This window comes from Paenibacillus lacisediminis (genome assembly GCF_046567315.2).
Genome location: NZ_JBKIAX020000033.1, coordinates 1 through 41,981 on the forward strand (window position 1 = coordinate 1; position 41,981 = coordinate 41,981).

The window sequence follows — 41,981 nt, forward strand, 5'->3', positions numbered from 1 at the left end:
GGCAGCGGAGGCCCGCCCGGGCCCGGCGCCAGCGCGGGCCCGTACCCCCTCGGGCGGGGCCCCAGCCCACGCCCGAGGTAAGCCGCACGCGCCCCTGCAGGTGCGCGAGCTGGGCGGCGGAGCGCCATGCCGGAGCAAGGCCCGGCAGGCGTTCCGCCAGCAGCTGCTGGAGCTCCGCCTCCAGCAGCGATCTCCCCGCGAGCGCGGCCGCAAGCTGCCGCGCCTCCTCAAGCGTGTGCACAAGCCACGCTTTCCCTGCGGCAAGCCGCTCCCTCTCCACCGAATCGGCCCGATTTAAAAAAAGCTTTTTATCCCGGTTATCCTTCCGTGACCGCTTGTTATCCCCCCATACCTTTGCGTTCTCACCGCCTCCCAGTAGGCTTTCCAACAACCTGAGACCTAGCGGAGTCAAGCCCTCCTCCCCTCTCCATAACCAGCCATGAACTCCTGTCCAAGCTTTTTCTTCAGCTCTTCCCAGCCCATTGCTCAAATTCATTCCGCCTGCGGCTCCCAGCCGGTTTACATTCTTCCGGACAGATCCCCGTTCATCATCCATTAGCCTTTTTTCGGCCTCAAGCTCCGGCTTTAAGTTGAGCTTTAAGAAGCTCTCCCAATCCTCCGCCTTCCATCGATCCATCGCCTCCTGTGTCTTAAACCGGTCCCGCAACTTCACCGCCCAACCTAAGGGCATGCCATCCGAAAGCAAATACATCGCCGAAGCTTCCGGTTCAACTCCCGTATTATGTGAAGCTTCAACGCCGGGCAGAACATCGCCTGAACCAACGGGCCCTCTAGCCAAAGCCTGCCCAACGGTTAAAACCATCTTTCTCTTCACTCCCTGCCCTTCAAGCCCCCCTTGCCCATTCAAAACGTCCACAACACCACATGCTGCGTCCTCCTGATCGCCCAGCCCCATGCACCGGCTTCCTTCCACACCCCACCAAAGCAAATCAACCCGCAAATCCAAACTAATCAAAATCCGCCATCCTGTAATCACTTTTACCGCATACAAACCCGCCTTCATTTCCACCTCTCCCCGCCAAAAAACAGCAGTTTATTGCATACTTCAACAATTTCAATATAATTCCTCTATTTACTTATATTCCTTTTCTGTTTTTGCTTCATTTTTTGTTTGACCTCCTTTTTTCGTCTCAATCTAAAAATCGGTGCTTGAACGGCCGGCCATGGGAACGGGGGACTTCATCCTGGGCTTGCTAAGGGACCGGAGCGCCCTTATTTGCCGAAAAAATCGGCGTTTTATTTTTTAACGGACCGGAAAGACCTTATTTGCCCGAAAACAGCTAAAAATTCCTCGTTTGCAACCAGATAGCGTCTGTTGAGTCCGTTACGTCGGGAAATACCCGGGAAATGAGCAAATAACGTCATTTCAGTCCGTTAGCCCCCAACGTACTCCGAATAATTCTATCCAGCCCCTGTCAAGCCCCGATTTCGGTTTTAAGCCTTTTTTTCGACAACACCTTTCTTCACAAACTCAAAAAACGCAAAAAAGCACACTCCTCCGGCCGTTAGCCTGAAAAAGAGTGTGCTTCACACTTTGCGCTGCGCATCCCGATGCGCGAGTATGTTATGGCTTTGTTTTTGCTCGCTTATTGATATTCGCTGCGGCTTGGCGTTTTCCTGCAACGCCTGAAAATCTTTTGAAATCAAATATCCGGTACGCTTCCAATATCCCGTACGCTCCCAAACGCAGCCTGATGCGGGCAATTGACTTGGCGGCTTACACATGGACATAGGGGATTTTATTCGCCTCCTGCGGAATCCGAAGGTCGATGCATACGGGTGAGTCTTCGGCCATTTTGGCAACCTGCGCCTCTACATCTTCTTTCTGGACCGCCGTCAGACCGATAACGGTTAGCTCCATATCGCCTTGCGTCTGCAGCTTCTTCATAATCGCCAGCGTATCATCCTCTGATGCCTCGTCGAGCACCGTCACCCGCAGCGGCAATCCACGCAGTCTCGCATACCATGACAATGCACGCAAATACCATTCCATTTGACTTTCATGATTGCTCGTCACCAAAATATAATGGATCGTTTTGATCGTGGACTTCCGCCGCAGATATATCCCGTGCAGAAAATGAACCAGCGCCGCAGCCAATCCGTAACTAAGCAGAACCCAACCCATATAGGGAACCACGGAACTCACCTCCCTTATAGAGGTAGTTCAAAAAGTTCGTCTCGGTGCTGAAAACCTGACTTTTTGAACACTCCCTTATAGCGACAATATATGCCGCTAGCAAAAGGAGGGTTACTGGGCTCCCGTCAAGCAGACCGCTGCCCTAATAACGGCAGCTTCCATTCCTTTTTCCAATCGAGCTTGGACAGATAACTAGACCTTTTAATGTTACTATACCGAAACAGCTTCCCTGTCCGTTGGGCCGGCATACTGCATTACGGCTAAATGCAAGAATTTCCGCAACACTTAGTTAATATAGTACGTGTTCAAAAAGGCCGTTTTCAACACCTAGACGGACTTTATGAACCACCACTATTAGGCCGGCGGCGCTATACTGCTATGTACCTGACCGGTTCCCCATTCCTATTGCATTCAAATAAATAGGAACTCGCCTCTCATTTCAATATCATGAATAATATGGAAACAAAGGCGCGGAGGAGGCCAGTCAAAAACGATTCCCGCATCATCTGCCACATCTATCTGCTCTAATAAACGCTCAGCTGTCTCTGCTGTCCTAAGATTGCACCCTGCTGTCATCCCGTTTAGCTGTCTCCGCTGCCGCGGAATCGGCCCTGTTGCATTTTCAGGCGCGCCAGGCCGAATTCAAGGGTGTGAATATTTCAGCCGGTTAAAGGGTAACCCAACCGAACTTAATCGCATTAATGACCGCTTGAGTACGATCGTCAACGTCCATTTTCTGCAAAATGCTGCTGACATGGTTTTTGACTGTCTTCTCGCTAATAAACAAATGCTCTCCAATCATCTTGTTGCTGCGGCCTTCCGCCATCAAACGAAGCACCTCGGCTTCCCGTCTCGTCAGCGGATTGTCATCGCCGGCGACGAATTTGACGCCTGCTTCGCGGATTGCGTTGTCCTCGGCAATCGCTCCTGTCTCGCTCAAATATTCCATGCGGCGCAGTTGCTGAATCAGTTTGCCGGTTACTTTCGGATGAATGAACGCATTCCCCTCGGCCACCGTACGGATGGCGTTCACCAAGGATTCGGCCTCCATGTCTTTCAGCAAGTAGCCGGTTGCCCCTTTGCGCAGCGTTTCAAACACATAGCTTTCGTCATCGTGAATCGATAAAATGATGACCTTGACCTCGGGATACGACTCGCGGAGTTCTGCCGTAGCATCCACGCCATTCAATTGCGGCATGTTGATGTCCATCAGCACGATTTCCGGAGCAAACTGCTGGCAGCATTCCAACACTTGAGTGCCGTCGCCGCATTCTCCCACGACTTCGATATCTTCCTCCATGTTCAAAATCCGCTTCAGACCCTCCCGAAACAATTGGTGATCGTCAGCCAAGAGAACTTTGATTGCTTGTCTGCTGCCACTCGTAAGATTATCCATCCTGGTACTCCTTTCTCTTCTCTGTGTTCGTTGGAATGTGGATGACGATCTTGGTACCCATATTCGCTGCTGATTCGATTTCCATTCTTCCTTCGAGTAATTCGACTCTTTCCCGCATGCCAATCAGTCCGAAATGGGTATGCTCTTTCGTCTTTTGCTCCAATTGATCCACCTTGAAGCCAAGGCCGTTATCCCTCACTACGATACGCAGCATTTGCCCCTGATACGTGATCTCCACGCCAACATAGGTCGGAAAAGCATGCTTCGCCGCATTGGTGAGCGCTTCTTGCACCAGACGAAAAATCGCCGCTTCCATGGGAGAGGATAAGCGATGCTCTTTGCCCCTGGTTTCAAAGGTAGCCCGAATCTTGGTCTTTTCTTCATAGTCATGAACGTATTTACGCAACGTTGGAATCAGACCGAGATCGTCGAGGGCCATCGGACGCAAATTAAAAATCACTTTCCGCATTTCTTCGAGACTGGAGCGAACCTGAGCCTTCAAATCTACTATTTCGTCCTGTACCAGTTTAAATTCCTGCTTAGCGAGCATTCTTTCTACAATTTCCGTCCTAAGCACTAGATTTGCGAGAAGCTGAGCGGGACCATCGTGAATCTCCCGCGAGATTCGTTTTCGTTCCTCTTCCTGCGCCAAAATAATCTTGAGACCAATCAACTGCCGGTTTTTAGCAGATTCCAAGATCCGGGTCACCTGTCCCAATTCGCCGGAAAAGTATTCGAGCACAACGCCCATTTGCGTACTGATCGTTTCAGCGCGTTCGACTGATTTTTCCACGTTTCGAACTCTTTTTTGCAGTTCATCACGTCTGGCCTTCAAATACATTTCCTTCTCGCGATAAATCAGCAAATCGAGCTGAAGCTGTGTCGCCTTCTCGTAAGCCTGCTTGATGTCCTCTTCTTTGTACCGCACGAAGTCCCGGCTGACTTCCGTCAGCCGGATGCGGGAACGTCTGTAGTTCACCTCGAGCTGGTCGACCTTCTCCACGGTTTCCGCCGTTTCCTTCATCACGTTTTGCAGTTCCGCGTTCAGCGTCTTCAGCTCATTTCGCGCCGAGTCCAAAATTTCGAGAATTTGCAGCTTACTACTTTCAAGTACGTTAACAGCGTTATTTATTACGCGATCTATGGCATCTGCTTGAAAATCCACCTATACCTTCTCCGTTTCTGTAGTCCGAATAGTCCCAGACTAATCATATCATGATTCGAGGGTGATGGATTTGGTTTTCTTTTCCCAATTTACGCCAATGCCCAGCTGTTCGGACACCAAACGTAATGGGACTAAAGTCCTGCTGTCGACAACAATCGGTGAAACCTCACCTAGTTTGCTGGTTCCGTTCACAAAAAATTCCTTTTTCCCCACGGTTAACTCAAGTACGGTCTCCCCGCGCGTCACGGTAATTTTTTTTGCGGCATTGTTCCAGGTGGAAGTCCCGCCGAAGGCGTCCAGCACATATTTAATCGGCACATACGTCGTGTTGTTCTTCAGCAGCGGAGCCACCTCCAGGCTTTGTTTCGCCCCGTCCACCGTCATCGATTTTTGGCCGACAACCATCACGGCTTTGACGCTGGGCTGCGTTACGGCTACTTCCCCTGTAGCGGCGGCGGGAGCGGTAAACCGGATATTGTCAAAAGAGACGCTACCCGTCAGCGCACGTTCATCTTGCCCTTCTTCGACATTAACGACATACAGCCGTTTCAGCTTGGCCGGATACTTGATGCCTGCCCCCGTTAAGTCGACGTTCAGCGTTTTCCAACCCGTGAAGTCCAGCGGCCGCGCTAAATCGAGGTACACCGGTTTGCCATCGGCATCCGCTAATTCCGCGCGCACCCAGTTCAAGCTGGCATCGCCCAGGACATCGATCGTCATCGCCGTAGCGTTCTCCGGAATCTCCTTCCCGGTCGTTCCGTTGATTTGCGCGTAAGCAAATTTATTCCCGGTGCCGCCGGTCAAGTCGTAGTCAAGCTGCAGCACTTTCGAGTTCGCGCGTTCGCCCGTCCCTTGGACAATCGTTGCCGTTCCCTGCGACTCGGCCGGAAGCCCCGTAAACGAAATCGGGTAAGACACGTTTTCAAAGCTTTCCCAAATCGTGTCCGTGGAAGCGGACAAGACGACCGGCGTGCCGGTGAAGCCATCATAGCTAGGCGTAGCATAAGCGACCTTCGTGCCGGAGTTTATCGACTGCACGGTGAGCGCGCCGTCCTTCACGCTGGCCTTCATGCCGCTGAAGGTCCATTTCACGGATTCAGCCGGAACGTTCACCGTGCTTCCGCTCTTCAGCTCCGCCGTAACCGGTACGGATACGGAAGCGCCCGCTTCGAGCGGCGCAAACGTCGTGCCCGGTGTCAAGCTCGCAAGGTCACTGCCTCCCAGCACCGTTACTTCCATGCTGCTGCTCGCCGAGCCGCTCGTCGCCGTGATTTTTGCAGTTCCCGCCGTAACACCTTTAAATCCACTGCCTGTCCACTTAACGTTCCCGTTGCTCGCTTTCCAGGATGCCACCGAGCTTTCCGTCGCAATTGGGTTGTAATACGTATCGTAGCCTTTCAGGGCATAAGGGACCGTCTGTCCGATGAGCAGCGTGGACGATCCGCTGACTTTAAATCCTTTCAGCGTACCTTGTGGAGCCGAAGTGAAAACGCCGAGGCCGTTGGCGACAGCGCGTTGTCCCGCCGACCCATTGGACGTCGTGAAGGTGAGCTGTGCGCTTGTTTCGGCAAGCGGACGATTCACCATCGTCGTCGAACCTCCTCCGTCCAGATTAAGCCCTTTCCACACCCCGATGCCCGTCATAAAACCTTGCAGCTCTTTTAACGTCAACCCGGAGCTGTTGCTATTTTTCTCGGCGGTAATAATGTAAGCCGTTTTTCCGTCTTTGGAGTAGCCGACGGCCGTACGCGCTACGGTGCTGCCTCCGCTGATCGAGTTTGTTGAACGGGTGAACGCCGAGGCCTTGCCTTGGTCGACGAGCAGCGTATGGCCGCCGATCATCACCTTGAGATCCGCCGGATTGACGCTTGTCCCTGTCGTTAAAGACTGCAGTTCATATTGCGTATCGATGCGCTGTCCGACCTCCAAATGTTGAGCAACGAAGTCCGCCGCCGCTCCATGAGCGCGCAAAATATATCCGTCCGCCGGCACGGCCCCCGGAATCGGCGCTTTGATCGAAATCTGCGAGATCACATCGCCTTGCACGAGCACTTCCGTCGGCGTTGTCGAGGTGTCCACCGGCCGCTGCGCGGATTTCCAGGCGCTGGTATAAATAAACATCTTGTTAACGTGGCTGCGGGCTTTATCCGGCTCCGTTATGTACGATTCCTGGTTGATCCCTGCAAGCTCAAACGACGAACCGTCCTCGGCAACCACCGTCCCGTTAAAACCAAACCGGTCAATAAACGGCGTTCCGTCATTTTTCACCCCAAACGCGTACATGCCTTCGAGCTGCGCCGGGCTCGTGACGAGCGTTCCTTGGGAAACCGCCGCACCCATCGGCACGCCTTGCCCTCCGGTGGCAAAGAAATCGCCGTTGACCCCGGCCACGGCACCGGTTTCTTTGGCCATGCCTTCCACCGATTGTCTGGTCGTCAATTGCCCCCCTTTGCCGGTCATTACATCCAAACTGACGTAAGGATTGGTTAAATCGACTTCGACCACATCCGTCAATACTTTGACGGACTTGCCCGAACGCGTTACCGTGTATTGATATTTGACGAGTTTCGCTCCGGACGTAACAATCTCTTCACTTAATTTAACGGCTTGATTGCTTGCCGCATACGCCGTAGAAGCTGTTCCCCCAATTGATACCGGTCCCCATCCGATCGCTGGCTGAAGCCAAATCATTCCCGCCAAAGAGACGATCGCCAATCGTTTCCCGCCCCGAACTACAATCTGCATCCATTTCAAGTCCTGATTCTTATCCACTACCATTTGATTTGCTACTCTCCCAACTTTTTCAAAAATGATCCAAAGCAGACTGCACACTCTATCACTTCGGAAACCTAATCTATAAATTATAGACTACTTTCCGGCCGAAAAGTTACGAAAAAAAGCAAGATTGTCAAAGTTCTCTATGTTTTTGAAAAGCGGAAGTTGTTAGCTGTGAATAACGTGGATTATGTGGATAAAATTTGTGGATATTGTGGATTGTTTCTGTGGATAATGGGGATAACGTAGAAGTTCCACGGATAAAATGTTACTATTTGAATATATGAGACGTAGCACGTCCTGATCTTCTCTGTGGATAGAGGGTCAGGACTTTTTATTTTACTATATAAAAAATAAGAGGAGTGATCGGTATAAATGAAAACGTTGACTTTCGAAAAGGCGCATAAAGCCTTCATCAATCAGCACTCAGACTCACGAAAGGGGGAGCGCAAAGCCCGCCTTTTACGGGGACACGGACATGGAGAAACCTTATTTTTGAAGAACGTATGGTGGCCGCTGTATGGAAATTTCGAATATCTTCATCCCGAATATGAGATTCTCGATTGGCGGGGGCGCTCATATTTTGGCGATTTTGCCTATTTGCCGGGGCTTCTTAAATTTATGATTGAAATTAAGGGGTATGGCCCTCATGTACAAGAAATGGATCGTCAGAAGTTTTGCAATGAATTAAATCGTGAATTATACCTGCAATCCCTCGGCTTCCGAGTAGTTTCTATCGCCTACGATGATATCGAACAAAGGCCTGATCTGTGTAGAAATCTCTTGCAAGTGTTATTTAACCGGTACCAAGCCTATCCGCAGCCTAAAGAACGTTCTGTTTTCGCAGAAAAGGAAGTTCTCCGCCTGGCATTATGTTCTGCCGGGTCCATCAGTCCTAAAGAGGTATGCCAATATTTTGGCATCAATTACCGGACTGCGGTGCGCTTGCTACAATCTCTTTCTGCCAAAGGGTGGATGCAGCCGATCCGAAATGGAACCGGACAAAGAATTCATCGCTACGAACTGCTTCAAGGAAGTTGGGAGATGTTTGACTGACATAGGCAAGATCCATCCATAAGATATTTTTCCAAATAGTTGGTTACCTGGGTGTTGAACTAGTTAGGAGCCTGGCTCCAACGAATTAGTTGCAAAACTTACAGGTAGAATAAATTTAGATGCGGGCTAATCCGTATTAATTGCATTTCCTGCAATTACATCCAGACATCTTCACCAATCCCTTCAACTATGCCGTTTTAATTGTAGGATTTGCACTTAAACTAGCGCCAAGCTACGTCATCAGATAAATAACTGTATGTTTTACAACTCTTCAACTTTATATGCACGCAAAACTCTCGATAAATAAAAGACGAGGGTCGCAGCGCAAAAAAACGGATACCTTCTCCCTTCCAGGGAGACGATATCCGTTTCTATTAACGACAGTTTATAATCCAGCTTGCGCCTTCAGCGCCTCGGCCTTATCTATGCGTTCCCAAGGCAAATCGATGTCCGTGCGTCCAAAATGACCGTAGGCTGCAGTTTGACGGTAAATAGGACGGCGTAGATCCAACATGCGAATAATACCCGCCGGACGAAGGTCAAAATTCTGGCGAACAAGCTCCACCAGTTTTTCTTCCGGCACTTTGCCTGTACCGTAAGTATCAACATTAATGGATACCGGGTTAGCAACGCCGATCGCGTAAGCCAACTGGATTTCCACTTTGTCGGCCAGTCCCGCTGCGATGAGGTTTTTCGCCACATAGCGTGCTGCGTATGCTGCAGAACGGTCAACCTTTGTCGGGTCTTTCCCCGAAAATGCGCCGCCGCCGTGACGAGCGTATCCGCCATACGTATCGACAATAATTTTACGCCCTGTTAAACCGGCATCGCCTTGAGGCCCCCCGATGACGAATCGGCCTGTAGGGTTAATGTAGTATTTCGTTTCCCCATCCAACAATTCCGCAGGAACGACGGGAAGAATAACGTGCTCTTTAATATCTTTTTGAATTTGTTCCAGCGTAATATCTTCCGCATGCTGCGAAGAAACGACGATCGTATCTACTCGTTTTGGTTTACCGTCGATATATTCGATCGTCACTTGAGTCTTGCCGTCCGGCCGGAGGTAGCCAAGCGTTCCGTCCTTCCGTACTTCGGAAAGGCGCCGGGCAATCCGGTGCGACAAAGCAATCGGAAGCGGCATGAGTTCCGGCGTTTCATTTGTAGCAAAACCAAACATCAATCCCTGGTCGCCGGCGCCGATATTTTCCGTTTCTTTGTCGACTTGGGCAGGATCCCGGCTTTCCAAAGCGGCGTTTACACCTTGGGCAATGTCGGCGGACTGCTCATTAAGCGAAGTGAGTACCGCGCAAGTATTAAAATCGAATCCATATTTAGCGCGGGTATAGCCAATCTCTTTCACTGTCTTGCGAACAATAGCAGGAATATCGACATATTCGGACTTGGTGCTGATCTCCCCGATAACGAGTACTAGCCCGGTGGCTACGGAAACTTCACATGCAACCCGGGCATAGGGATCATTGGCCAAAAATGCGTCAAGAACCGCATCGGAAATTTGATCGCAAATTTTATCCGGGTGTCCTTCCGTAACGGACTCGGAAGTAAATAAGTGTCGCCCTTGTACGGACATAAAATTTCAACCTCCCCATGGATAGTATGGCGAAAGCCTTCGTATCCAATACTAAAAATGCCCCCAATGGATGATGGGCAGATTTACCAACTTTATTTACCAAAAAATGAACCTTTCCCTGATCGGAAAAGGTTGTTTTGACAATCCTCAAAGTCATATTATCGCATTTGCCATGTCATGTCAAAAGATTAGTGCAAAAGCAAATCACGCTGAGCCTGAGCGACCAGCCTTTTTGTAATTTCTCCGCCGACTGAGCCGTTTTCCCGTGATGTGAGATGCCGCCAACTGCCGCCGGAGCTTGTCCCCAAAGCGCCGAGCTCGCTGGCGAATTCCGTATCCGCCGCCTCACCGGCTACCCCGCCGCCGACCGGCAACCCGAACTCTGCCGCAATCTCATACTTCCACTGTTTAAGCATTTGACGGCATTCCGGAACCAGTTTGGAGTTGCTTCTTGCCATCTTCGATCCACCCCCAAATAATATTGTCCTTCAGGAGTAGGATGTGCTCGGCGGAGAAAAATACCCTATAGAATTATTGTTCGTTTAGGAAAAAATCGGCTGTCCTATTTGAGCGAATATCCGCCGCGAACCAACACCGTCAGGCTGTATTTATTTCCGGCCTGAACCTGAACCCCGCGTCCATCCCGGGGAAACGAAAGCAGGTGGTTGTTCGTTACCGCTCCTCCATTTTTGATATCTACGCCATCGGTCAAATCCGTGACACCGTCGGCGTCGCTGCTATAAATTACAGCCTTCCCTGCCCGAACCACGAACTCCGCTCCAGCTGCCGCAATCAACGTCTGCCCCGGCTCTACCGTTACAACTTCAATTGCATCGGTTGAGCCACCTCCTTTGCTGCCGCTGCTGCTGCTCGTCGAAGGAGCCGAAGGCTTTGTTGTGGTCACGCCTCCCTTGAGCGCCTGCTGAATGGCCTGGTCCACATAACTCTTCGTCACAACCGGATCGTCAGCGGTGCCTGGTTGACCTGTTACGCTTGAGCCTTCCGCCGTCAAATTCAGCAACGAACCTGCCCAAATACTACCACCAATCACCACCGTCGCTGACATGACTTTCCATACTGTCTTCATCATGTTCCTCCTCAAATCTCTCATTACAATAATGATAGAGGTTATACAGGCATGAAACAAGCCCAATTTTAGTATTCATCCGTATCAGTCTCATCATCATATTCAAAGCTTTGGCTGCCAAGCTTGATTTTGTATCCCTGGAACAGGTCATAAACCGTTAATTTAAATTCGTCGTCTTCGGTGAGATCTTTAAATAGCGGATCATTAAAACTGAAGCTTGCTCTGCCGTCGCCTGTAAGAAGCAAGTCGGTTTCAGGGACGAACTCCTTCTCGAATATTCGACCGCTGGAATCCTCGACCTCAAACAGATATTTATGCCCAAACTCGCCGATCGTATAGTCCCTATTACGGGTCAGATCATAGGTAAAGCTCAGATTCATGGAGCTGCCGGAGAGAGTAGATTCCACGTCTGTCACCGCCAACTTATATGGGAATATCTCCAGGCCTCTCAGTTTTTTATTGGTTGTTGGATTAGAAACGCCAAGCTCTAGGGCCACCGCATTTATATAACCTGTCGCTTCGCCTTTGACCGGCGTCAGCTTGTTGTCGGTGATCCCTTCCCCAACAATCAGCTTCATATCGGTTATTGAGACCCGCTTAGGAATTTTAGTCCATACTGCAACCACACTTTTCTCTTCCGGTCCGGCCGGGGTGTCAATCTGGCTGACCGTGGCTTTATATGTCTGGCCGTCGGCTGTCCGGTATGCCCCGACAATTTGCGAAAGATCCATTTGATGTTCTTCCAGATTCTTGACATCCAGTTCGGTATAAACTAGATCGCTGGATGGACCTAAGTAAACACGGGAACTTATCACACCCAACTCTTGTTTGCGTCCAGGCGTATCGAACGTAAAGGAGGCTCCCTTGGCTATACCGGCCACCTCCGGTATTGCGCCCGTATTGCTGAATTGAATCCAGTCGGTACTCTCTTCCCCTATCTTCTCAAGCAGGGCAACCTGCAGTTGGTCAAACTTTAGATAGCTGGGCACCTTAGCTGTCACAAAAATGTCCATCGACATTCCGGCTCCAATTAATCTGTCCGGCTGCGTGAATATCAGTTTGGTTCCTTCAGTCAGCTTAACGGAGTCCACTTGCAAGCTCCCGGTCAGTTCCGGCAGCTGTAACGTTTTGATGTTATCATTGCTAATCGTAATTTTGGCGTTGACCAGATCGCCATCACTCCAAGGCAGTCTTTGCAGCGAAGACAAGGTAACGCCAAAAACACCGTCCTTCGTCTGTATAAACTGCTCGGTTCCTACCATTTTATCGGCGGTATGAATGGTCTGCAGCGCAAAAATCGCGAGCGGATAGGCGATCTTCTCCTTGTTGTCCTCCGCGGTCGGCAGATTCATGAACAGACGCGGATAGGCAATGCTGATATCGGGCGGCACCGTCACCGGGAGGGTTATGAATCTTTGTTCCAGCGGTTGAAGGGTCATATTTTCCAGTGCTGGCGCCTTAATCGGCATACGGTATCCATCCGAGGTTTGCAGTTCAAATTGATACTTCGGCAAAGTGATCGTCGCCCCGCTTGTATTGCGGAAAGCAAAGCGAACAGACAGCTCATGTTCAAGATCATTTTTGTTCACGACAGCGCTCGTCACCTGCACGGCTATTTTGCCGTTGCCGGCTTGAATGAACTTTTCGACATTGGGCTTAACCGTCATCAGGTTATCGCCTTCGCCAGGCAATTGCATCGTTGCAATCGGCAGACTCTGCTTGGCCGTTTCGTCATCCAGCGCCACTTGCAGTTCCATGTTCGACAGCTCGATTTTCTTCGGGATTTGAGCCATCAGGTGAAGTGTTTTCGTATCCTTGGGTTGGATTTTGTAATCCACACTGGTTGTTGGATCCGCTGTCATCAGATAGCTTGCACCTGTAGATGAACGGATCACAAATTTCATTTTCGGATCTTCAAACAGCTTGTAGCCGACATTCGTCATATTGAGCAAAACATTGACGTATTTATAGTCGCCTGAAACATAAGAAGCCACTTGCCCTACCTTCGCCTTAACACGGGCATCGGCAATCCACAATGTTTTGGATTGATTCGCAGGGGTCGACGTCAAATAATCTGCTGGAATCTTGAACTGTCCTTTTAACGCCTCGTACTCAGGCTGGCTAAAATCCCATTTGACCACCTGGAATATCAGATTTTGCGGCTTGATGTGATTCGCAATTCGAGCTGTATACGTCAACGTCGTGGAAGAACCGGCCGCCAGTTTCTTTTTGTCTTTATCTTTGGTCATCAGCGACGTACTGTAAGTTGTCCCGCTTTTAGTTTTTACTTTGGACCAGTAATCCAGCAAATCGATCGTCTTGTTGTCCTTATTTTGGATCGTCAGCGTATACGTAAGGATACTTTCGCCGTCCAGAGTTAAAATATTGACATCGCTCAATCGAACCAAACTTTTTGCGGTAATCTTCACCGGAGGCAGATTAGCCAATGTATGTACCGTTTCCTGTTTTACAGTTTTAGCCGAGTTGGTAGTCTTGGGTGTTGGTGCAGCCCAGGTTTGTGATGACAGGGGCACTAATGCGGATACTGTCAAAACAACGGCCGCTGCAGTCTTTGAAACTTTTCTCAAAATGTCTCCTCCCCGTTTAGCATTATTAATTATTTAGACGTTTTTAGATAAAAAATGTTTCGTATAAACAAAAAACGAGGCGAAAGCACTGCTTCCACCTCCGAAAATTATTCATTCTATGTTATAAAATTATTTTATTGTGGTACTGCAATCCACGGTTTCTCATAGGCTGGTTTAGCGGTATCCAGACCTGTGACAATGGTGGATATTTTCTGTTTCAAGGTTTCTAATTGAAGCTGCGCTTGAAACACTTCATATTGAGTCGCCATGCCCAGTTCATAACGTTTTTGTACTACGTTCAAGGCGTCAGTGGCGCTTGTTAAGGAAGCCTGAAGCTGAGTGTATTGAGTTTCAAGCTGTTTGATTTGATCATAGGTTTTCCGGATGGCATCTTCAAGTTGTTTCTTGGCTTCAGATACACTAATCTTTTTCACATCAACGCCGATTTTTGTATTTTCATAAGCGTTGATCGTTTGCCCATTGGCGAAAGTAAAATAATTAACGTTCAGATCAGCCTGCTCAACCTCGCGTTCAGCCTTCCACACGGTAGGGCTGTCGGCTTGAACCCGGCCAATATGAGCGTCCACATTATCTTCAAATACTTCAAATTTGGGAAGATCCGTAACTTCATACTTCTGATCCGCTTTATAGCCTATTAACGCATTTAAAGTTCGATAGGCTTCATCCAGAGCCTTAGCCGCTACTTCCTGCGCAGCTTTAGTCTGGGCCAACGTATTCTGCGCTTGGGTCACTTCATATTCGCTGGCCATTTGATTCGCCAACTTGGTCTGTGCAATGCGCAGCTTCCATTCCGCATCCGTTACGTTGAGATCGGCCAAGCGCTTATCCTCAATGGCGTTAATGATAGTATTATAGCTTTTTTTTACGTTGTAAGCCATGCTCTCTTTGGCCACCTCTAAGTCTTTCTTGGATATCAGGTAGGTTATTTGGGCCTGACTGTAATTATTGAAAGCGGCTTTTGCTTCAGGATTGCCGTTCGGACCGGGAGTAGGGATATAATCAATCTTATCGGCTGTGTCTACCAACTTATTGTCTTCAGCCTTAAGCGATTTCTCCTGCATCTTGATTATATTGCTGTTGGCGACCGCAAGAGCGACAGCGTCTTCATAGGCCAGCGGCTCCGTGTTGGTCTCATAAATGGCTTCCGTAGTTGTAACAGGGACAATCGGAGCAGGATTTGAACCGCTCTGTTCACTTTCCGTCTGCACAGGCAGCTCAATTTGGATGGTTGAAGTTGCTTTATCCCAATCCACTTTAGCGCCGAACGATTCCCCAACAAAACGTAACGGTACGTAGGCAGACCCATTTATGAGTTTAGCGGGCGTCTCCAAAGTAATCGATTCACCGTTCTTGTGAGCGGTAGTATTATTCACTTTCAATTCAATGGTGTCCGCACCCTTGGTTGCAGAAATTAGTCCGGTTGCCGTGTCATAATCAACTTGCGCGCCAAGCGATTCAAACAGAGCCCGCATCGGAACCAAGGTTACATGATTGCTTTGAATGGGTTGTTGACTAAATGTCTGAGTTATTCCATTGAGGGTTACATGAATATCGTTTGCCGATTGCGCAGAAGCTGCACCCACTACAACGGAAGACAACAGTGCTGTGGAAACTAAAGCGGAGCCCAGTCGTTTCATCTCATACCACTCCTCCTTACACTATATTGTAGACTTATTACGATTCCATAATGAATAAAACCTGTATTTCGGGAAATACTATGAAAAAAGGGCTCCCCTAATAGGAACCCCTTTTTCATTATTCATAAGACGTTAGAACCAGCGATAGCGGTTCTTATTTTGCTTGTGTTACCGTAACTGTGTTAGTATCTTTGTCCCATTTGATATCTGCTCCCAAAGCTTGACCTACCCAGCTGATAGGCAGAACCGTACGGTTGTTCTTAGTGATTGCTTTAACGTCCATGTTAATTGCTGCACCGTTAACCGTCAGGATGTTAGTTTTCAGTTTGATTTGTACGATACGGTCACCTTTCAACAGCGTGACTGTGGAAGTCTTCTTATCAAACTTAATGTTTTGCGGAGCAACACCCAGAGCGTCGGCTACGTAACGAACAGGCAGGAAAGTGCGTCCGTTCTCGATGTAAGGAGCAACGTCGGCTGTATAAGTTGCACCATTTACAGTGTAGCTCGTGCTGCCGATTTTGAAGATAGATACAGTATTACCTTTGGAATCTTCAACCGGTGCCGGAGTAGAAACTTTAGCGATAATTGCTTTTGCTACCGCTTTGTTATCTTTCCAATTCGAATACTTTTGAGTTTCGGATACAGCATCACCTTCAACGGACAGTTCAACTTTTCCTTCCGGAACAGTACGGTCAAGGATAACGTTAACGTCCGATACGGAAATCGTGCTAGCCGCATCGCTTTCGCCCTCAACGTCGAAGATCACAGTTTTGTCATCGCTCGATCTTCTAACATTGTTGATAATCAGGTCCCCGCCAGAAACTTTAACCGTTGGCGTACTTGCAAATTTAACGCCATCCGGCAGAACCAAACGAACTTCGCCATCGTCCACCAAAGCGCCAGCTTTACCTTCAGTGATGGTGAAATCACCGGCCTTTTGTTCGCGTGCACCGATAATGACATCAGGAGCCGATGCTACTTGCGCAGTAACCGGAGCAACAGCCTTAGCTACTACAACGTCCCCTTTAACTCCTGCGGAACCGCCAACCGAAATCTTCAAATCGCCGGTGAAGTCAGGAGCCAAAGCTACTTCAAGATCTTCGAAGTCAAGCGTCGCTGCATCCGTATTACCAGTGTCGCGCTTCACCAAGTATTTGGCTGTACGATTGTTATTTCCTGTAAAGCCTTCAAACGTCAATGTCAAACCTTCGTCTGTTACAGTAGGAAGGGAATTTGGTTTTTTATCCTTATTCTTACCGTCAATATCCCATTCATACTCATCCTGCCATCTAGCACCTTCCGGCAGCGTCAGTTCAAGATAACGTCCGTTCGAGCCAGTTACGATACTGTCACCAACAGTCTCAGTAATATGGAAATCGGCAATTCTCTGTTCATCTTGGCCGGAAACCAAAGTAGGTGCATCTTCAGCCTTCAGCGTGGATTCATATTCACCATAAGTACCAATTTTGGCTTCAGAAATGTTAGCGGAGGTTCTGCCGCTCAGGCGAGCAATGATATCGCCTTTCTTGACTTTTGTGGAATCCTCAACTCTGAAGTCATAAGGAATTTCAATTTTGGTCTCAACTTTATTGGCATTTTTATTGCGTGCTTCCACCGCTGCCTTTGTAGCGTCGTCATTTTTAACCGTAATAACCAGTTCTTGATCGTCTTTCTCATGTGTAATTTTAAGCCACTCAGGTTTAAAATCACCGTACATAACTTTCATCGCTTTATTATTGTTGACCCAAGCATATCCATTAGGCAGTTTAATTCTTAATTCGGTGTTTACATCCAGTGCACCAGGATACGGTTCCTCGATGACGATCTTAGGATCAAATCTCTCATTCGATGTATCCAAGCTGCCAAAAGACACATTAAGATTGTTTTTGTTTTTAGCAACTGTAGCAACAATTTTGGAACCAGCCGGGAAAGGACTGCTTCCAGGAGCCGTGAATTCAACCTTAGCTTCGTCACTGCTATCGATGATCAAACCACCGAGAACCAGCGTGAAGACTGCTGGGTCATCCGAAAGAACTTTGCCATTTTCACCAACGTATTGAATTGCAATTGTACTTGCACCGGAAACATCCGGAACTACTTCAAAATCAGCATTTGTAAGATCGTTTGCGTCATTAGCCAATTGCAAGGTGTTTACAAAGTCCTTATATTCCGGCTTGTTCAAACCGCTAAATGCAACAAATTCGCGTCCCTCAATGGTATAAACAGATTTAGTGACGCTGTCTTTTTTCGCCAAATCAAATGGCAAGCTAATATTAAGCGTATCGCCCTTGCGAAGGGTAGAGAACTTAGGAATCTCAAATTTGATGCTGCCAACGCGCTGAACAGTATTATTATTAACTACGCTCGGCGTGCTCAGAACCGTAATGTCACCACTGCTGGCAGCTTCAACAGCGGATGGAGCAACAATTGCTGTTACAGGCGCCGCTACACCGGCAACCAATGTTGCTGTAGCAAGCACGTTAATAATTCTTTTGTTAAACTTTGTCATAACCTTTTTTTCTCCTCCTTGAACATCATCAATTACAATATTATTTTCTTTGTGTCGAGTCGTGTCACTCATGTCGTTACACCTCCTTTCCGAGTATAGATGCAACTCTTATAAAATGATATCTGTGACAATATCACAGAAGCTTGAAACCAAAATAATGAAGCAGGCGAAAAACTCACAACTTACTCCAGTATTATACAATGTGATTACAACGCCGTAAAGATTTTTTATCATATTTTGTCTTTTAAGATTGTAATCATCTGTACCATACTCACACAATTAGACGTTTTGGAGTTCGAAAAGTTGCGATACTTTTAAAAAAGTTTTTGATTTTTTTAAAAAGTATGTATTCACCCTTCTTACAGTTATAATTATACTCTAAAGGCTTATCTAGCGTCATCCAGCAATTATTTCCTACATCTCCTAATATCTACATAAACAAGGAGGTGCAGAATGATACGGATAGGGGTTCTAAAACGCATCATTCTGCCCAGAAAAAGTAAACACATGCAAAGATATGCCAAGCAAGAAGCCATTATTACTGATTTATAATGGTGACCTTGGCGCCGTCAGTAAGCATAACTGCGCCCTTAACGACGATCTGTTGCCCCTCTGAGAGCCCTTCGGTTACTTCCACCTGCTCGGCGCTCTCTTCTCCTGTCTGAATTTTCACTTGTTTTGCAACATTTCCTTCAATTATATAGACGTACTTTACGCCAGCCTTTTCAGTAACAGCGGCTTGCGGAACGAGCAACCCTTCCGCTGCCCCGGATTGGATATACACATTGGCTACCATGCCTGCCTTAAATGTGCTAGAAGGATTTTCTATAGAGATTTCAACAGGATAAGCTTTCAGATCCTGATCCATGACAGAGTTGATTGCCGTAACCTTGGCGTTAATTCTCTTGTCGACGGAAGGAATGCCTACTGTCACGGAGGAACCGACTTTAACCTTCATCATTTCAGACTCGGACAAATTTACTTTCACAAGAATCGGATTGGTATTTGCAATCGTGACAACAGGCGATTGAGGACTCACAATCTGTCCAACATTGCCGTTGACAGCCGAAAGCGTTCCGGACATGGGCGCCTTAACCGTAGCGTCATCCAACTGGCTGCGAGCTGTCTCAAGAGCGGAGCGCAACTGTTCAACATTGGCCTTAGCCACATCAATACCGGCCCCCTTACGGGCCAGTTCAAGTGATTTTAAGGCGTTTTGATATGTCGTTTGTGCGCTTTCCAATGAAGTTTGAGCGTTGCTCAACGTCAGCTTTGCATTGTCCAGCCTGGTTTGGGCCTGCCTTACTGTCGTCTGTGCCTGCTCCAGATCCGTCTGAGATACAGCGCCTGCCGCAAATAGCTGCTGCGTACGGTTCAGGGCGTTTTGCGCGTCCTTCAAAGAGGTCTCTGCATCCTTAATTGTGTTTTTCGCCGTATCTATAGAGCTTTGCTGCTGATCAAGGGCGGCTTTAGCCTGATCAACTCCGGATTCCGCCTGCTGAATCGATTGCTCCGTACTGCTCTGCGCTTGCTTCAGGTTAGCAAGCGCAACATTATAAGATTCCTCGGACTGCTTGATGCTGTCGCGAATATTCTTTTGGTCCAGCGTAAACAAAACTTGGCCCTTTGCAACGGTCTGCCCGATTTTCAAATTGATGCTTGCAATTGTACCATTGATCTTTGGAGCTACCTGAACGGTTTTGTTGGGAGCCAGTGTGCCGACAACACCTGCTTCAGCTTCAATACTGCCCCTGGTTACCTTCCCGACCTCAACAGACACGGCCGCTTGTTCCGCTGGTGCGGCTGCAGGAGGCTGGCCTCCTGAGCAGCCGGCCAACGCCACTGATAAAGCCAAGGCCGATAACATTATAACTACACTTTTTTTATTCATGGTTTTCCCACCTCACTATGTCCCGCTTTATCTATTAGACCTGCAAACTGCCTTGCTCAAGTTTCGCTTGTTTCTTTGCTTCCCTTTTCTGCTGGCGTTTAAGCTTGCGGGTATTGCGTCTAACTGTAATGTTATCGAGCAAAATATATACGACAGGGATCAAAATCAACGTAATGATGGAGCCGAAAGCAAGACCAAATACAACGACAACCGCCATAGGCGCCATAGTCTCATTTGCCGGGTCGCTGGAGACGACCATCGGCACCATTGCAAGCACCGTCGCCAGCATCGTCATCATAATCGGCCGCAGCCGTTCGGACGCCGCATGCAGGATCGCCTTCTCGCGATCCATCCCCTCTTTACGGAGCTGAATAACAAAGTCAATCAAGACAATCGCATTGTTAACAACAAGTCCGGCGAGCATGATATACCCGATAAAGGCCATGATACTCAAAGCGGTCCCTGTCAAAATCAATCCCAGAACAACACCTATGAACGTTGGCGGGATCGAGAACATAATGACAAATGGTGTAAACATAGATTCAAACTGTCCGGCCATAACCATGTAAATCAGGAGGACGGAAATCAGAAGGGCAAAAGCTAGACTCATAAAAGACTCCATCATTTGTTCTTCTTGCCCGCCGCCGGTATCCACGGTATAGCCATCAGGCATCGACAATTGATTCAGCAGTTTGGCTACATCCTGGTTAACACTGACCATATCTCTGCCTTCAACGTCTGCCTTAACCTGAACCTGACGGGTCTGATTTTCCCGGGTGATGGTGACAGGAACCTCGGCACGCTTCAGACTTGCAACTGAAGATAATGGTACGTCAATGCCCCGCGGCGTGGTAATCCGCAAAGTCTCAAGATAAGAGGCATCTTCCTTGAACTGCTCAGGCATAGAAATCTTAACATCAATTTCATCGTCTCCAGTGCGGTAGGTCGTAGCAACCGACCCATTGAATGAAGTACGCACCGCCGACAATATCTGTGATGTAGACAGCCCATACTCTGCAGCCAACTGACGGTTAACGATGACTTGGAATTCCTCGCGAGCGTCGTCTAGTGAACTCTTAACGTTAACCGCTCCCGGAACATCGCTTACTCCTCTGACAAGTTGATCCGAAAGCTCCCGCAGCACCTCCATATCGTCGCCTTTGAGGTTGATTTGAACGGCTGCACCGGCGGAGAAACTTTCACCCACCGTAAGGGTTACTTTCGCATCCGGAATATTGGTGATTTTTTTCCGAAGCTCGGATACGATTTGATCCGTTGAACGTGAACGTCCATCAACCAGCGTCACATCCAATGTAGCTGCGTTCGTCGGACTACCAAAGCTGAAGCCTCCTGCCGAACCTACACTTGCCGACATTTTATCCAATTCAGGGATGTTATTAATTTCTTTCTCAATTTGCTGGACAACTTTGTTTGTTTCCTCCAGCTTGGTTCCATCCGGCAATGTCACCGATACACTGAACTGTCCCACATCTTGAGCCGGGATAAACTCTGACTTAACCAATGGAGTTAAAGCACCTGCACCTATAAACATAAGAATTGTTATAATGAGCACACTTTTTCTGTGATGGATGCTCCATTCCAACGTCTTGCTGTAGCCGTTTTTGAACTTTTCGAACCCGATATTGAACCATACGATTGGATTGAATCCCCGATAAGTACCTGAGGTATACACCGACTCGTCCGGAAGCTTCGGCAACCAGCGTGAACTAAGCATCGGAACAATCAACAGGGAAACAAGCAATGCTGCGATGTGAGAGAAAATAATCGTCAAAGCGAGCGGCTTAAATAACTCGCCTGCGATCCCTTCTGTGAATACAATCGGCAAAAAGACAACGATCTGCGCAAGCGCCGATGCCATAACGGCATTGCCGACCTGCTTGGAGCCATCGATTGCGCCCTGCAGCATGCTTTTCCCCTCATGCCGCTGCCTGAAAATATTCTCGATAATAACGACCGCGAAGTCCACAAATGAACCCAGGCCCAGGAGCAAACCGGCGAGCGATATAATATTGATCGTCTGGCCTGTGAAGTACATCATTAAGAAAGTGGCCACAAACGAAATTGGAATTACAACAGCCGCAATGATGGTTGAGCGGACGCTGTTCAGGAACAACAAGAGAATGGCGGATGCGATAATAAGGCCAAGAATAGCGTGCTCTACCAACAGATCAACCGAGTCATGGATCGGCTCGGAGGCATCCGTTACAAGCTCAAGCTTGGTTCCTTCCGGCAGTTCCTGCCGAATCGAATCCAGCCTTTCCTTTACAGCATTCGCGATTTGCAAAGTGTTGCCGCCGGATGCTTTAGTAACCCCAATATTGATACTCGGTTGCCCATTGTATGTAGAAATGGAGGTTACATCTTCGAAAGAATCCTCTACTGTAGCTATATCTTTAAGTTTAACGCTCCCTGATCCCGCTGCAATCGGAATTTCTCTCATTTCCGGAACGGCCCGGTACTCGCCATCAACACGTATTTGAATTTCCGAGTTACCCTTCCTTACAGCACCGGCAGAACCCGATTGGTTATTGGCGGCCAGTGCTTGACTTACCTGATCCAAGGTGATTCCATAACTTTCGAGCTTGGCGGGATCCAAATTTACGCGAATCAATCTGTCTTGTCCCCCTGCCACGCTTACGGACGCCACACCCGCTATTCTTTCAAGCTCGGGCTGAATAATGTCTTCCGCGATTGGCCTTAGGGAATTGACATCCTGATCTCCTGTAAACGCAAGATTGATAATAGGGCTAGCATTTACATCAAGCTTCAATAGTCTTGGAGAATTAGCCGAATCAGGCAAAGCGCCCCTGACTCCGTCCAACTTATCCCGGATATCCAAACTAGCCTGATCCAGATCTGTCCCCCAGTTGAACTGGAGCATGACCATGGATGAGGCTTCCTGCGATTGAGAACTAACCGTATCTATGTTCTCTACGGACGCAAGGTTTTTTTCAATGGGCTTGGTCACCAACTCCTCGACTTCAGATGGCGTAGCCCCTGGTATGCTTGTGACAACGGCCACAACAGGAAACTGAAGCTCCGGCATCTGTTCCACCGGCAGCTTTGACCCAAAAATACCGCCCCCGATCAACAAAGCCACAACCAGCATAAAGACGGTTACGGGACGGCGTATTGAAAACTGGGACATTTCTCCACCCCCACATTATTTCTATAATCTATTTTTCAGGCTCCTGATTTACTACGGCGACGTATGCCCTTAGGTTACATTCGCACTACTCTTTCCAGTACTGCTCCTTCCTGTTGAGAAATAGGCCATCAAGCTCAAGATTTTACATTAATCATTATGCATCCTACATATTTCCCAGTCAAATATTCCAAGCACGAATAAAATCCCTCTTTGCCCCCTCCTTTTTACTATTATAAAGCCTAACCCCTTCCTTTTAATCGTACTTTCGTACATGTACCTTTGTTCAAATGAAAACTAGTCTAGGGTCTAGGTATAGAGATTATGACAAGCGATATGAAAAACACCTAATGTCAAAATGTCAAAAAAGCGCGGGCGCAGAGCCACTTCTCTACACCCGCACTTTTTTTGCATTAAAGAAACATTATTACATCTTAGGCAGTTTCTTCTGGTCAATCATTACTTTGGAAATAATAATTGCAGCGTCCCCGCGAAGCGTCGAAGCTTCAGGATTAAAATTATAGCCCTTGGCAGGATCTTTCGAATCTATCGGCGAACCGCTAATAAATCCTTTTTTCGCGATGGCCAGAACGGAAGCTTGGGCATAATAATCAATCGTTGAATAATCCTTGAAATATTTTTGAAGTCCTTTTTGGATCTTCGCATGGTCAGTGTCAAGTTTCAGGTTCAACGCCTTTGCAATGATGACTGCAGCATCCTGGCGGGTAATAAGCCCGTCCGGATTGAAGGCACCAGGTTGCGCCCCTTTAATATAACCTGCCCTTGCCGCAGTTTCTACGAAGCGGTAATCCCATAAGGCGTCCAGGTCAATCACCGCACTTTTTGGCACATCCCCAAAGTGCTGCTGGCCGCTGTAATTTAAAGCGAGCTGTTGGGCTTTGGTAATCATGCGTACAAATTCGGCACGCGTGATTTTCTTATCCACACCAAATTGCGTAGACGGATCTATCGGATTCATGACCCCTTTAGCAAAAACAGTCTCAATGAATTCCCGCCCATAAGAGTGATCGATAATGTCCGTGTAAGTAGAGCTTAACTTGGCGACCACATAATAGCCAAATCGGTCAAACGGAACTTTAATGGTATGTTTCTTGGCGTCTACAACCCCGCCGATGTTTTCCCATTCTTTGTTTTCCGGATCAAAATGGAACACGGTCACGAGCCGGCCGGCATCCTGAGCCATCGCCGCATCGTAAGCCAACGTCAATTCGCCGCGTTTTGACGGAACCAGTTCATTTTCCGGATCCCGTTTGAAGAAGCTTGGAATCTTCGAAAAATCAAACTGATACGGATCCGCCCCTTCGGTGATCGGGTCATATCCGGCTGTAGTGATATCGTCCGCGATACCGGCATCAATCCAGAACACCGGGCTGGCCTTGGCAAAACGATCCGGGAAATTACTGATAAAATATTGCCGTCCCGTATCTACCAAGTAGTTATAGTCGGCATAATTAACCTCAAATTCATGGCGGTCCACGACGCCGTCTTCGTTGTTGCCGATGGCAAAGCGAATCGTATGGCCGGAGAACACCTGGTTCTTCAATTGCTCGGGAAGATCATAATCCCGGCGAATCAAACTGGTGCCTTTTGTGAATTTCAGTGACAAGGCTCCGTCAAACACTTTATGCGAGCTTGCCATTGCAGCCATGAATTGACCGCCTGGAATATTGGTCGGTACATATTTGACCGTGATGGTCTCCTTCAGCTCGTCTTTTCCTTCCTTGACGACAATGTTGATTTTCGTATCCTTATTCGCCTTCAAGCCAGTGACAACGGCCCGGAAGGCACGCGGATAATCACTTTTACCATCCAAATCGGCATCGTAAGCAACCTGTTCCGCTTCTTTTTTGTCGATCGTCACGCTATCGGCAGTTTCTGAGGCAACGACAACCTCCACAAAATTTTGGTTCAAAATGCGCTTTTCCGGCAATGGCCGAATGACGTTAAACACGGTACGTTCATATAAAACTTCAATACGATAGGTCGAAGTAGCTCCATTGCTGGTGACCGTGAAATTGTAAACGACAGGAGAACCGTCCTTAGGCAGCTCCTGATTAATTAATACGAAGCTGAAATATTGACCTTTTTCATTATAGTAAACGCGCAGGTCATTGACACTCTTCCCTGTGCTCTTCTCGTAAACTTTACCTGTATCTTCGGAATAAAGTTCGTTGTCCAGGGTCCAGGTAATGCCATCGGAACTGGCGCTGTCCTCGGAGGACTTTATGTTCAAAATGTAATCCTCGGGATTGTCCAAATCCTCCAGCGCAGCATTTACCGCACTATTGCTAATACCTAAATCCAGAAAATCAAAGGTGCCGTAAATTTTGATCTCCGACTCTTTCGTAGAGAACGTGGAGCCGTTTTGTTTGAAAGCAGGGTCGGCAGCCGCCGGAATCTCATATGCGTTGCCAGTGGTAAACGGAATGACCCCCAAAGTGTCATTAACCGGGATATCCGGTACATTGGTTTGCGCCACATTAATTTTCACGCTTTTGGTGTAAGAGCTATTGCCGGATTTATAAACCAGCTTGATGACGTTGTTCCCCGTGCTGATCGCATTAGTCGCCGTTTTCTTATCCCCGCTGGCTAATTTAAATTTATTGGGTGCCCCGTTCTCCTCCAGATCAACCAATGTATTATTGATATACAAATAGACCGTACGGGTGGAGCCGCTGTATTTAATAGTACCGGAATCAGGAATATTGAACAAAGTACCCGAAAAATCACCGACCGCATCCAAAATATTGTTCGTCATGCTGTCAACCGACGTCGTATCGACCGAGATTTGCTGCCCTTCGTAGAGCTTGTCGAATTGAACATAAGGACCATACAGCACGCTGGCCGCAACCGTCTTTTTGCTGCCGCCGACGGACAAGGTAATGTACTGGGTACCGTCGGAAGGAAGTTTATCGAATTTAACGATAATTCGCATCACATCCGTCTGGACCCCATTAATCGACTGTGTCGACAACTTACGGTTCACCACTTCCGGTTTCACGCCGCTGATATCCAGATCATTCCCCTTGGAATCTGTGATCTTGTCCAGACCAACATCGGTGGAATTATCTCCGTTAACTACCAGCACTTCAAAGCCGGCAGGCAATGCATAAATATCGGTAAAACTGGTTTCGCTTGTCAACGTACCCGTCAAGTTCAGAGCCTGGTCGGCAGTCGTATTGCTGTTATAGCCGTCAAGGTAGTTTACTTGATAAATATAGGGTTGCAAGCTGTCGCGCAACGTAAAATAAGCTGTAAATTCCCCGACTGGATTACCTGTACCGCTGGAGTTCATAACTTTCAGTTCGACTTTGACCGTTTGATCGTAGGCAATGGTTGCCGGGGCATCAATGGAATAGCTGATTACCGTAAACCCGCTGCTGGTATCCGTCGAATCAACCGTAGCATTGACGCTCCCTGTCCCTGTAGCTCCGCCGGAAAATGTATAGTCTACCGTAAATGTACCGCCCGTAATTGGAATGATGGCTTTCCCGGTGAGGTCAATGGATCCTGCATTGCCTGGAGCAACGTTAAAATCCGGGGCCGTTGCCAGGTCCGGAGATTTCGAACCTCCGGCCGTCAGATAAGTATCGTAAAACGTAGCACGACCGTTGTTAAACGCAAGCTCCCGTGTCGTTTCAACCGACTGGTCACCGTTGGTCGCTTTGATCGTGATCAGGTTTTTGCCTTCATTCACCTTAATTGATGAAGCCGTAAATTTGTAATCGTTGTAACTGGATACTTTATAGGACCAGCTCTTCCCGTCTACAGTTACCGTGACGGACGTAGCATTTTTGGCCACCCCGCTAATGATAACTTCAGCCGAGCTCTTCCCATAATCCTTTGATCTTGGGGATGCGGTTACTACAGCCGTGGAGTCCTCGCTTAAGTCAACGGTTTCTCCGCTCAGACTTGCTTTCAAATTGGAAAGCGTCGGTCCGTTGCGAAACTCGATATAGATGGACTCTTCGACCGATTTAGAACCATTCGTTCCTTTGAACGTAATTCTGTTCATCCCGGGATATAGCTGCAAGTCCGTAACCTTAATATCATAGCCGTCAACCGAAATACCGCCGGTTTGCCCTACATTGGAGGTGACAACTTCCCATTTTCCGGACTTATTCTCAGCGATTTGATAAACGCTATAAGAGATATTGCCATTGACATTGCTAATGGAACCGACAAGATTCACCTCGTCCGTGTTTGCGACTCTGGCAGAGTCCACATCATAGCTTTCGTTCGGAAACACAAAAAAATTCCCCGATGCAGCATGTGCGGTATTGGTCAAACCGGCCGGGAACAGACCAATCATCAGCAACGCTGTCATCAATAAGGACATTACTTTCTTCAACTCAAATCCCCCTTTTGGTTTTCGCATAATCTGCCTTCTGTCACTCGAAAAGCGACGAATCCAGCCACATAAATTTTATATCGGCCGCAGGAACTAAAAATTTAACCCCAAGACGTAGATTAGATCAGGTATTTCGTCCGCCACTTCCTTCAGGTGGAAAGCAGAAACTACAATCCAGGAAGATTTTTTTGAATATCGGCTCCCGCAGTTTTGTTAAACCTACAAAAAAGGCTCTACCAGCTAAAATGCTGATAGTGCCTTTTGAGTTATTGTTGTACTAAACGGTTAAATAGTCCTTTCGTATGAATTATGCTACAAGAATAAGAGAATAATCAAAAAGTCCGTTAACAATATCTGCGGGCTTTTTGATCTTCTTAACGATATGCAGTCCTAAGTCTTGTTGTGACATAAGCGTTATTATCCCCTGAAATTTCAATGTAGTAATAGCCAGGGCGAGGATTTTTATGATGGCTTATAAAACCTATACTTTTCATTTCTGGCCGTAAAATTAGCTGGCTCATTAATATTGTATCCTCAGTCTCTGCATCTTCAAACAATAAATAGACATTAGCATTTCCGGCTGTCATCAGATCAATGGATAATTTAACTTCTTCGTTATCAATATACAGCTTTTCACTTATTACATGGCTTTCATATTCATTTTTAGTTACATCGATATGAGGGAAGGCGTAAGCGTTTGATGAAAACATCAGAAAAGCAGCGATCATTACCAGCAACATTGGTTTAAACTTTTTCATATACAGTAGTACCTCCTATAATATGGTTTATATTACATAATAATCTTATTCCAGTGAGAGTGTCGAAGTATCGCGTTTGATGTCGCTGAGGAGAAATTTTCTATCGAAATTCCATAAACAAATATATTGCATTTCCTACAACAACACCCAAACTTCTAAGCCAGTCCTTCGAAAATAACGAAAAAGCCTTACCGCAACATTAGTTGCAAGCAAGGCTTGTCTTTTCTTTTTTCAAATTACTTTGATCCCCGCTCTTCCCCGACCTTCATGCGCAGGCGCGCGAAGAAGTCGAGCACCGGGCGTTTCGTTTTGCCGATGAGGCCGATGACCTCGGCGCCGATCTGCAGGAAAAACACCATAACGCAGATGACGACGAAGGTGACCCAGTTGGCGTTGTACATCGCTGCCGAAGACTGGATGACCGCCAACACACCGAAGAACGCGGCGATGCTGTAGATAATAAGTACCGTCTGGCGGTGGCTGAAGCCCAATTCTCGCAAGCGATGATGCAAGTGTCCCTTGTCCGGCGAAAAGATCGGCTTCTTCTGCATCCAGCGGCGCACGATGGCGAACATCGTATCCGAAAGCGGCACCCCGATCAGAATGAGCGGCGTTAGGAAAGATACGATCGCCACCTGCTTGAAGCCGAGCAGCGACAGAAGCGCCAGACAAAAGCCGAGGAACAGCGCGCCCGAATCGCCCATAAATATTTTAGCAGGATGAAAATTAAAATACAGGAATCCCAAAATACTGCCGAGCAGCAGCAGGCATAAAAGCGCCACCATAACATTGCCCATAACAAAGGCCATGACAGCAATCGTGCCGATGGCTATCGCGGATACGCCGGCCGCCAAGCCGTCCAATCCATCAATCAGGTTGATCGCATTTGTCACACCTACGATCCACAAGATAGTGAACGGAATCGACACCCAAGTTTCCACGGCAGCATAAGTATGAAACGGAATATTTGCAAATTCAATCCGGATATCGAAGCCGAACACGACGATGCAGGCCGTTGCGATCTGCACGAGGAATTTTAGTTTCGCCGGCAAATCGAAGCGGTCATCCAAAGCTCCCAGCAGCACGGTGATCGAACCGCCCACCAGAAAAGCCTTAATAAAGTTCACTTCACGAAGCGTGAAAATCTCCGGAATAAACGGGAAAAGCAGCAGCAACGCAATGACAAACGAAGCGAAAATCCCCAAACCACCGAGTCTCGGCATAATTCGCGTATGAACTTTTCGGGCGTTTGGCACGTCCACGGCGCCGACGGCAAAAGCGAACTTTTTGACGAGCGGCGTTAATCCCAAGGCCAAACCAAGCGAAACGATGAATCCGATGATATAAATCATCCACAACATTAAATTTTCGACCTCCAATTGTTCTGCCGGAATGAATTATACTCCGTTTAGAGAGAAAGACCAACCCCGAATTTGTGCAAAATTCCGATGTTTTGCCCATAAATCGTGACTTTTAGCCCATTTTCGTAAGGTTTTCTCTGTCCCGCAGCACACGTAGCGCAAATCTAGGCAGCGCAAGCATTCTGCGGAAACGGGCAGGTTCCTTCAATAAACGGTACAACCATTCCAGGCGGAGCTTGCGAAAAGCGATTGGAGCTCTTTTCGTGCGTCCCGAAATGACGTCAAAGCTGCCGCCGACTCCCATCATCACTGGCACGCCCAGCTTTTCCTTGTACTTAGCGATCCAAGGTTCCTGATTGTCCGCTCCTCGAGCGACAAACAGCAGGTGCGGAGCGACTTTGACGATCTGTGCGACGACTTCTTCATCCTCATCCGGCCCAAAAAAACCGTCGCGGTACCCTGCGATCTCCGCCCCGGGGTACTGGAGCGCCAGCCGCCGGGCGGTTTCCTTGACCACTTCGGGCGTGGAGCCAAGCAAATACACCCTCCATTGGTGACGTTCCCCCTGCTTCATCAGTTCGTGCAGCAGCTCATACCCCGGTACCCGCTCGGTCACCGGGTCCCCGCCTTTTTGTGCGGCCCACACCAGCCCGGTGCCATCCGGAATTACAAGCTCGGCGTCCTTCATGACCGCCATATAGTCCGGATTCTCCAGGCCCGCCATCATCATAATCGGATTGGCCGTAATCACCTGATGTGGCTTTCCTTCGTTGGCCGCCCGGGTCAAGTAGGCTACCGTATCCTTCATTCCCCATTTGCAGACGGGAACACCGTACACCGATACCGTAGGAATCCCTTCTTTTGAGTTCGTCAACACCTTGCTCACCCTTTGCTCCGTAAAAATTCCACGATCCGCCGCGCTGGCACGCGCGCCTCACGTTTGAGGCCGGCGATTTGCGAAGTCCGCGTTTTCCGCCAGACATCGCCTTCCTGCAGAAGGCGTTCGCCCTCGGCGGCTAAAATCCGCGGGTCCAGTTCCTCCGCCGTGCCGATTGGGACGCTCCCGATTCGACCAAGGAATTGGTCGATTTTCGGGTCATACGAGACGCCGAGCAGCGGCACGTTTTGCGAGGCGGCGTAGATCAAGCTGTGCAGCCGCATGCCGATCAACAGGCTGCACTCGCTTACCTCCCGCAGCATATCCTGCGGGTGCTCCGTCTCCGGCGCAATACTTACGGCGCATCCGCGTTCCGCCACATTTCCGAGCCGATCCATCACAAAACGCGAAGCTTCGTCATCACCCGGGAAATGAAACGGCAAAAAGCGGATATGCACCGACTTCCGTCGACAAAGGAGCGACAGCCCCTCGGCCAGCTGCGTAAGCTCGGTCCGCTGCCGATTCCAGAAGCGCACCGATACGCCAACGACCGGCAGAGGGGAACCGGAGTCTGGGCTTGAACCTTCCGTTTGCCCAGAGGTTGCAATGGAAATGCTCTCGTGTTCAGGCGAAACACGTTCAACCGGTGAATCCGCGCTGCTCCCGCCTTCCGGCAGCGTCAGCGCCATTACCGGGTCCGGGACCACTTCCACGTCGCCGCCGCGCAAGCCCATGCTGCGCAGCAGAGCGGCCGATTCCGCATCGCGGACGGAGATATAATCACAACGCCGGAAAACCGCGGCGATCAGCGGGCGGAAAAATTTGCGTTTCACCGGACCGATACCCTGGGCATAAACAAAGGTAGGCTTGCTCATCCATTGGGCTAGTTTGATAAAGCCCAAATAATAAGGAATTGTCATGACCCCCGTAGCGTCCTGCAGCAGACTTCCCCCACCGCTGATTAATCCGTCGCTGCTTTTTATAGCCTTCCTAACCTCGCTGAATTTCATCCGGTGCACGGCTTCGACGCCATACGTCCGGCGCGTCCATTCCGGATCGTTCGACAGCACGACCGGCTTAATGTCGATACCCGAGGTTAGCCCCTCTTCTTCCAGCGCGAGCAGGATCGACTTCAGCACCGCCTCGTCCCCGCTGTTGCGAAATCCGTAATACCCCGACAAAACTATGGTTCTAGTAGTCGCGGCGACCATTTATCCCAGCACCTTTCAATGATTTGCCAAACCAGTACGGCAATCAGTCCGAATACCAAACCAAGCCCGAGGCCCAGCACGTCGCGAATCAGGGAAATCGCCGCCGGCGTATGAATATGGGCGAACGTGTCGACCATCGACAGCTGCCCCATCACCGCCACAATCATCGCAAAAAACGCCCAGCGGTACCGGAAAGCGGCGAAGACGCCGACGATAAACAGCGGATGCGCCAGCAGAAACTCCTTGTTGCGCGGGCGTACGCCAAACGTGTTCTCCAGGAACGAACGGAAGGCGGCTTCGCCCGGCAGAAGCGTGCCGGCATTCCCTGTACGGGTCAGGTAATAATACGCAGCGGCGGCAAGTACAACCGCAATTACGACCAAAAGTACCGTGATCGGCATCTTCATCCAATTCTTAAGCTCTTCCCATACCGAATTGCCCCGGTACAGGAACACGTAGACGGCGATTAAAAAAATCGGCAACATATGCAGCAGGCTGACACCGCGGAACTGATTCAGAACGAGGCTGTACGTAATATTGTTCAGCAGCGCAATCACGAACGGCACCGCGGCGAGCGAAATAATCGCTGTTTTGACGTACAATACTAACGTATGCGTCAATCTTCGTCCGCTTGTCATGCCCGGATGCTTGTCCCGCAGCTCCTGAGTCTTGCGGATCGCCAGCACCATCGCCACGGTCGGCGCACTGATCGCCACGAACAAAGCGAGCGCTTGCTCCAGCATCGCCGGCTTCAGCACATACAACCCCGCTGAGCCGATCAAACCAAGGGCAAAAGCGGCCAACGTCAGAGACGGCAGATAACAGGAAATCAGCAGAGCTACAAAAGCGACACCACCCAAAACGACCAAAGCTTTCAAATATTTCTGCCAACTGGAATCATGAATTTCGAAAGGTTCCGCCGTCCCCAGCTCAAATCCGTTGTTTTCGATACGCTGAATCGCATTCCCCGGAGCCAGCAGCGAATGAACCAGATTGTCGAGCGGGTTCGTGATCGCCGCTTTGCCGGCATCCTTGGACGGGGAAGCATTCAAATAAATCATCCGGATATTGCGGTCCTTAGCGGCCAGTACAAAACGGTCAGCCAAAGTAGCCGTATCCTGACCGGCTTCCGCATCCGCCAAAGAATGCAGCCGGACAACGTTGTAATCGATCAAATACGCCAGCTTGTTGAAACCTTTTTGCGGCGCCTTCAAGCCTTCGATCGCGGCGATACCGATGTGATATTTGTTCAGCAGCTCGGCAAAGCCCTGCAAGCTGTTCATATTTTCATTATCGTTATACCCCTTGACGGAATCCCCGTCGAATAAGATGCGGGTTACACCGTTTTCGGCGTAAAAAGCCAGTTGCCGGTCCATCGCTTCCTGATTATAAGGCTTGCTATCCGAAAGCCGGGGTAAAATTTGAAACCCTTTGTCCCGCAGCATAGCAAATGCGATAGGATCCTGCGGCATCGGTTTCAGAACGGCTTCTTCCATGCTCATTCCGATGATCAAGCCGCCGTGGCCTTGATACTCCCAATTGGCCACCGGGACGTCCAGACTCCGGAACGTTTCCTCAATCATTGGCCGAAGCTGCTTCTCGTTCTCCTCACTAGTAAAAGCGATATAAGTGTAATTGCCATCCGGGGAAATAACGGATTGGTTCAACTTTGCCGCTTCGAGCGCGCTAAACATCATAATCCGGCGCGTTTTCGACAACTCGTCGAGCGTGCTTTCAAACATCGCCATCGTGTGAATTCCGGCTGTTTTTAGCCGATCGAGCTGCTCATTCATATACGCCGCCGGATCCGCCTTATAAGAAGCGATCTCCACCAAACCGCGATAATTGAACACAAACTCCACCTTGTTTGCGGATGACTCCGTTTCCACCCGTTCATAAATCACCGGCAAGGAAGACACGATTCCGACAATCACCAATATCCACAACCATTTGCGGGAAAAGTTATTCCACCGCTGCCAACTTCGAATCACAAAGGTACCTCCTCAGAATGCATAAATGCAGTTGCTTATCGGCTAAAGTTCGGGTTACCCCTATCAAGAAGACAACTGCAAAAGTACACGTACGATGAAGCCGTCCATGAAACCAATACCTTCATCATAAATGCACCATTGCAGCTAAATCTTCTCAAATTGTCATTTAAAGTCTAAGAAAATGTAACAGGTATTCTCAACGATTAAGCATCAACGCGGGCCAGCACTTCTTCCTGCATGTGTCCAAGCCGCGTGGCCGCATCTTCATTGGACGTACCGCGGACACCGAAATAAAATTTGATTTTCGGCTCCGTGCCCGAAGGCCGCAAGCAGCACCAGGAACCGTCCTTCAGCAAAAATTTCAGCACGTTTTCCTTCGGCAATCCGTCCAGGCCAAGCGAGTAATCGAGCATTTCGCCGACTCGTACGTCTCCGATTTGCTGCGGCGGATTGCTGCGGAAATCCTCCATCAACGCGCTGATTTTAGCCAGACCGTCCTTGCCTTTCAGCGTACGCGACGCTAGCGCTTCCCGGTAATATCCGAACTGCGCGTAAAGTTCCTCCAGCACGTCGATCAACGTTTTACCTTGGCGCTTGTAATAGGCCGCCGCCTCGCAGATCAGCGCCGAAGCTACGACCGCGTCTTTGTCGCGAGCGTAATTGCCGGCCAGATAGCCATAGCTTTCCTCATAGCCGAACAAATAAGTATAATCCTGGTGTTTTTCGAATTCGTTCATTTTCTCGCCGATATATTTAAAACCAGTCAGTGTATTAAACACAGTGGCTCCGTAATGGCGGGCAATCGCCGCGCCAAGCTCGCTGGTGACGATCGTTTTGACGACCGCCCCGTTTGCCGGGAGCGTCCCCGCTTCTTTCATTTGGCTTAATACATAGTGTACAAGCAACGAGCCCGATTGGTTACCGGTAAGTATTTCATATTCGCCGTTTGCCGTTCTGACAACAGCCCCCATCCGGTCCGCGTCCGGATCCGTTCCGATCAGCAGATCGGCTCCCACTTGTTTACCCAGCTCAATCGCCATGGCAAACGCCTCGCGCTCCTCCGGATTCGGCGATTTCACCGTGGAGAAGTTCGCGTCCGGCTGCTCCTGCTCCTTTACGATGTGCACTTGCGTGAAGCCCAGCTTCTCCAGCACGCGGCGCACCGGCACATTGCCCGTACCATGAAGCGGCGTAAAGACGACGACCAAATCTTGGGCCGCCCCTGCCAAGAGCAGCTCCCGATTCACACTGGTGCGGGCGACCGTCTCCGCAAATGCTTCATCCTCCGCTTCGCCCAGCCAAACGAGAAGTCCCTTCGCCTCCGCTTCCTCGCGGGTCAACCGCTTCACCTGCGCAAACGCGCTGACTCCCTGAATGTTCGCAATCACGCGTTCCGCTTCATGCGGCACCAATTGACCGCCCGAAGCGTTGTACACTTTGTATCCGTTATACTCCGGCGGATTATGGCTGGCCGTAATGACGATCCCTCCAGTCGCGTGCGAAGACCGTACGGAAAAAGAAAGCTGCGGCGTAGGGCGAAGCGATGGAAACAACTTAGCGACAATCCCGTTGCCGGCCAACACTAACGCGGCCTCCAAGGCAAACTCCGGCGAAAAATGGCGGCAATCATGGGCGATAACCACCGACGGTTTCCCTTCCTTGCCGGCATGCGCTTCCAGAATATATTGGGCGAAGCCTTGCGTAGCCCGCGCCACCGTATAGCGGTTCATCCGGTTGCTGCCGGCGCCGATCACGCCGCGAAGTCCGCCGGTCCCGAATTCGAGATCCCGGTAAAAACGGTCCTCCAGCTCCTTCGGATCGTTCTCTAAACTACGCAATTCCTGTTTGGTCGCTTCATCCACGGAAGGGTCCTGCAACCATCCTTCTACTTTTACTTTGATGGATGCGCTGATTTCAGTCATGGCTTATGCTCCTCCTTATTTTCTCCTTATTGCAATGCGAACATAATCTCGCCTTCGGCAACTACCTTCTCGTCGACCTTGGCCACCGCATGTCCTTTGCCGATCGAGCCTTTCAGGCGGATGATCTCAACCTCCAGGCGAAGCGTATCGCCGGGAACAACTTGACCGCGGAACCGGAAATTGTCCAATCCGGCCAGGAAGCCGATTTTACCGCGATTTTCCTCCACCTGCAACATCGCCGCGGCCCCTACCTGGGCAAGCGCTTCCGTGATCAGCACGCCGGGCATGACGGGATACTCCGGAAAATGTCCGATGAAAAACGGCTCATTGATCGTCACGTTTTTGATCCCAACCGCGCGCTTTCCTGCCTCCATCTCCACGATCCGGTCAACCAGCAAAAACGGGGGGCGATGCGGAATGATCTCTTGTATCTGTTTAATATCCAACATATGTATCTCCTTTCGATTTTAAAAAATAGCGGATGACCTCGCCTGAATAAAACGGCAGGCATTCGGTCAAACTGTAGTTATCCTTCGCATCTGCGCAAAGCGAAGGTTAAGATAAGGGGCTTATCCGCAGGCGACGCCAACGCCGCTTACGGATGAAGCCCTTTTGAATTGTTTTTTCGCCATACGGTCCCCCATCATTATACATTTTCCGCAGGCAAAAAGAAAACTCCCGTTGTCGGGAGTTTATGGACATTTCCGTTCAATTTCTTCTATTTAAAGAAGGTTCAAAACTTCCTCTTAAGGAGCGAACACCAGATCAAACACATGCCGCCAGGTGGCCCATTGCCAGATGTCCGAAGCGTCCTGCTTCCCGAACACAACGTAACCGACGACGGCGCCTCCCACCAAAGCGACGATAAGGAACAATAGGATAAGTACGATGCGCAGGATTACGATCCAGGCAGCCCGCTTGGGTGCAGGGCGACTTTCTTCAGTCATGGAACTCCCCACCTATCCGCGCAAGTTGTTGGCCAGACCCATCATCGTCTCGCTGGACGTTAAAGCGCGTGCCGAAAGTTGATAGGCCCGCTGCACCTGAACCATCTCTGCCATTTCATCGGTCAAATCCACGTTGGATTGTTCCAACGCTCCCTGCCGGACTCCAGCCTGTTTCCCCACCGGAAGTGTCAGCGTATCAACAAGCGCATCGGCTTCATTTACGCCGTCAGCCAATACGAACAAATTACCGTCCCGTTGACGCAGCGCCTCCGGCCGCTCCGGCGTCAGCAAAGCTATCCGGCCTGCTTCCGTCACTTCTTCCCCAAGCGTCGCCCGGATATTACCCTCACCGTCAATTGCCAATTTGGCTCCAGCCGGAATTTCAATCGGTTCTCCGTCCGACTTAAGCACCACATATCCCTGGTTGTTCATCAGATAGGAGCTTTCCCCATCATTCGGATTCGGCTGAATGTGAAAATCTCCGGCCCGTGTATAGGCTTTGACCCCATCCGGCGTCAGCACGCTAAACAGAGCGTTTCCTTCGATCGCCAGATCAGTGGTGTTCCCGGTTTCCTTGATCGAGCCTTGCTGAAAATTCAACGCCACATGGGACAATCTCGAACCAAAACCCAAATTAAATCCGGACGGCGTTGCCCGACCCGACAAATTATTAAATTTGGGAATTTGCTGCTGAACCTCGGTCAATGTATCTTCAAACGACGCCTCTTTACGCTTATACCCTACGGTATTCACATTCGCGATGTTATCGGCGAGCAAATCGAGGCGCTGCTGGATTCCGCCCATCGATACCATGGCGCTGATCATGGAGTTGTTCATGCCGTACCTCCCTATTCCCTAGCACACGTTATACGCGGCCGATCTCATTTACCGCTTTTTCCAAACTCTTGTCATAATATTGGATGATTTTCTGATTCGACTCATACGCCCGTTGGGCAGCCATCAAATCGACCATCGACTGGGCCGCGTCCACGTTGGACACTTCCAGATATCCCTGGCGAACGATGGCGCCGTCCGTACCTGGCACAAAATCACGGATACCGGCGGCCGCTTCATCCTGCGCGACGTATACGCCGTTGCCTTCACGGACCAATTGCTGCGGGCGATCAGCGATGGCGATGCCGAGCGTTGCAACCGGAACCGTCGTCCCCGTAGTGTTATCGAAAGTCGTCAACTCTCCGGCGGCATTGCTGGTTAGGCTGTCCACCGACATTCCGGATTCCAAAACGATAGCGTTCCCTTGACCATCCAAAACGCGGTATCCGGTCGAAGTTCTCAGCTCGCCGGCAGCGTTAACCGTAAAATTTCCGTCTCTCGTGTAACGGACATTGCCGTTCTCATCCGCCACGGCAAAAAACGCCTGCGGCTGATAAGTCACCGTACCGTCTTGACCGACATATTTCCCCGAAGCGTCGAACGCCATCGGCTGACCGGTGGCTGGGTCATTCAAACTCAAGCTGGAAACAAGGGCAAAATCCGTACTTTTTTGTGTTTCCTTCAGATCGCCCTGAATGAACGAAGGCAAACTTTCCTCCGCAAACACCCCGGTCACCAGCTTTCCGATGGGTGCGGGGCTTCCCGACTGCTTGTCTCCCATTAAAGCGATCAGCATCTCCGGAAAAGAGTGCGCCACCGAATTCACCTGTTTGTACCCCGGTGTATTGAGATTGGCGATATTTTGCGTCACCGTATCGTGGCGCCGCTGCTCCGCCAGCATACCCGAAGCCGCCGTATAAAGACCTCTTAACATGGCCTTCCCTCCATCAGCCTAATTTTATGTTCAATTGCCCTATGGACAATAACATTCCTTCATTATAATATCGGCGGATCAGATCTTTTTCTTGAGGGCCTTGTCCAAATTGTCGAGCATGATCCCGGTCCCCTTCACGACACAGTGCATTGGATCTTCCGCGATCAGCACCGGTACGCGCAGCTCTTCCGCCAGCAGCTCGTCCAATCCGTTCAGCAGAGCGCCTCCGCCGGTCAAAATCACCCCGCGGTCGATAATGTCGGCGGATAGTTCCGGCGGAGTGCGCTCCAGCACCGATTTGGCCGCTGCTACGATGGACGAAACCGGATCGGCGAGCGCTTCCTGCACTTCGTTCGCCGTAATCGTCACGGTCAGCGGGAGCCCCGAAACCATGTCCCGCCCGCGGATATCCATTTCATCCGATCGTCCGTTCGGATAGACCGTTCCGACCTTGATTTTGATATCCTCCGCCGTCCGTTCGCCGATGAGCAGCTTGTACTTCGTTTTAATATATTTAATAATGGCGGCATCAAACTTGTCCCCTGCAACTTTGATGGACGAAGCCGTGACGATGTCCCCCATCGAGAGCACCGCCACATCCGTCGTCCCGCCGCCGATGTCGACAACCATGTTGCCGCTCGGTTCGTAAATATCCATTCCGGCCCCGATGGCTGCCGCCTTCGGTTCCTCTTCCAAGAAAACTTCTTTGGCGCCGCTGCGCTCCGCAGCCTCGCGAATCGCTTTCTGCTCTACCGAGGTGATGTTCGTCGGCGCACAGATCAGAATACGCGGGTGGCTGTACCAGCTTCTTCCCCCAACGCGATCGATAAAATACTTCAGCATCGTTTCCGTAATTTCAAAATCGGCGATAACCCCGTCCCTCAAAGGACGAATCGCGGTGATGTTGCCCGGCGTACGCCCCACCATTCGCCTCGCTTCTTCGCCAACGGCCAGAACGCGCTTTCCTTCACTGTCAATAGCCACAACGGAAGGTTCGTCTAGAACTACTCCCTTTCCCTTGATATGAATCGCCACATTGGCCGTGCCTAAATCAATACCAATATCCTTGCTCATCATCACGATGCTCCCCCAAAGCGTATTTTTAACGGATCACGGAAAAGACGGTACAGCCATTTCCAGAGCCCCATGGTAAAAGTCCCATATCTCAGAAGTCGGATTCGACAAAAGCCGATCATAATCGTTAAAATTCGGGATTAATGGATGAAACTCCACGATCTTATACCTTAGTTAAAAATACCATACTTTAGGGGATGTGTTCAATCCTAATCAGCTTAGAGCAGCCTTAATATTTACTCATTAGTTTACCGAGCTAATCACCTCGCGTTTGGATTGCCCTTTTTTCTTATACTTGATCTTGGTCGCTTCTCCACCCCGCAGGTGACGGATCGACTTGTGGTACTCGAGAATGTGTTTGACCTGATCGGCCAAATCCGGATTGATCTCCGGCAGACGTTCCGTTAAATCTTTGTGCACCGTGCTCTTCGACACGCCAAACTCCTTGGCGATCGTTCGAACCGTGTGCCGCGTCTCAACGATGCACCGGCCTATTTTAATCGTCCGTTCCTTGATGTAATCGTGCACGCTCCCGCCTCCCTCTGCTTCGAGATAGTTTGGTACATTATATGAGTGGCGGGCCTATATATTCTTTGTTTCCAAGCCTGACAAGCTTCCGTGGAATCAATTTATTTTTGGGGCGCACAAATGGCTGCCGCCTGGCGGGGGGAAAAGTGCAAATGGCATTGCGTTTTTCGGGGAGATTGCGGTGGAGGCCGAGAAATGCTTGGGGATGAAAAAAACGGAGGACTTTCGCCCTCCGTCATACATACGATCCGATTGGCCGGATCGCTTCTGCGTTATGTTGATTCGCCGGGTATAATTAGTTCTTCGGAAGAACCGTTTGCGGATTCACCAGCTCGTCGTTTTCATAAACAGCGAAGTGTACGTGGTTGTCGAGATCTTTTTCCATCTCGTTGCGTCCGGCGCTGCCGACCACATCGCCCTGCTTCACTTCGGCGTCCTTCTTCACTTTTACATCCGACAAGCTTTCGTACACGGTTTTCAGGTTGTTGGCGTGGGTAATTTCCACGACATAACCGAGCAGCGGAACTTCCTCCACCCGCGTCACTTTACCGCTCATTGCGGCTTGAACATCAAACGGCTTGCCGTCTTCGCGCGCCAGGTCGATCCCGGTGTTCGGCGTAAACGTATCGTTATACTGCACCAATGCCGCCTGATGCTCCTCCGCCGTAGCATCCTTTTCATAGAATGGCTTAACGACGGATACCTCGGACACATTCGCGACCGGCCATGCCAGATCTTCGGAGGAAGCGATCACTTCGGCAGCTTCTCCGCCCTGAGCATTCTCTTGGCCCGTCACATCTTCTTCGCCGGACAGGTTTACGGAGTCGGTCACGCTGGCGGGGGTCGAGTCCAAGGGCTTGTTGCTCGCATCCTGGTAGACCCACACTAAGGTTAGTATAATTGCCGCTGCCGCCACATATGCTGCCGGGTAAACCCATCTCTTTGACAATAATCTTTTCCACGAAGATACCGGAGCAACCGGTTCCCCCAATCCAATTTTAGGAGATTCCTCGCGGGACTGTTTCTTTTGATCTTGTTCATTCATTTGGTCATCACCTCAGTAACCATTGTTACCGGGGCAGATTCTTTTATACTCGGATTATATTAAAATTTCAAAAAAAGTAAGAATACAAGTTTGCAATACTCTTTCGGCTACTTTAAAAAATGCGAGGTCTGCTGAAAAGCGATCCCCGTATAGTAGTGTTTTAAAATCTGTGTGGCCGTGAAGCCCTGTTTGGCCATGCCGTTGGCCCCCCACTGGCTCATTCCGACACCGTGGCCGTATCCGTAGGTGGTGATTTTCACCTTGTCAGCGTCCAGCGTCATCGTAAACTGGCTTGAGCGCAGATTCAGCTTTTCCCTCAGCTCTCGGCCGGTGTACTCTTTGCCACCGATACGAACTTCTTTCACTCGCCTCCCGCTTGTCCAGGACAACACCTTAAACGGGACGGATTTGCGAGAGGCGGACACCTGCCGGCTCTTACCGCTGCTTCCGAAAACGGCTTTGACGTCCTCCGGCATCTCCTGGCCCAATTTGCTGAACAGTTCCGTTACTGACATGCTGACGGTTTCCCGGTTTTTGGGGTTGATGCTTGCGTCCCAAGGGCTTGGAACGCTGCGTAAGTATGGAATTTTCAAAGACCAGTATTCCTCGGAATTTTCCGTATAGCCTCCGCTGGAGGAAAAAAAGGACGCGGTGATAGGTTCGCCCCGGTAGGTCATAACGATCCCCTGCGTTTGCCGGACTGCCTCCTGCAGCTTGGCCAGTTGCTCGGCTTTGCCGTTTGTTTTCCATCCGTTTAAAGCGGAGCGGGAAAGGTAGACTTGATGGCCGACCGTATCGGTAACGTCGGCGTCTCCCGCCGGGACGCCGCTCGTGTCGCCGGCGGCCAGACGGCGGACGATGAAGGTGCGCGCCGCGATTGCCTGCGCTTTGAGCGCCGCCAGCTCAAAGTCGGCCGGCATTTCGGCGGCGATGACGCCGGTCACGTACTGTTCGAGCGGCACGGTTTCGACGGCGCCGGTGCGCGACAGGTAGACGCGCACCGGCGTGTCGTCCGCCAGCGGGGCCGGGGCCTCGCCGGCCTGCGCTGGCGGCGCAGCGGCGCCAGCCGCGCCGGGCGCGCCCGGCT

The 41,981-nt window shown here is 49.7% G+C and carries 28 protein-coding genes and 1 pseudogene; 1 reads left to right on the forward strand and 28 read right to left on the reverse strand.

Annotated features, from left to right (window positions below; translation table 11 throughout):
* From ACLD72_RS31940 to ACLD72_RS31960, 5 genes and pseudogenes are all read right to left on the reverse strand, one after another.
* Window positions 1–1,024 (reverse strand): annotated as a pseudogene (locus ACLD72_RS31940) (hypothetical protein); the annotation flags it as partial.
* A 714-nt stretch (window positions 1,025–1,738) separates the two neighbouring features.
* The gene (locus tag ACLD72_RS31945) at window positions 1,739–2,158 is read right to left on the reverse strand and encodes a hypothetical protein (protein ID WP_251591901.1); all 420 of its coding nucleotides are present in this window, start codon (window positions 2,156–2,158) and stop codon (window positions 1,739–1,741) included.
* Window positions 2,159–2,825: 667 nt separating this feature from the next.
* Window positions 2,826–3,554, reverse strand: a complete 729-nt coding sequence (locus tag ACLD72_RS31950; RefSeq protein ID WP_036619290.1) for a response regulator — start codon at window positions 3,552–3,554, stop codon at window positions 2,826–2,828.
* A complete protein-coding gene (locus ACLD72_RS31955) occupies window positions 3,547–4,719 on the reverse strand; it encodes a sensor histidine kinase (RefSeq protein ID WP_251591897.1) in 1,173 nt (390 codons plus the stop codon). Before ACLD72_RS31955 ends, ACLD72_RS31950 begins: the two co-directional genes overlap by 8 nt.
* Window positions 4,720–4,767: 48 nt before the next feature.
* Window positions 4,768–7,497, reverse strand: a complete 2,730-nt coding sequence (locus ACLD72_RS31960; protein WP_411003538.1) for a stalk domain-containing protein — start codon at window positions 7,495–7,497, stop codon at window positions 4,768–4,770.
* Between the two features lie 372 nt (window positions 7,498–7,869).
* On the opposite strand from ACLD72_RS31960, the gene ACLD72_RS31965 reads away from it, so the two are divergent.
* A complete protein-coding gene (locus tag ACLD72_RS31965) occupies window positions 7,870–8,550 on the forward strand; it encodes a hypothetical protein (RefSeq protein WP_411003539.1) in 681 nt (226 codons plus the stop codon).
* A gap of 385 nt (window positions 8,551–8,935) precedes the next feature.
* Here the strand turns inward: ACLD72_RS31965 and metK are convergent, their stop codons facing one another.
* The 23 genes from metK to spoIID all read right to left on the reverse strand — a co-directional run.
* Window positions 8,936–10,138: a methionine adenosyltransferase gene (metK, locus tag ACLD72_RS31970; protein ID WP_411003540.1), complete on the reverse strand. Its 1,203-nt coding sequence runs from the start codon at window positions 10,136–10,138 to the stop codon at window positions 8,936–8,938.
* A 188-nt stretch (window positions 10,139–10,326) separates the two neighbouring features.
* Entirely contained in the window at window positions 10,327–10,596 is a 270-nt protein-coding gene (locus tag ACLD72_RS31975) for a small, acid-soluble spore protein, alpha/beta type (protein ID WP_411003542.1), read from the reverse strand.
* A 104-nt stretch (window positions 10,597–10,700) separates the two neighbouring features.
* Window positions 10,701–11,225 carry a hypothetical protein gene (locus ACLD72_RS31980; RefSeq protein ID WP_411003560.1) on the reverse strand — a complete coding sequence of 175 codons (525 nt, stop codon included), beginning with the start codon at window positions 11,223–11,225 and terminating at the stop codon, window positions 10,701–10,703.
* A gap of 68 nt (window positions 11,226–11,293) precedes the next feature.
* Window positions 11,294–13,813, reverse strand: coding sequence for a hypothetical protein (locus ACLD72_RS31985; RefSeq protein WP_411003543.1), 2,520 nt, complete (start codon window positions 13,811–13,813; stop codon window positions 11,294–11,296).
* Window positions 13,814–13,947: 134 nt separating this feature from the next.
* Window positions 13,948–15,471: a stalk domain-containing protein gene (locus ACLD72_RS31990; protein ID WP_411003544.1), complete on the reverse strand. Its 1,524-nt coding sequence runs from the start codon at window positions 15,469–15,471 to the stop codon at window positions 13,948–13,950.
* 154 nt (window positions 15,472–15,625) lie between these two features.
* Window positions 15,626–18,055 carry a copper amine oxidase N-terminal domain-containing protein gene (locus ACLD72_RS31995; RefSeq protein WP_411003545.1) on the reverse strand — a complete coding sequence of 810 codons (2,430 nt, stop codon included), beginning with the start codon at window positions 18,053–18,055 and terminating at the stop codon, window positions 15,626–15,628.
* Between the two features lie 466 nt (window positions 18,056–18,521).
* Entirely contained in the window at window positions 18,522–19,874 is a 1,353-nt protein-coding gene (locus tag ACLD72_RS32000; RefSeq protein ID WP_411003546.1) for an efflux RND transporter periplasmic adaptor subunit, read from the reverse strand.
* Window positions 19,875–19,908: 34 nt separating this feature from the next.
* The gene (locus tag ACLD72_RS32005; RefSeq protein WP_411003547.1) at window positions 19,909–23,043 is read right to left on the reverse strand and encodes an efflux RND transporter permease subunit; all 3,135 of its coding nucleotides are present in this window, start codon (window positions 23,041–23,043) and stop codon (window positions 19,909–19,911) included.
* A gap of 424 nt (window positions 23,044–23,467) precedes the next feature.
* On the reverse strand, window positions 23,468–27,412 hold the full coding sequence (locus ACLD72_RS32010) for an S-layer homology domain-containing protein (protein ID WP_411003548.1): 3,945 nt from the start codon (window positions 27,410–27,412) through the stop codon (window positions 23,468–23,470).
* A 374-nt stretch (window positions 27,413–27,786) separates the two neighbouring features.
* Window positions 27,787–28,170 carry a hypothetical protein gene (locus ACLD72_RS32015; protein WP_411003549.1) on the reverse strand — a complete coding sequence of 128 codons (384 nt, stop codon included), beginning with the start codon at window positions 28,168–28,170 and terminating at the stop codon, window positions 27,787–27,789.
* A 236-nt stretch (window positions 28,171–28,406) separates the two neighbouring features.
* Complete coding sequence (locus ACLD72_RS32020; RefSeq protein WP_411003562.1) at window positions 28,407–29,528, reverse strand: glycosyltransferase family 4 protein; 1,122 nt, start codon at window positions 29,526–29,528, stop codon at window positions 28,407–28,409.
* 115 nt (window positions 29,529–29,643) lie between these two features.
* Window positions 29,644–30,408, reverse strand: coding sequence for a WecB/TagA/CpsF family glycosyltransferase (locus ACLD72_RS32025; protein ID WP_411003563.1), 765 nt, complete (start codon window positions 30,406–30,408; stop codon window positions 29,644–29,646).
* A gap of 5 nt (window positions 30,409–30,413) precedes the next feature.
* Window positions 30,414–31,619, reverse strand: a complete 1,206-nt coding sequence (gene csaB, locus ACLD72_RS32030) for a polysaccharide pyruvyl transferase CsaB (protein WP_411003550.1) — start codon at window positions 31,617–31,619, stop codon at window positions 30,414–30,416.
* Complete coding sequence (locus ACLD72_RS32035) at window positions 31,592–33,610, reverse strand: DUF5693 family protein (protein WP_411003551.1); 2,019 nt, start codon at window positions 33,608–33,610, stop codon at window positions 31,592–31,594. Before ACLD72_RS32035 ends, csaB begins: the two co-directional genes overlap by 28 nt.
* Before the next feature lie 203 nt (window positions 33,611–33,813).
* Window positions 33,814–35,532, reverse strand: coding sequence for a phospho-sugar mutase (locus ACLD72_RS32040; RefSeq protein WP_411003552.1), 1,719 nt, complete (start codon window positions 35,530–35,532; stop codon window positions 33,814–33,816).
* A gap of 26 nt (window positions 35,533–35,558) precedes the next feature.
* Complete coding sequence (gene fabZ, locus ACLD72_RS32045) at window positions 35,559–35,981, reverse strand: 3-hydroxyacyl-ACP dehydratase FabZ (protein ID WP_411003553.1); 423 nt, start codon at window positions 35,979–35,981, stop codon at window positions 35,559–35,561.
* Between the two features lie 297 nt (window positions 35,982–36,278).
* Window positions 36,279–36,479 (reverse strand): DNA-directed RNA polymerase subunit beta, encoded by a 201-nt coding sequence (locus ACLD72_RS32050; RefSeq protein WP_411003554.1) that lies wholly within the window; start codon window positions 36,477–36,479, stop codon window positions 36,279–36,281.
* A gap of 12 nt (window positions 36,480–36,491) precedes the next feature.
* Window positions 36,492–37,316 carry a flagellar hook-basal body protein gene (locus ACLD72_RS32055; protein ID WP_411003555.1) on the reverse strand — a complete coding sequence of 275 codons (825 nt, stop codon included), beginning with the start codon at window positions 37,314–37,316 and terminating at the stop codon, window positions 36,492–36,494.
* 28 nt (window positions 37,317–37,344) lie between these two features.
* Window positions 37,345–38,247 (reverse strand): flagellar hook-basal body protein, encoded by a 903-nt coding sequence (locus tag ACLD72_RS32060; protein WP_251591868.1) that lies wholly within the window; start codon window positions 38,245–38,247, stop codon window positions 37,345–37,347.
* A 78-nt stretch (window positions 38,248–38,325) separates the two neighbouring features.
* Window positions 38,326–39,324, reverse strand: coding sequence for a rod shape-determining protein (locus ACLD72_RS32065; RefSeq protein WP_411003556.1), 999 nt, complete (start codon window positions 39,322–39,324; stop codon window positions 38,326–38,328).
* Between the two features lie 240 nt (window positions 39,325–39,564).
* Window positions 39,565–39,849, reverse strand: a complete 285-nt coding sequence (gene spoIIID / locus ACLD72_RS32070) for a sporulation transcriptional regulator SpoIIID (protein WP_009223751.1) — start codon at window positions 39,847–39,849, stop codon at window positions 39,565–39,567.
* Window positions 39,850–40,144: 295 nt separating this feature from the next.
* On the reverse strand, window positions 40,145–40,894 hold the full coding sequence (locus ACLD72_RS32075; protein ID WP_251591864.1) for a M23 family metallopeptidase: 750 nt from the start codon (window positions 40,892–40,894) through the stop codon (window positions 40,145–40,147).
* A gap of 107 nt (window positions 40,895–41,001) precedes the next feature.
* The coding region (spoIID, locus tag ACLD72_RS32080) for a stage II sporulation protein D (protein WP_458476515.1) at window positions 41,002–41,981 on the reverse strand (980 nt) is incomplete at its 5' end.

Coding starts and splice junctions, on each gene's coding strand:
- ACLD72_RS31950 (WP_036619290.1), bottom strand. CDS start 3,554: ATGGATAATCTTACGAGTGGCAGCAGACAAGCAATCAAAGTTCTCTTG.
- ACLD72_RS31960 (WP_411003538.1), bottom strand. CDS start 7,497: ATGGTAGTGGATAAGAATCAGGACTTGAAATGGATGCAGATTGTAGTT.
- ACLD72_RS31965 (WP_411003539.1), top strand. CDS start 7,870: ATGAAAACGTTGACTTTCGAAAAGGCGCATAAAGCCTTCATCAATCAG.
- metK (WP_411003540.1), bottom strand. CDS start 10,138: ATGTCCGTACAAGGGCGACACTTATTTACTTCCGAGTCCGTTACGGAA.
- ACLD72_RS31975 (WP_411003542.1), bottom strand. CDS start 10,596: ATGGCAAGAAGCAACTCCAAACTGGTTCCGGAATGCCGTCAAATGCTT.
- ACLD72_RS31980 (WP_411003560.1), bottom strand. CDS start 11,225: ATGAAGACAGTATGGAAAGTCATGTCAGCGACGGTGGTGATTGGTGGT.
- ACLD72_RS31990 (WP_411003544.1), bottom strand. CDS start 15,471: ATGAAACGACTGGGCTCCGCTTTAGTTTCCACAGCACTGTTGTCTTCC.
- ACLD72_RS31995 (WP_411003545.1), bottom strand. CDS start 18,055: ATGAGTGACACGACTCGACACAAAGAAAATAATATTGTAATTGATGAT.
- ACLD72_RS32000 (WP_411003546.1), bottom strand. CDS start 19,874: ATGAATAAAAAAAGTGTAGTTATAATGTTATCGGCCTTGGCTTTATCA.
- ACLD72_RS32005 (WP_411003547.1), bottom strand. CDS start 23,043: ATGTCCCAGTTTTCAATACGCCGTCCCGTAACCGTCTTTATGCTGGTT.
- ACLD72_RS32015 (WP_411003549.1), bottom strand. CDS start 28,170: ATGAAAAAGTTTAAACCAATGTTGCTGGTAATGATCGCTGCTTTTCTG.
- csaB (WP_411003550.1), bottom strand. CDS start 31,619: ATGGTCGCCGCGACTACTAGAACCATAGTTTTGTCGGGGTATTACGGA.
- ACLD72_RS32040 (WP_411003552.1), bottom strand. CDS start 35,532: ATGACTGAAATCAGCGCATCCATCAAAGTAAAAGTAGAAGGATGGTTG.
- fabZ (WP_411003553.1), bottom strand. CDS start 35,981: ATGTTGGATATTAAACAGATACAAGAGATCATTCCGCATCGCCCCCCG.
- ACLD72_RS32050 (WP_411003554.1), bottom strand. CDS start 36,479: ATGACTGAAGAAAGTCGCCCTGCACCCAAGCGGGCTGCCTGGATCGTA.
- ACLD72_RS32055 (WP_411003555.1), bottom strand. CDS start 37,316: ATGAACAACTCCATGATCAGCGCCATGGTATCGATGGGCGGAATCCAG.
- ACLD72_RS32060 (WP_251591868.1), bottom strand. CDS start 38,247: ATGTTAAGAGGTCTTTATACGGCGGCTTCGGGTATGCTGGCGGAGCAG.
- ACLD72_RS32065 (WP_411003556.1), bottom strand. CDS start 39,324: ATGATGAGCAAGGATATTGGTATTGATTTAGGCACGGCCAATGTGGCG.
- ACLD72_RS32075 (WP_251591864.1), bottom strand. CDS start 40,894: ATGAATGAACAAGATCAAAAGAAACAGTCCCGCGAGGAATCTCCTAAA.